This window comes from Pseudomonas sp. NFACC41-3 (assembly GCF_900109505.1).
GTDB lineage: Bacteria > Pseudomonadota > Gammaproteobacteria > Pseudomonadales > Pseudomonadaceae > Aquipseudomonas > Aquipseudomonas chlororaphis.
Genome location: NZ_FOAE01000002.1, coordinates 619814 through 675838 on the forward strand (window position 1 = coordinate 619814; position 56025 = coordinate 675838).

The 56025-nt window shown below is 60.0% G+C and carries 55 protein-coding genes, 4 tRNA genes and 1 riboswitch (1 of these 60 running past the window's edge); of the genes, 39 read left to right on the plus strand and 20 right to left on the minus strand.

Translation table 11 applies throughout. The features are described from left to right. Positions 1-278, minus strand: partial view of an AraC family transcriptional regulator gene (locus BMY68_RS12260; protein WP_085531963.1) — the 5' end (the start) only. Its footprint begins 493 nt before the window's first position; only the first 278 of its 771 coding nucleotides appear in the window; its start codon is at positions 276-278; its stop codon lies beyond the left edge, outside the window. A gap of 112 nt (positions 279-390) precedes the next feature. Between BMY68_RS12260 and BMY68_RS12265 the strand changes: the two genes are divergently transcribed. Further along, the gene (locus BMY68_RS12265) at positions 391-1203 is read left to right on the plus strand and encodes a sulfite exporter TauE/SafE family protein (RefSeq protein ID WP_085531961.1); all 813 of its coding nucleotides are present in this window, start codon (positions 391-393) and stop codon (positions 1201-1203) included. Between the two features lie 3 nt (positions 1204-1206). Here BMY68_RS12265 and BMY68_RS12270 read toward each other — a convergent pair whose 3' ends face one another. Beyond that, positions 1207-2190, minus strand: coding sequence for a hypothetical protein (locus BMY68_RS12270; RefSeq protein WP_062824944.1), 984 nt, complete (start codon positions 2188-2190; stop codon positions 1207-1209). Between the two features lie 143 nt (positions 2191-2333). On the opposite strand from BMY68_RS12270, the gene BMY68_RS12275 reads away from it, so the two are divergent. Both BMY68_RS12275 and BMY68_RS12280 read left to right on the plus strand, forming a co-directional pair. Next, a complete protein-coding gene (locus tag BMY68_RS12275) occupies positions 2334-2945 on the plus strand; it encodes a phage holin family protein (protein WP_085531959.1) in 612 nt (203 codons plus the stop codon). Between the two features lie 365 nt (positions 2946-3310). Beyond that, positions 3311-4024 carry an acid phosphatase gene (locus BMY68_RS12280; protein WP_085531957.1) on the plus strand — a complete coding sequence of 238 codons (714 nt, stop codon included), beginning with the start codon at positions 3311-3313 and terminating at the stop codon, positions 4022-4024. Between the two features lie 133 nt (positions 4025-4157). On the opposite strand, the gene BMY68_RS12285 is transcribed toward BMY68_RS12280, so the two are convergent. Both BMY68_RS12285 and BMY68_RS12290 read right to left on the minus strand, forming a co-directional pair. Next, entirely contained in the window at positions 4158-5405 is a 1248-nt protein-coding gene (locus BMY68_RS12285) for a ribonucleotide-diphosphate reductase subunit beta (protein ID WP_007925192.1), read from the minus strand. Between the two features lie 873 nt (positions 5406-6278). Next, positions 6279-6542, minus strand: coding sequence for a DUF2790 domain-containing protein (locus BMY68_RS12290; protein ID WP_009045165.1), 264 nt, complete (start codon positions 6540-6542; stop codon positions 6279-6281). Positions 6543-6954: 412 nt separating this feature from the next. On the opposite strand from BMY68_RS12290, the gene acs reads away from it, so the two are divergent. The 14 genes from acs to astE all read left to right on the plus strand — a co-directional run bounded on the left by acs (position 6955) and on the right by astE (position 23054). Then, a complete protein-coding gene (gene acs, locus BMY68_RS12295) occupies positions 6955-8910 on the plus strand; it encodes an acetate--CoA ligase (RefSeq protein ID WP_007925196.1) in 1956 nt (651 codons plus the stop codon). A 682-nt stretch (positions 8911-9592) separates the two neighbouring features. After that, positions 9593-10369, plus strand: coding sequence for an ABC transporter substrate-binding protein (locus BMY68_RS12300; protein ID WP_009045164.1), 777 nt, complete (start codon positions 9593-9595; stop codon positions 10367-10369). A 91-nt stretch (positions 10370-10460) separates the two neighbouring features. Further along, positions 10461-11150 carry an ABC transporter permease gene (locus BMY68_RS12305; RefSeq protein WP_007921541.1) on the plus strand — a complete coding sequence of 230 codons (690 nt, stop codon included), beginning with the start codon at positions 10461-10463 and terminating at the stop codon, positions 11148-11150. Then, positions 11147-11845, plus strand: coding sequence for an ABC transporter permease (locus BMY68_RS12310; RefSeq protein ID WP_009045163.1), 699 nt, complete (start codon positions 11147-11149; stop codon positions 11843-11845). The genes BMY68_RS12305 and BMY68_RS12310 overlap by 4 nt, the downstream gene beginning before the upstream one ends. A 1-nt stretch (position 11846) precedes the next feature. Further along, complete coding sequence (locus tag BMY68_RS12315; RefSeq protein ID WP_085531955.1) at positions 11847-12959, plus strand: succinylglutamate desuccinylase/aspartoacylase family protein; 1113 nt, start codon at positions 11847-11849, stop codon at positions 12957-12959. A 23-nt stretch (positions 12960-12982) separates the two neighbouring features. Next, the gene (locus tag BMY68_RS12320; protein ID WP_009045161.1) at positions 12983-13747 is read left to right on the plus strand and encodes an ABC transporter ATP-binding protein; all 765 of its coding nucleotides are present in this window, start codon (positions 12983-12985) and stop codon (positions 13745-13747) included. A 114-nt stretch (positions 13748-13861) separates the two neighbouring features. Next, a complete protein-coding gene (argR, locus tag BMY68_RS12325) occupies positions 13862-14842 on the plus strand; it encodes a transcriptional regulator ArgR (protein WP_009045160.1) in 981 nt (326 codons plus the stop codon). A gap of 336 nt (positions 14843-15178) precedes the next feature. Beyond that, a complete protein-coding gene (locus tag BMY68_RS12330) occupies positions 15179-16399 on the plus strand; it encodes an aspartate aminotransferase family protein (RefSeq protein WP_085531953.1) in 1221 nt (406 codons plus the stop codon). 133 nt (positions 16400-16532) lie between these two features. Continuing rightward, positions 16533-17552 carry an arginine/ornithine succinyltransferase subunit alpha gene (gene aruF / locus BMY68_RS12335; protein ID WP_007921551.1) on the plus strand — a complete coding sequence of 340 codons (1020 nt, stop codon included), beginning with the start codon at positions 16533-16535 and terminating at the stop codon, positions 17550-17552. 82 nt (positions 17553-17634) lie between these two features. Continuing rightward, positions 17635-18660, plus strand: coding sequence for an arginine N-succinyltransferase (astA, locus tag BMY68_RS12340; protein WP_007921553.1), 1026 nt, complete (start codon positions 17635-17637; stop codon positions 18658-18660). Further along, positions 18657-20126 (plus strand): succinylglutamate-semialdehyde dehydrogenase, encoded by a 1470-nt coding sequence (gene astD / locus BMY68_RS12345; protein ID WP_175534837.1) that lies wholly within the window; start codon positions 18657-18659, stop codon positions 20124-20126. Before astA ends, astD begins: the two co-directional genes overlap by 4 nt. Positions 20127-20332: 206 nt before the next feature. Beyond that, positions 20333-21679: an N-succinylarginine dihydrolase gene (gene astB, locus BMY68_RS12350; RefSeq protein WP_009045158.1), complete on the plus strand. Its 1347-nt coding sequence runs from the start codon at positions 20333-20335 to the stop codon at positions 21677-21679. Positions 21680-21742: 63 nt separating this feature from the next. After that, positions 21743-22030: a hypothetical protein gene (locus BMY68_RS12355; RefSeq protein WP_007921560.1), complete on the plus strand. Its 288-nt coding sequence runs from the start codon at positions 21743-21745 to the stop codon at positions 22028-22030. 13 nt (positions 22031-22043) lie between these two features. Next, entirely contained in the window at positions 22044-23054 is a 1011-nt protein-coding gene (gene astE / locus BMY68_RS12360) for a succinylglutamate desuccinylase (protein WP_085531949.1), read from the plus strand. Positions 23055-23232: 178 nt separating this feature from the next. On the opposite strand, the gene BMY68_RS12365 is transcribed toward astE, so the two are convergent. Further along, a complete protein-coding gene (locus BMY68_RS12365; protein WP_007921563.1) occupies positions 23233-23739 on the minus strand; it encodes a 6,7-dimethyl-8-ribityllumazine synthase in 507 nt (168 codons plus the stop codon). A gap of 122 nt (positions 23740-23861) precedes the next feature. Further along, positions 23862-24033: riboswitch (FMN riboswitch) on the minus strand. 211 nt (positions 24034-24244) lie between these two features. Between BMY68_RS12365 and ltaE the strand changes: the two genes are divergently transcribed. The 8 genes from ltaE to mgtE all read left to right on the plus strand — a co-directional run bounded on the left by ltaE (position 24245) and on the right by mgtE (position 32135). Next, positions 24245-25249: a low-specificity L-threonine aldolase gene (ltaE, locus tag BMY68_RS12370; RefSeq protein ID WP_009045156.1), complete on the plus strand. Its 1005-nt coding sequence runs from the start codon at positions 24245-24247 to the stop codon at positions 25247-25249. A gap of 146 nt (positions 25250-25395) precedes the next feature. Next, complete coding sequence (gene alaS / locus BMY68_RS12375) at positions 25396-28020, plus strand: alanine--tRNA ligase (RefSeq protein WP_085531947.1); 2625 nt, start codon at positions 25396-25398, stop codon at positions 28018-28020. A gap of 96 nt (positions 28021-28116) precedes the next feature. Then, positions 28117-29358: an aspartate kinase gene (locus BMY68_RS12380; RefSeq protein WP_007921569.1), complete on the plus strand. Its 1242-nt coding sequence runs from the start codon at positions 28117-28119 to the stop codon at positions 29356-29358. Positions 29359-29543: 185 nt separating this feature from the next. Then, complete coding sequence (gene csrA, locus BMY68_RS12385; protein ID WP_002554426.1) at positions 29544-29732, plus strand: carbon storage regulator CsrA; 189 nt, start codon at positions 29544-29546, stop codon at positions 29730-29732. A gap of 62 nt (positions 29733-29794) precedes the next feature. Then, positions 29795-29885 (plus strand) — tRNA-Ser (locus BMY68_RS12390). Positions 29886-29992: 107 nt separating this feature from the next. Continuing rightward, positions 29993-30069, plus strand: a tRNA-Arg gene (locus tag BMY68_RS12395). A 72-nt stretch (positions 30070-30141) separates the two neighbouring features. Beyond that, positions 30142-30218: transfer RNA gene (locus tag BMY68_RS12400), tRNA-Arg, on the plus strand. Positions 30219-30692: 474 nt separating this feature from the next. Next, on the plus strand, positions 30693-32135 hold the full coding sequence (mgtE, locus tag BMY68_RS12405) for a magnesium transporter (protein WP_007921578.1): 1443 nt from the start codon (positions 30693-30695) through the stop codon (positions 32133-32135). Between the two features lie 140 nt (positions 32136-32275). Here mgtE and BMY68_RS12410 read toward each other — a convergent pair whose 3' ends face one another. Further along, positions 32276-32602 carry an Arc family DNA-binding protein gene (locus tag BMY68_RS12410; RefSeq protein ID WP_003178899.1) on the minus strand — a complete coding sequence of 109 codons (327 nt, stop codon included), beginning with the start codon at positions 32600-32602 and terminating at the stop codon, positions 32276-32278. 111 nt (positions 32603-32713) lie between these two features. Between BMY68_RS12410 and BMY68_RS29880 the strand changes: the two genes are divergently transcribed. Both BMY68_RS29880 and phnN read left to right on the plus strand, forming a co-directional pair. Beyond that, complete coding sequence (locus BMY68_RS29880) at positions 32714-32854, plus strand: hypothetical protein (RefSeq protein ID WP_173679801.1); 141 nt, start codon at positions 32714-32716, stop codon at positions 32852-32854. A gap of 129 nt (positions 32855-32983) precedes the next feature. Next, the gene (gene phnN / locus BMY68_RS12415; protein WP_085531945.1) at positions 32984-33568 is read left to right on the plus strand and encodes a phosphonate metabolism protein/1,5-bisphosphokinase (PRPP-forming) PhnN; all 585 of its coding nucleotides are present in this window, start codon (positions 32984-32986) and stop codon (positions 33566-33568) included. On the opposite strand, the gene BMY68_RS12420 is transcribed toward phnN, so the two are convergent. Next, positions 33543-33722: a PA3371 family protein gene (locus BMY68_RS12420; protein ID WP_085531943.1), complete on the minus strand. Its 180-nt coding sequence runs from the start codon at positions 33720-33722 to the stop codon at positions 33543-33545. The two genes, phnN and BMY68_RS12420, sit on opposite strands and share 26 nt — an antisense overlap. A gap of 24 nt (positions 33723-33746) precedes the next feature. Next, positions 33747-33992 (minus strand): hypothetical protein, encoded by a 246-nt coding sequence (locus tag BMY68_RS12425; protein WP_085531941.1) that lies wholly within the window; start codon positions 33990-33992, stop codon positions 33747-33749. A 298-nt stretch (positions 33993-34290) separates the two neighbouring features. Between BMY68_RS12425 and BMY68_RS12430 the strand changes: the two genes are divergently transcribed. Further along, positions 34291-34367, plus strand: a tRNA-Arg gene (locus BMY68_RS12430). Positions 34368-34469: 102 nt separating this feature from the next. Here BMY68_RS12430 and BMY68_RS29625 read toward each other — a convergent pair. Next, positions 34470-35315, minus strand: a complete 846-nt coding sequence (locus tag BMY68_RS29625) for a hypothetical protein (protein WP_139214886.1) — start codon at positions 35313-35315, stop codon at positions 34470-34472. Between the two features lie 37 nt (positions 35316-35352). Then, entirely contained in the window at positions 35353-35970 is a 618-nt protein-coding gene (locus tag BMY68_RS12435) for a recombinase family protein (protein ID WP_085531939.1), read from the minus strand. Positions 35971-36094: 124 nt separating this feature from the next. On the opposite strand from BMY68_RS12435, the gene BMY68_RS12440 reads away from it, so the two are divergent. Next, entirely contained in the window at positions 36095-36265 is a 171-nt protein-coding gene (locus BMY68_RS12440) for a hypothetical protein (protein ID WP_239694093.1), read from the plus strand. Between the two features lie 57 nt (positions 36266-36322). On the opposite strand, the gene BMY68_RS12445 is transcribed toward BMY68_RS12440, so the two are convergent. From BMY68_RS12445 to BMY68_RS12460, 4 genes are all read right to left on the minus strand, one after another. Beyond that, positions 36323-37444, minus strand: coding sequence for a DegT/DnrJ/EryC1/StrS family aminotransferase (locus tag BMY68_RS12445; protein WP_085531937.1), 1122 nt, complete (start codon positions 37442-37444; stop codon positions 36323-36325). Next, complete coding sequence (locus BMY68_RS12450) at positions 37441-37839, minus strand: sugar 3,4-ketoisomerase (protein WP_009045148.1); 399 nt, start codon at positions 37837-37839, stop codon at positions 37441-37443. The genes BMY68_RS12445 and BMY68_RS12450 overlap by 4 nt, the downstream gene beginning before the upstream one ends. Next, entirely contained in the window at positions 37836-39404 is a 1569-nt protein-coding gene (locus tag BMY68_RS12455) for a glycosyltransferase family 61 protein (protein ID WP_085531935.1), read from the minus strand. The genes BMY68_RS12450 and BMY68_RS12455 overlap by 4 nt, the downstream gene beginning before the upstream one ends. A 77-nt stretch (positions 39405-39481) precedes the next feature. Next, on the minus strand, positions 39482-40414 hold the full coding sequence (locus BMY68_RS12460) for a phytanoyl-CoA dioxygenase family protein (protein WP_085531933.1): 933 nt from the start codon (positions 40412-40414) through the stop codon (positions 39482-39484). Between the two features lie 387 nt (positions 40415-40801). Between BMY68_RS12460 and BMY68_RS12465 the strand changes: the two genes are divergently transcribed. Next, entirely contained in the window at positions 40802-42406 is a 1605-nt protein-coding gene (locus BMY68_RS12465) for a tetratricopeptide repeat-containing response regulator (RefSeq protein WP_085531931.1), read from the plus strand. Next, positions 42403-43095, plus strand: coding sequence for a sensor histidine kinase (locus BMY68_RS12470; protein WP_009045144.1), 693 nt, complete (start codon positions 42403-42405; stop codon positions 43093-43095). The genes BMY68_RS12465 and BMY68_RS12470 overlap by 4 nt, the downstream gene beginning before the upstream one ends. Here the strand turns inward: BMY68_RS12470 and BMY68_RS12475 are convergent. Continuing rightward, a complete protein-coding gene (locus BMY68_RS12475) occupies positions 43083-44012 on the minus strand; it encodes a LysR family transcriptional regulator (RefSeq protein ID WP_219735409.1) in 930 nt (309 codons plus the stop codon). The genes BMY68_RS12470 and BMY68_RS12475 overlap by 13 nt on opposite strands. Positions 44013-44062: 50 nt before the next feature. Further along, positions 44063-45019 (minus strand): agmatinase, encoded by a 957-nt coding sequence (speB, locus tag BMY68_RS12480; protein WP_007921619.1) that lies wholly within the window; start codon positions 45017-45019, stop codon positions 44063-44065. 456 nt (positions 45020-45475) lie between these two features. Here speB and BMY68_RS12485 point away from each other — a divergent pair, with 456 nt between their 5' ends. Then, the gene (locus BMY68_RS12485; protein ID WP_175534838.1) at positions 45476-46717 is read left to right on the plus strand and encodes a glutamine synthetase family protein; all 1242 of its coding nucleotides are present in this window, start codon (positions 45476-45478) and stop codon (positions 46715-46717) included. Positions 46718-46787: 70 nt separating this feature from the next. Then, positions 46788-48170 carry an MFS transporter gene (locus BMY68_RS12490; RefSeq protein ID WP_007921621.1) on the plus strand — a complete coding sequence of 461 codons (1383 nt, stop codon included), beginning with the start codon at positions 46788-46790 and terminating at the stop codon, positions 48168-48170. Between the two features lie 57 nt (positions 48171-48227). Here the strand turns inward: BMY68_RS12490 and BMY68_RS12495 are convergent, their stop codons facing one another. From BMY68_RS12495 to flgA, 4 genes are all read right to left on the minus strand, one after another. Continuing rightward, positions 48228-48974: a flagellar brake protein gene (locus BMY68_RS12495; protein ID WP_009045140.1), complete on the minus strand. Its 747-nt coding sequence runs from the start codon at positions 48972-48974 to the stop codon at positions 48228-48230. Between the two features lie 95 nt (positions 48975-49069). Beyond that, positions 49070-49537, minus strand: a complete 468-nt coding sequence (locus BMY68_RS12500; RefSeq protein WP_007921623.1) for a flagella synthesis protein FlgN — start codon at positions 49535-49537, stop codon at positions 49070-49072. Between the two features lie 50 nt (positions 49538-49587). Further along, positions 49588-49908: a flagellar biosynthesis anti-sigma factor FlgM gene (gene flgM / locus BMY68_RS12505; protein ID WP_009045139.1), complete on the minus strand. Its 321-nt coding sequence runs from the start codon at positions 49906-49908 to the stop codon at positions 49588-49590. 150 nt (positions 49909-50058) lie between these two features. Continuing rightward, complete coding sequence (gene flgA / locus BMY68_RS12510) at positions 50059-50820, minus strand: flagellar basal body P-ring formation chaperone FlgA (protein ID WP_062824959.1); 762 nt, start codon at positions 50818-50820, stop codon at positions 50059-50061. 72 nt (positions 50821-50892) lie between these two features. Here flgA and BMY68_RS12515 point away from each other — a divergent pair, with 72 nt between their 5' ends. The 6 genes from BMY68_RS12515 (at position 50893) to flgE (ending at position 55895) form a co-directional block, all read left to right on the plus strand. Next, positions 50893-51825 carry a chemotaxis protein CheV gene (locus tag BMY68_RS12515; protein WP_007921626.1) on the plus strand — a complete coding sequence of 311 codons (933 nt, stop codon included), beginning with the start codon at positions 50893-50895 and terminating at the stop codon, positions 51823-51825. A gap of 44 nt (positions 51826-51869) precedes the next feature. Beyond that, positions 51870-52697, plus strand: coding sequence for a protein-glutamate O-methyltransferase CheR (gene cheR, locus BMY68_RS12520; protein ID WP_007921627.1), 828 nt, complete (start codon positions 51870-51872; stop codon positions 52695-52697). A 243-nt stretch (positions 52698-52940) separates the two neighbouring features. Beyond that, the gene (gene flgB / locus BMY68_RS12525) at positions 52941-53348 is read left to right on the plus strand and encodes a flagellar basal body rod protein FlgB (RefSeq protein ID WP_007921628.1); all 408 of its coding nucleotides are present in this window, start codon (positions 52941-52943) and stop codon (positions 53346-53348) included. A gap of 3 nt (positions 53349-53351) precedes the next feature. After that, positions 53352-53795 (plus strand): flagellar basal body rod protein FlgC, encoded by a 444-nt coding sequence (gene flgC / locus BMY68_RS12530; protein ID WP_007921629.1) that lies wholly within the window; start codon positions 53352-53354, stop codon positions 53793-53795. Positions 53796-53810: 15 nt separating this feature from the next. Beyond that, the gene (gene flgD, locus BMY68_RS12535) at positions 53811-54539 is read left to right on the plus strand and encodes a flagellar hook assembly protein FlgD (protein ID WP_085531927.1); all 729 of its coding nucleotides are present in this window, start codon (positions 53811-53813) and stop codon (positions 54537-54539) included. 30 nt (positions 54540-54569) lie between these two features. Beyond that, positions 54570-55895, plus strand: a complete 1326-nt coding sequence (flgE, locus tag BMY68_RS12540) for a flagellar hook protein FlgE (protein ID WP_009045136.1) — start codon at positions 54570-54572, stop codon at positions 55893-55895. Positions 55896-56025 lie beyond the last annotated feature (130 nt).

Consider the following 56025-nt stretch of genomic DNA (forward strand, 5'->3'; position numbering starts at 1 on the left):
GCCGGCATGGCCGCCGGCTCGATGTACAGGCTGCGGGTACTGACCCCGAGCATCAGCACCTCATGGGCCACTCGCGGTGGAATCCATACCGCGCGCTGTGGCGGCACCACCCAGCGGCCATTCGTGGTGCTGACCTGCATCGCCCCGGTGGCGCCATACAACAGTTGCGCGCGACGATGGCTGTGGCTCGGCAACAGGTGGCCCTGGGGGTAATCGGTACCGATCGCCACCACGGCGCGTGGGGTGTGATCCAGCAGATCGATCGAAGTGTTACGCATGGTGTCGGCGTCCGCGGGTTGGCGTGAATGCAAACAGTATTGGCCGACTTGCTAAAGCCGGCCAAGCCCTGACGCTCTATCGTCGAGGTCTTCTGCTAACGGAGAACCTTCGATGTTTTATCTATGGCTGGCTGTGTTCGGCTGCATGAGCGGGATCAGCGCGGTGCTGTTCGGCTTTGGCGGCGGCTTTGTGGTGGTGCCGCTGCTGTATCGCATGTTGCTGAGCAGCCATGGCGCTGACGATGCCGTTGCCCAGTCGGCCATGCATATAGCGGTCGCCACCTCGACCTGCGTGATGATCGTCAACGCGCTGATGGCCACCGGCAAACACCGTCGCGCGGGTAACCTGATTGGACATTATCTGTGGCCGCTGGGTGGCTACATAGGGCTGGGAGCGATAGCGGGGGCGGTCCTGGCAATGGCGGTGAGTGGTGAGGCGATGCGCTACGCCTTTATTGCCTACCTGGTGCTGACCATTGCCGATTGCCTGATGCGTCGTGGCTTTCTTGAACAGGGCGACACCCGTGCGCCGCGCTGCCTGGGGCGACTGGAAAACACCGGAGGCCTGGGCATCGGGGCCATTGCTACCTTCCTGGGTGTCGGCGGCAGCGTGATGACCGTGCCCCTGCTGCGCCGCTGTGGTTTGAGCATGACCCAGGCCACCTCCATGGCCAACCCGCTGAGCGTGCCGGTAGCCCTGGCCGGGACCTTGACCTATATGGCCATGGCCGGCTTCAGCCGCTTCGATCTGGGCCCCTGGTTTATCGGCTATATCGACCTGCTGGCCTTTGCCGTGCTGACCTTCGGCTCATTGCTGGGCATGCGCCTGGCCTCACCGTGGATCGGGCGCATTCCCGACCGGCTGCATGCGCGGGTGTACATCGGCCTGCTGGTGCTGGTGATGCTCGGCATGCTGGTCCGCTAAGGGTTAGCCCAGCGCCAACCCCGGCGCTTCACGAATGATGAAGTGGTCGAGGTTCTCGATGTTGGCGCTGAATACCCCGAACGTCTGTTCGGGGTGTTTTTTGCTCGGCACCTGTTTCAGCTCCGGGGTCACGCCATAAAAGAAGCAATACAGCTCTTGTTCGCTGTCGATCGCATGCTTGATCTCTTCGAGGAAGGCTTTGCGCTTGCGGTAGCTCTCGATCAGTTTTTTGCTCAGGTAGACATTGACCGAGTAGGGTTTCTTTTTCGTCTCGTCCGCCTGTTTGAACCAGACCTTCTGTTCGAAGTCGATGCGAAAGCTCTGGGTGTAGTCCTTGATCTCCTTGATCTTGCCCCAGTAGATCAACCCCTTGTTGTCCAGCAGGTATTCGATCTTCTTGAAGAACGAGGCATAGGACGCCGTGTGTTCGCCGATCTTCAGCGGCATGCGCTTGAGCAGCTCCTTGTCGTCGATATTCGACACAAAACACTCCACCGGATGGGCGAAGACACTGGTCTTGTCTGGGGTGCCGGCCTGAGCCGGGGCCGGCGTGCGCGGGCTGGAGGAGGGGGCTGGCGCGGCAGTTCCTGGCGTATCGCCATCCGCTGCCGGGCTGGCGGGCTTGCGTACATATTCGCGGCGGGCCAGCAGCAATTCCGATGGGAAATGCTCCTCCCGATCATCCTCGTCCGGCGTACCCTCCACCCCGGCTGCCAGCGTCCTGCTGGTGCCATACGGGCAGCCTTCGATATGCCGGGTGCCAGGCAGGTTCTTGAAATGCGGGGTGCGGATGTAATTGACGTTCTTGGCATTGAAGGTCCCCAACTGATTGTCAGCGGCAAAGGCGGCGCGACAGGCATCGTTGGGGCACTGGAACTGTTCCTTGGCCGAGTCGAAGGCCATGGTCTCGTCGAAATTCAGATCGCGCACGTCATAGATCGACAGCTTGTCGTCGAGGCTGATGCAGTAGGCGGTGTCGAATTTCATGGGGGCTCGGGTCCTTGAGTGAAGAAGGCTATTAATAGCGGGTGGCGCAGGGCAGTGCACTGATCTTTTCAAGCATGGGCGCTGATCTCGGCATAACCTTGTAGGTAGCACGTTCCACTCATCACCGGAAAAGGCTCAGGTTCATGTCTGACGGTAATCGCATCAATATCGGCTCCATTGGTGATGCCAACCACATCAACATTGCCCAGAATCAGGCACCTGAACGCACCAGCATTCAGTTCGTCATCGATCCGGGGAGTGTCGAGCGGGTGAGCCGGGGCAGCGTCATCAAAGGCGCGGTGGCGTTTTTTCTATCGCTGCCGGCGCTGGCGCTTTCGGTCATGTCGATCCTGGCCGACGCGTTGGGCATCCTTTCCTACTTCAATGTGGAATCGCGGATCCTGGCCTACCTCATCATGGCCGCCGCCATGGGCGGGGTGATGCTGTGCAACGGCAAGCGCAAGATGGCCACCGCCAGCATTGCGCCCGACCAGGCCCGATTCATCGATGGGCGTTGGGTCGAGCGTGATGAAAGTGGCGATTACCTGCTGTATCGCAATACCGCGCCCTGCAATTACGAAAACTGCCACGGTACCGTGCGTATCCAGACGCCACCGCCGCGCGAACAGCATAACCACGATCTGATCGGCGTCTGCGATATCGGCGGCAAGCAACACACCTATCGCGTCGACTTCAATGGCGTCGGCGAACGGCAGCATTTCGACTGGCGTCCGCTTGAGCAGAACAAGTCATGACCCCGTTCCAACCACTCCCTTGGTAGGGCGAGCGTGCTCGCGAAAAATCCCCCGTCAGGACCCATCAAACTGACAGCCTTCCTGAGTCTTTCCAGGTCATCGCGGCTGCATGAGGGGCACGAAATTTCCTACAGTTCTAATTAACAAAACTCTCACCATATAGAGACGAGTCCTACGCGTTAAAGCTTGTAAAAACAAAAGCTTAGGTGTCTTTATCAGTCCTGGCAGAGAACGTCACAGCTTTGGCAAGGAGGGACAAGTAAGCCTCGAACAAATGGCCGATAAGAAGGCGCCGGCCTCATGAATGAAGGCCCGGTGGGAACCAGCCAGACGGCTTTTCCCCTCACAATAACGAGGACCTTCATATGCCTGTTGTTGCGCGTTCATTGTTGTTTTGTCTGGCCCTGTCCGGCACAGGGGCCGTCCTGGCGGAGCAGGCAGCCTTGCCTTATCTGCCGGCCAATCAGTTCCGGCTGGCTGACTACCTGCCACCGCCTCCAACTGTTGATTCATCGTTGCAACAAAGCGATTTAACAGCCGTGCTGGCGGCCCAGGCAGCACGCAGTAGCGCTCAGGTGAGCCGGGTCCAGCAGGATGATGAATGGGAAGACAGCGTGTTCCACTTCGCCAGGGAATCCCTCGGCGCCGGTTTCAGCATTGAGCGCCTGCCCCTGACCCGGGCCTTCTTCCGGCGGGCCCAGGAAGACCTGGTGCAATTCCTGATGCCGGCCAAGCACAGCTATGGTCGGCCGCGCCCTTACGAAGCATCGGCACTGGTGAAGCCGGTACTGCCGCCACCGGAGGGCGATTCCTACCCCAGCGGTCATTCGATGAACGGCTATCTCAATGCCACCTTGCTGAGCATGGCGCTGCCGGAGAAACGCAGCGAGTTGTTCAGCCGCGCACAGATCAATGCCGACAGCCGGGTCATCGCCGGCGTGCATTTTCCCAGCGACCTGGAGGGCGGAAAGATCAGTGCCGCGGTATTGGCGGCCCGGCTGCTGGACGATCCCCGCGCGGCGGCGGATTTCGAGGCGGTGAAACAGGAGATCCGTGGTGCTTTGGCCTCCGCTGATTGAGTTCCGGGTTGGATGATTTGCCTGGAGTCGGGGATACCGGGTCCCAATCAAAAAGCCCTGAGCAAGTCAGGGCTTTTTTGATCTTTCGTTGTGCCGATTCAGATCGAGATCGGCACAGGGCTGGAGCTCGGAATCAATCCCAGCTCAGCGCGCCGCCAGTCTGATACTCGATCACGCGAGTCTCGAAGAAGTTCTTCTCTTTCTTCAAGTCCATGATTTCGCTCATCCATGGGAACGGGTTGGTGGTGCCCGGGTATTCTTCTTTCAGGCCGATCTGCGACAGACGACGGTTGGCGATGAACTTGAGGTAGTCCTCCATCATCGCCGCGTTCATGCCCAGTACGCCGCGCGGCATGGTGTCGCGAGCGTATTCGATTTCCAGTTGGGTGCCCTGGAGGATCATCTGGGTGGCTTCTTCCTTCATCTCGGCATCCCACAGGTGCGGGTTTTCGATCTTGATCTGGTTGATCACGTCGATACCGAAGTTCAGGTGCATGGATTCGTCGCGCAGGATGTACTGGAACTGCTCGGCGACGCCGGTCATTTTGTTGCGGCGACCCATGGACAGGATCTGGGTGAAGCCGCAGTAGAAGAAGATGCCTTCCAGAACGCAGTAGTAGGCGATCAGGTTGCGCAGCAGTTCCTTGTCGGTGTCGACGGTGCCGGTTTCGAACTTCGGATCGGAGATCGAGCGGGTGTACTTCAGGCCCCAGGCCGCTTTCTTGGCGACCGATGGAATCTCGTGGTACATGTTGAAGATCTCGCCTTCATCCATGGCCAGGGATTCGATGCAGTACTGGTAGGCGTGGGTGTGGATCGCCTCTTCGAACGCCTGGCGCAGGATGTACTGGCGGCATTCCGGGTTGGTGATCAGGCGGTACACGGCCAGCACCAGGTTGTTGGCAACCAGGGAGTCGGCGGTGGAGAAGAAGCCCAGGTTGCGCATCACGATGCGGCGCTCGTCGTCGGTCAGGCCTTCCGGGTTTTTCCAGAGGGCGATGTCGGCGGTCATGTTGACTTCTTGCGGCATCCAGTGGTTTGCGCAACCGTCCAGGTACTTCTGCCAGGCCCAGTCGTATTTGAATGGCACGAGCTGGTTGAGGTCGGCGCGGCAGTTGATCATGCGCTTTTCATCGACGGCGACACGGGCGGAAGCACCTTCCAACTCGGCCAGGCCTTCGGCGATGTCGAGCTGGTCCAGAGAAGCCTTGGCACGGGCAACGGCAGCGGAATCACTGGCGGTTACGGCGCGGGCTTCGAGAGCGGCGGCACCACCGGCGCTGTCGAGTTTGTCCATGGCAGCTTCGGCAGCGTGGCCGGCGTTGGCGCCTTTAACGGCGACTTCGCCTTCTTCTTTGTCGAATTCGTCCCAGCTCAGCATGACGTGTCGTCTCCTGCGTGAGGGCCAGATGCCCGTGTGAAAACTGATGGTTGGCTTTTCACACGGCCGAACTGGCCGCGTTGGATCTTAAGGAATCGTTTGTTGCGGCAGCTAACGCAGGCAATAAACAAAAATATGTACGGGAGTTCCGAGGCGGTTATGGGCACAGAGGACCGAGTCGACTCCTGCGCTGGCTTCGGATTGGCTGTTTATCCCTGTAAGGGAATATTGCAGGCCCGTTTTAAGGCCGCATTATAGGGATTTTTTTGCCGCTGTGGTGCGACGAAGTGGCTCACGATTCGGTCGGCGAGGGGCGTGATCGCGGCGGAGCGAGGGTTTACAAGGCTTTGGCCGGCAAAGATTTTTTTTCACCCGGTTTCGCGGGTTTTTGCCGCCTGGAAGCGATCCGAGACCTCGGCTTTTTCGTGCAATGTTCTGCAAGCCCCGTAGTACATGGCTTACAGGGAAGGTCGTGGGCTTTGGTAGACAGGATTGTGTTCAATTCATGGTGCAAATTGTCATTCGGATAGTTTGCTCAAAAAATAAGCAAAAAAACGCTTTTGCCACTACATCTTGTGTTGGATGGTCAATTTTTGACCTTTGAAACACTACTGTCCCGGGTTGCCACTCGAGGTCGTTCTTGATGCTCGAGAAGGCATTTTCGGACCATCATCAAGCCCCTTGGGGCGATACGGAAACGCTCCCTGCAAGGTGGCTCGACAGATGAAAAAGGGGAGTGCGAAAGCCGTGGTCGCACTGCATTGGGCGATGGCTTGCAACCAGTCTGGATTCAGTTGTGCGTCTGGCCATCTTTGCCGCAAGAAAGAGCTCTTGCGGCCGGCAATTGTTGGAACTTTAAGAGCAACTTCAGTATTAGCCGTTAGAGCAGCCGTTACCCATGACGTGGTATTGCAGGATATGTCGCAGGCCTTTCGAATCTTCATATTCCATACGCGCAGGTACAACTTCGCATACATTTGGAACTTCGCTCATGGATATAACTTTGGCGATGTCCAGGTCGGACGAGTAAGAGTATTCCTCTACGGCTGGTTGCTGGCTTGCGACATCAGTCGGGATCTCGTCGGCCATTGCTGTAACGCAAAGACTGCTGAGGGCCAGAACTAATAAAGCTTTCATTTTGATTTCACCTTTCTAAGGTCGTGTAGGGTCACGCAGCCTTTGTGGGGCTGCGTGTGGAACTTGAGTAGAAGTCTGGATTAACTGCCTTCGTGGGGGCTGTAACTTGGTTAATCACATTGCCTTGTTGGCGAGGTTGATTTTAGGCGCCTGAGTAGGCGCTATACAGGCGTGCTTTTGATAAACACTATTGACGGTTTTTGTAACAATCCCGGTAAAAACGACCTTCAGTGACCTGGCAGCGGTCTTCTACTTGCCGCAGAAACTGCCGCAAGTCCCGTAATAGAGGGAGCAAAGCACTTTCCAGGGGGATCGGCTGGGGGTTGTTACTACCATCGTCGAATGGTTCTATAGGCCCGCCCCGGCTACAACGGGGTCATACAACAACAACTATGTCACCGAGGTAAGAAAGATGAGTGCGGCTTCTCTGTATCCCGTTCGTCCCGAGGTTGCGGCCAACACGCTGACTGACGAGGCGACCTACAAGGCCATGTACCAGCAGTCGGTCGTCAACCCGGACGGCTTCTGGCGCGAGCAAGCCAAGCGCCTCGACTGGATCAAGCCTTTCACCACGGTGAAGCAGACCTCCTTCGACGATCACCATGTCGATATCAAATGGTTTGCCGACGGCACCCTCAACGTTTCCTACAACTGCCTGGATCGCCATCTGGCCGAGCGCGGCGATCAGATCGCGATCATCTGGGAAGGCGACGATCCTTCCGAAAGCCGCAACATCACCTATCGCGAACTGCACGAACAAGTCTGCAAGTTCGCCAACGCCCTGCGTGGCCAGGACGTGCACCGCGGCGACGTGGTGACTATCTATATGCCGATGATCCCCGAAGCCGTGGTCGCCATGCTGGCCTGTACCCGGATCGGCGCGATTCATTCGGTGGTGTTCGGTGGCTTCTCGCCGGAAGCGCTGGCCGGGCGGATCATCGACTGCAAATCCAAGGTGGTGATCACCGCCGACGAAGGCATCCGCGCGGGCAAGAAGATTCCGCTCAAGGCCAATGTCGACGATGCGCTGACCAACCCGGAAACCAGCAGCATCCAGAAGGTCATCGTGTGCAAGCGCACCAATGGCCAGATCAAGTGGAACCAGCATCGCGACATCTGGTACGAAGACTTGATGAAAGTGGCCGGTACCGTCTGCGCGCCAAAAGAAATGGGCGCCGAGGAAGCGCTGTTCATCCTTTATACCTCCGGCTCCACCGGTAAGCCCAAAGGCGTGCAACACACCACTGGCGGCTACCTGCTGTACGCGGCCCTGACCCACGAGCGCGTATTCGATTACCGTCCGGGGGAAATCTATTGGTGCACCGCCGACGTCGGCTGGGTCACCGGGCACACTTATATCGTCTATGGTCCGCTGGCCAATGGCGCGACCACCGTGCTGTTCGAGGGCGTGCCGAACTACCCGGACGTGACCCGCGTGGCGAAGATAGTCGACAAGCACAAGGTCAATATCCTCTACACCGCGCCGACCGCGATCCGCGCCATGATGGCCTCGGGTAACGCCGCCTGCGCAGGCGCCGATGGCAGCAGCCTGCGCCTGCTGGGTTCGGTGGGTGAGCCGATCAACCCGGAAGCCTGGGACTGGTACTACAAGAACGTCGGTCAATCCCGTTGCCCGATCGTCGATACCTGGTGGCAGACCGAGACCGGCGCCACCCTGATGAGCCCGCTGCCGGGCGCCCATGCCCTCAAGCCGGGTTCGGCGGCGCGTCCGTTCTTTGGCGTGGTGCCGGCGCTGGTGGACAACCTGGGCAACATTATCGAGGGCGCCGCCGAAGGCAACCTGGTGATCCTCGATTCGTGGCCAGGCCAGGCGCGCACCCTGTATGGCGACCACGATCGTTTCGTCGATACCTACTTCAAGACGTTCCGTGGCATGTACTTCACCGGTGACGGTGCCCGTCGCGATGAAGACGGCTACTGGTGGATCACCGGGCGTGTGGACGATGTGCTCAACGTCTCCGGCCACCGCATGGGGACCGCCGAGATCGAAAGCGCGATGGTCGCTCACCCGAAAGTCGCCGAAGCGGCGGTGGTCGGTGTGCCCCATGACATCAAGGGGCAGGGCATCTATGTCTACGTCACCCTCAACGGTGGCGAAGAACCGAGCGAAGCATTGCGCCTGGAGCTGAAGAACTGGGTGCGCAAGGAGATCGGTCCGATCGCCTCGCCGGATGTCATCCAGTGGGCGCCAGGCCTGCCGAAGACCCGTTCCGGGAAGATCATGCGCCGTATCCTGCGCAAGATCGCCACGGCGGAGTACGACAGCCTTGGGGATATTTCCACCCTGGCTGACCCGGGTGTGGTGCAGCATCTGGTCGATACCCACAAGACCATGAACGTCGCCTGAGACGGACCTGTGTCAGCGAAAGCCCCGCCCGGCCTTGCGCCGGGCGGGGCTTTTTTGTGAACGCTATCGGGGGCTTCTGTAGCCGCTGCCGAAGGCTGCGATCGGCTCTGCAGGAGACGCGCTCTTGAAGGCCCTGAAAGGCCCTTCGGGCCTTATCGCAGCCTGCGGCAGCGGCTACAGGCAGCGGCTTTTCGATCGAATAAATATCGGCATGTCCATCAGGCGTATCTGAATGTTACCGGCGGGAGGGAATGTGTAACCCGCTGCCCGGATTCGGGGCAATGAGAAACGCCAAGCCCTGTTTCAGGGCCTTTGCGGGGTCGGTAAAAAATAAGTCATAACGCTGCGCTTGCCGGAATAGAAGGCTTTGCGAATAATAGGCCCGCAATTTGCAACACAGATTGGTTTACCGTCTTTTGCTCTTGCATAAATCTGAAGAGCTGTCAATGTGCTCGGCCTGGTTTCTCGGTGCTTCTGTAATTTGTTGTCGCATTGAGGAAATATCGGCTTCGGGCCTGTCGTTAGAATGCCGATCACTCGCTCGTCGTTGCCTGCCCGAGAGCCCGCATGGGGTTCGTGGCCAGGTCCTCAAGGACGCAGCACCGCTATCAGGTTCCACCCATTCGCATATTGGGCTGTCGCTCACTCTGCCGTTTTCGCCCTTTACCGATGGAGTCCTAAGATGAAGAAACTCGTGCTTCTTGGCGCCCTGGCACTGTCCTCCGTGCTTTCCCTGCCGACGTTCGCCGATGAAAAGCCTCTGAAAATTGGTATCGAAGCGGCTTACCCTCCATTCGCCTCCAAGGCTCCGGACGGCAGCATCGTCGGTTTCGACTACGACATCGGCAACGCCCTGTGCGAAGAAATGAAGGTCAAGTGCGTATGGGTCGAGCAGGAGTTCGACGGCCTGATCCCTGCGCTCAAGGTACGCAAGATCGATGCGATCCTGTCGTCCATGTCGATCACCGACGACCGCAAGAAGTCCGTGGACTTCACCGGCAAGTACTACAACACCCCTGCGCGCCTGGTCATGAAGGCCGGTACCCAGGTCAGCGATGGCCTGACCGAGCTCAAGGGCAAGAACATCGGCGTGCAGCGCGGTTCGATCCACGAGCGTTTCGCCCGTGAAGTGCTGGCTCCGCTGGGTGCCGAGATCAAGCCATATGGCTCGCAGAATGAGATCTACCTGGACGTGGCGGCCGGTCGCCTCGACGGCACCGTGGCAGACGCTACCCTGCTGAATGACGGCTTCCTGAAAACCGACGCCGGCAAAGGCTTCGCGTTCGTCGGCCCGGCGTTCACCGACAGCAAATACTTCGGCGACGGCGTGGGTATCGCCGTACGCAAAGGCGATGCGCTGAAAGACAAGATCAGCGGTGCGATCGCCGCCATTCGCGAGAACGGCAAGTACAAGCAAATCCAGGACAAGTACTTCGACTTCGACATTTACGGCCAGTAAATCGTCGAATCAGCAAGTCCGAGATGGCGCAAGCAGCAGAATCTCTGAAGTTTGCGCCATTTTTTCATCCCAATTTTCGAGGACCTGAATCATGTTGAAAGGCTACGGGGCTGTCATCCTCGATGGCGCTTGGCTGACGCTTCAGCTTGCCTTGTCGTCCATGGCCCTGGCCATCGTTCTGGGTCTGATCGGGGTCGCGCTGCGTCTCTCGCCGGTGCGCTGGCTGGCGTGGCTGGGCGACCTGTATTCCACGGTGATCCGCGGGATTCCCGACCTGGTGCTGATCCTGCTGATCTTCTACGGCGGCCAGGACCTGCTCAACCGTGTCGCGCCAATGCTGGGTTACGACGACTACATCGACCTGAACCCGCTGGCTGCCGGTATCGGCACCCTGGGCTTCATCTTCGGTGCCTACCTGTCGGAAACCTTCCGCGGCGCCTTCATGGCGATCCCCAAGGGGCAGGCGGAAGCGGGCATGGCCTATGGCATGAACAGCTTCCAGGTGTTCTTCCGGGTGCTGGTGCCGCAGATGATCCGTCTGGCGATTCCGGGCTTTACCAACAACTGGCTGGTACTGACCAAGGCCACCGCGCTGATTTCGGTGGTGGGCCTGCAAGACATGATGTTCAAGGCCAAGCAGGCGGCTGATGCCACCCGCGAGCCTTTCACCTTCTTCCTCGCAGTGGCGGCGATGTACCTGGTGATCACCAGTGTCTCGTTGCTGGCATTGCGTCACCTTGAGAAGCGCTACTCGGTAGGCGTAAGGGCGGCTGATCTATGATCTTCGACTACAACGTCATTTATGAGGCCTTGCCGCTGTATTTCAGCGGCTTGCTGACCACCCTGAAACTCTTGGCCCTGTCGCTGTTCTTCGGCCTGCTGGCGGCGCTGCCCCTGGGGCTGATGCGGGTGTCCAAGCAGCCGATCGTCAACCTCAGCGCCTGGCTCTACACCTATGTGATCCGCGGCACGCCGATGCTGGTGCAACTGTTCCTGATCTACTACGGCCTGGCGCAGTTCGATGTGGTGCGCAAAAGCTTCCTCTGGCCTTGGCTGTCCAGCGCGACCTTCTGTGCCTGCCTGGCATTTGCCATCAACACCAGCGCCTACACCGCCGAAATCATCGCCGGCAGCCTCAAGGCCACGCCGAACGGCGAGATCGAAGCGGCCAAGGCCATGGGCATGTCGCGCTACAAAATGTATGCCCGCATCCTGCTGCCGTCGGCCTTGCGCCGGGCACTGCCGCAGTACAGCAACGAAGTGATCATGATGCTGCAGACCACCAGCCTGGCCTCCATCGTGACCCTGATCGACATCACCGGTGCGGCTCGTACGGTCAACGCGCAGTACTACCTGCCGTTCGAGGCCTACATCACCGCCGGCGTGTTCTACCTGTGCCTGACCTTTATCCTGGTGCGCCTGTTCAAGCTGGCCGAAGGCCGCTGGCTGCGTTACCTGGCGCCGCGGAAGCACTGATATGGAACGCATTGACCACCCATTACCGTGGAGCCACCTGGGCAGCGAACGGCAGATCTCGGTATTCCGTTTCGGCCATGGCGAGCGCAAGGCCTATATCCAGGCCAGCCTGCATGCGGACGAACTGCCCGGGATGCGCACCGCCTGGGAACTGAAAAAACGCCTGGCCGAACTGGAAGCCCAGGGCGCGCTGAACGGCGTGATCGAACTGGTGCCGGTGGCCAACCCGATGGGCCTGGGCCAGCTGTTGCAAGGCAATCACCAGGGGCGGTTCGAGGCCGGCAGTGGCAAGAATTTCAATCGTGATTTCGTCGAGCTGAGTGTGCCGGTCGCGGCCCGCCTGGAAGGGTGTCTGGGAGATGATCCGCACGCCAATATCCAGGTGATTCGCCAGGCCATGAGTGATGTGCTGGCTGAACTGCCGGCGCCATCGAGCCAGCTGCAAGGCATGCAGCGCATTCTCCTGAGTCATGCCTGCACCGCGGATGTGGTGCTGGACCTGCACTGCGATGCGGAGGCGGCGCTGCATATGTACGCCTTGCCGCAGCATTGGCCGCAGTGGCGTTCGCTGGCGGCTCATCTGAACGTGCGGGTCGGCCTGCTGGCGGAAGATTCCGGCGGCAGTTCGTTCGACGAGGCCTGTTCGCTGCCCTGGCTGCGCCTGTCGCGCCAGTTCCCGCAGGCGCAGATTCCGCTGGCCTGCCTGGCGACCACCCTTGAACTGGGCGGTCAGGCCGACACCGGTCGCCCGCAAGCCGAGGCGCACGCCGAAGGCATCCTGGCGTTCCTCGCCGAGCAGGGGCTGATCGCGGGCGAATGGCCGGCGCCGCAGCATGAAGCGTGTGAGGCCATGCCTTTCGAAGGCACTGAATTGTTGTTTGCGCCGCATCCCGGCGTGGTGAGTTTTCTGCGTCCGGCCGGTAGCTGGGTGGAGAAGGGCGAGCCGATTTTTGAAGTGATTGATCCCTTATCCGATCGGGTCAGCACCCTGTGTGCTGGCACCAGCGGCGTGTTGTTCGCCGTTGAGCGGCTACGTTACGCCCAACCCGGTTTCTGGCTGGCCAAGGTGGCGGGGCGCGAAGCGCTGCGGCACGGGCGCTTGCTCAACGACTGACTGCTTTTGTGAGAATCGACAGCATGTACAAACTTGAAGTCCAAGACCTGCATAAACGCTATGGCAGTCACGAAGTGCTCAAGGGCGTGTCCCTGAAAGCGGCGGCTGGCGATGTGATCAGCATCATCGGCTCCAGTGGCTCCGGCAAATCCACCTTCCTGCGCTGCATCAACCTGCTGGAGCAGCCGCACGCCGGCAAGATCCTGCTGAACAACGAAGAGTTGAAGCTGGTGGCGAACAAGGACGGCGCCCTGAAGGCGGCGGATCCAAAACAGTTGCAGCGCATGCGTTCGCGCCTGTCGATGGTGTTCCAGCACTTCAACCTGTGGTCGCACATGACCGCCATCGAAAACATCATGGAAGCGCCGGTGCATGTGCTCGGCGTACCCAAGGCCGAAGCCCGTGCAAAGGCCGAGCACTACCTGGCCAAGGTCGGTGTGGCGCATCGCAAGGATGCCTACCCGGGCCACATGTCCGGCGGTGAGCAGCAGCGCGTGGCGATCGCCCGGGCGCTGGCGATGGAGCCTGAGGTCATGCTGTTCGACGAACCGACTTCGGCGCTCGACCCCGAGCTGGTGGGCGACGTGCTGAAAGTGATGCAGGCCCTGGCCCAGGAAGGCCGGACCATGGTGGTGGTGACCCACGAAATGGGCTTTGCCCGTGAAGTCTCGAACCAGCTGATATTTCTGCACAAGGGTTTGGTGGAAGAGAGTGGCAACCCGCGCGAAGTGCTGGTCAATCCGCAATCGGAACGTTTGCAGCAATTCCTCTCGGGCAGCCTGAAGTAAATCACTCCCGTAACGCACCAAATTAGGTCATGCTGCGCACCGCGCGCCAGATGGTCTAATTTGGTTGCAGCCGCCTTTGGCCTCTAACACTGTTTTCGTTTCGGATTGCCCGCCATGACTGCCCATCGAATTGGTTTCCTGATTTGGCCCAGCACTAAAGCCTTGACGCTGGCGCTGGCCGAGGAGGCCTTGCGTGTCGCTCAGCGCGTGCATCCGGAAGTGGTCTACGAACTGGCCTTCCTGCAGGCCGAGGCGCCGGCCGACGGTGCCTGGCAACTGCCGGGCGAACCTTGGTCGGGCAAGCTCGAAGGCTGCCAGAAACTGTTCCTGCTGGCCGATGAGCCGCCTGCCACCCTGGCGCCGGCCCTGAGCAGCGCGCTCAAGCAACTGGTGCGCGCCGGCTGTGTGATCGGTGGTTTGTCCGCCGGTGTGTATCCCCTGGCGCAGCTGGGGCTTCTCGACGGTTATCGGGCGGCGGTGCACTGGCGCTGGCAGGACGATTTCGCCGAGCGCTTCCCCAAGGTCATCGCCACCAGCCATCTGTTCGATTGGGATCGCGATCGCCTGACGGCCTGCGGTGGGATGTCGGTGCTGGATCTGTTGTTGGCGGTGCTGGCCCGTGACCACGGCGCGGAACTGGCCGGCGCGGTCTCGGAAGAGCTGGTGGTCGAGCGGATCCGCGAAGGCGGCGAGCGCCAACGCATTCCGTTGCAGAACCGCCTGGGTTCCAGCCACCCGAAGCTGACCCAGGCGGTGCTGCTGATGGAGGCCAATATCGAGGAGCCGCTGACCACCGACGAAATCGCCCAGCATGTGTGCGTCTCGCGTCGGCAACTGGAGCGGATTTTCAAGCAATACCTCAATCGCGTGCCGAGCCAGTACTACCTGGAATTGCGCCTGAACAAGGCGCGGCAGATGCTGATGCAGACCAGCAAATCGATCATCCAGATCGGCCTGTCCTGCGGTTTCTCCTCGGGGCCGCATTTCTCCAGCGCCTACCGCAACTTCTTCGGCGCCACGCCGCGGGAGGACCGCAACCAGCGGCGCAGCAGCAGCCCGTTCGAACTGTCTTCGGTGCCTTCCGAGCGCGGTTGATCCACCTCTTCATTTTGTCTGTCAGTTTTTATCGCGAGCAATCGAGCGTCGACCGGCTGCTCCTACAGAAGAATGCGTTCCCTGTAGGAGCGAGCTTGCTCGCGATGGCGCCTTAATGTGTGGCGCAAATCGTTGGACAATCCTGCCGTTAAAGCCTCCAGCAGTTTAAACTGCGCCTTTGCGACGCTATTTGTCGCATTGCCGTAAACCCGCGTAAAACCGGGGTTGGCGCTATAAGAAGTTGTCGCTTGGCGACAAGGCCGGGCAGAAAACTGTCCTTACAATCCCCCCATCGCTCGCCAGTTTCAGGCAGGCGTTCCTCTTCAGGAGACTCCGATGTCCGTTGAGCAAGCTCCGGTGCAACGCGCCGATTTCGATCAGGTCATGGTTCCCAACTATGCACCTGCGGCTTTCATTCCTGTGCGTGGCGCGGGCTCCCGAGTCTGGGATCAGTCGGGCCGAGAGCTGATCGACTTTGCCGGCGGGATCGCGGTCAACGTACTGGGCCACGCCCATCCGGCGCTGGTCGCGGCGCTGACCGAGCAGGCCAACAAGCTGTGGCACGTATCCAACGTCTTCACCAACGAGCCGGCCCTGCGCCTGGCCCACAAACTGGTCGACGCCACCTTTGCCGAGCGTGCGTTCTTCTGCAACTCCGGGGCCGAGGCCAACGAGGCCGCCTTCAAGCTGGCCCGTCGTGTCGCTTTCGACCGTTTCGGCGCGGAAAAATACGAAATCATCGCGGCCCTCAACAGCTTCCACGGTCGTACCCTGTTCACCGTGAACGTCGGCGGCCAGTCGAAGTACTCCGATGGCTTCGGTCCTAAAATCACCGGTATCACCCACGTTCCTTACAACGATCTGGCGGCATTGAAAGCGGCGATTTCGGACAGGACCTGCGCGGTGGTACTGGAGCCGATCCAGGGCGAAGGTGGTGTATTGCCGGCCGAGCAGGCTTACCTGCAAGGCGCCCGCGAGCTGTGCGACGCGCACAACGCGCTGCTGGTGTTCGACGAAGTGCAGACCGGCATGGGCCGCAGCGGCGAGCTGTTCGCCTATATGCACTACGGCGTGACCCCGGACATCCTGACCAGCGCCAAGAGCCTGGGCGGCGGTTTCCCGATCGCCGCGATGCTGACCACCGAGGCGCTGGCCAAGCACCTGGTGGTTGGCACCCACGGCACCACCTACGGCGGCAACCCGCTGGCATGCGCAGTGGCCGGCGCGGTGATCGACGTGATCAACACGCCCGAAGTGCTGAACGGCGTGAAGGCCAAGCACGATCGCTTCAAGACCCGTCTGCTGCAGATCGGTGAGAAGTACGGCCTGTTCACCGAAGTGCGTGGCCTGGGCCTGCTGCTCGGTTGCGTGCTCAGCGATGCCTGGAAAGGCAAGGCCAAGGATGTGTTCAACGCCGCTGAAAAAGAAAACCTGATGATCCTCCAGGCTGGCCCGGACGTGGTGCGTTTCGCCCCGAGCCTGGTGGTCGAGGAAGCGGACATCGAAGAAGGCCTGCAGCGCTTCGAGCGCGCGGTCGCCAAGCTGACCCAGGCCTGATTCGGGCCGCGGTACTTCTCGGCGCTTGTCTGCAGGGCAAGCGTCGAGCCTCATTTTCGGTGCCGGGCTGTCCCGGCATTTTTTTCCCTGAGTCGGCCTCCTGGCCGGCCTGTTTCGAGTAAGGAGTGACACCATGCTGGTGATGCGCCCCGCGCAAATGGCTGATCTGGGCGAGGTACAGCGTCTGGCTGCGGACAGCCCGATTGGTGTCACTTCCTTGCCGGATGACGTGGAACGCCTGAGCGACAAGATCGCCGCAAGCGAGGCTTCGTTCGCCGCCGAGGTGAGCTTCAATGGCGAGGAAAGCTACTTCTTCGTCCTCGAAGACACCGAAACCGGCAAGCTGGTCGGTTGCTCGGCCATCGTCGCCTCGGCCGGTTATTCCGAGCCGTTCTACAGCTTCCGTAACGAGACCTTCGTGCACGCCTCCCGCGAGCTGAAGATCCACAACAAGATCCACGTGCTTTCCCAGTGCCACGACCTGACCGGCAACAGCCTGCTGACCAGCTTCTATGTGGTCCCGGAGCTGGTGGGCTCGCCGTGGTCGGAACTCAATTCCCGCGGCCGTCTGCTGTTTGTCGCCAGCCACCCGGAGCGTTTCGCCGATTCGGTGGTGACCGAGATCGTTGGCTACAGCGATGAGAATGGCGACTCGCCGTTCTGGGATGCCATCGGTCGCAACTTCTTCGACCTCAACTACGCCGCCGCCGAGCGTCTGTGCGGGCTGAAAAGCCGCACCTTCCTCGCCGAGCTGATGCCGCATTACCCGATCTATGTGCCGCTGCTGCCGGATGCCGCGCAGGAAGCCATGGGCCAGGTGCATCCGCGGGCGCAGATCACCTTCGACATCCTGATGCGCGAAGGCTTCGAGACCGACCATTACATTGACATCTTCGACGGTGGCCCGACCCTGCACGCCCGGGTCTCGGGGATCCGCTCGATCGCCCAGAGCCGCGTGGTGCCGGTGAAGATCGGCGAGGTCGCCAAGGGCGGCGGACGCCAGTACCTGGTCGCCAATGCGCAGTTGCAGGATTACCGCGCGGTGATGCTGGAGCTGGATTACGCGCCGGGCAAGCCGGTGACCCTGGATCTGCAAGCGGCCGAAGCCCTGGGCGTCGGCGAAGGTGCCAGCGTGCGCCTGGTGGCGGTTTAACGGCTGCGGCAAATGCCGGAAGAATCCTGGAAAGCAGCGAGTTTCGCGGGGGCCGTCAGCGGCGCCCGTCTGAGGAGATAGCATGATCGTTCGTCCCGTACGCAGCAGCGACTTACCCGCTCTGATCGACCTGGCCCGCAGCACCGGCACCGGCCTTACCACCTTGCCGGCCAACGAAGAGCGCCTGAAACACCGCGTGGGCTGGGCGGAAAAGACCTTCCGTGGCGAAGCCGAGCGGGGCGATGCGGATTACCTGTTCGTGCTCGAGGACGACAACGGCCGCGTGGTGGGGATTTCCGCGATCGCCGGCGCCGTTGGCCTGCGCGAGCCCTGGTACAACTTCCGGGTCGGCCTGACCGTCAGCGCTTCCCAGGAGCTGAACATCTACCGCGAGATTCCGACGCTGTTCCTGGCCAACGACCTGACCGGCAATTCCGAGCTGTGCTCGCTGTTCCTGCATGCCGATTACCGCACTGGCCTCAACGGCCGCATGCTGGCCAAGGCACGCATGCTGTTCATCGCCGAATTCCCGCAGCTGTTCGGCAACAAGATCATCGCCGAGATGCGCGGCATGTCCGATGAAGCCGGGCGCTCGCCATTCTGGGAAAGCCTGGGCCGGCACTTCTTCAAGATGGAGTTCAGCCAGGCCGACTACCTGACCGGCGTCGGTAACAAGGCGTTCATCGCCGAACTGATGCCGAAGTTCCCGCTGTACACCTGCTTCCTCTCCGAGGGCGCGCGCAACGTGATCGGCAAGGTACACACCGATACCGAGCCGGCGCTGGCCATGCTCAAGAGCGAGGGCTTCAGCTACCAGGGTTACGTCGACATCTTCGACGCCGGCCCGGCGGTGGAGTGCGAAACCGCCAAGATCCGCGCGGTGCGCGACAGCCAGGCGCTGGTGTTGGCCATCGGCACGCCGGGCGACGACGCCACGCCTTTCCTGATTCACAACCGCAAGCGCGAGGACTGCCGGATCACCGCCGCGCCCGCGCGCTTCGCGTCGGGCACCCTGGTGGTTGATGCGCTGACCGCCAAACGCCTGCAACTCAATGCGGGCGATCAGGTCCGTGCCGTTGCGCTGTCTGCTTCCCGGGAGTCGAAATAATGAACACGCTGTACATCGCAGGCCAATGGCTGCCAGGCCAGGGCGAAGCCTTTGAATCCTTGAATCCGGTGACCCAGCAGGTGCTGTGGTCGGGCAACGGCGCCACCGTCGCTCAGGTTGAAAGTGCGGTGCAGGCCGCGCGCCAGGCATTCCCGGCCTGGGCCAAGCGTTCGCTGGACGAGCGGATCGCCGTGCTGGAAGCCTTTGCCGCCAGCCTGAAAAGCCATGCCGACGAACTGGCGCGCTGCATCGGCGAGGAAACCGGCAAGCCGCTGTGGGAAGCCGCTACCGAAGTGACCAGCATGGTCAACAAGATCGCGATTTCGGTGCAGAGCTACCGTGAACGTACCGGCGAGAAGAGCGGCCCGCTGGGCGACGCCACCGCGGTATTGCGCCACAAGCCCCATGGTGTGGTGGCGGTGTTCGGCCCTTACAACTTCCCAGGCCATCTGCCTAACGGGCATATCGTTCCTGCGCTGCTGGCGGGTAACAGCGTGCTGTTCAAGCCCAGCGAGCTGACCCCGAAAGTCGCCGAGCTGACCGTCAAGTGCTGGATCGAAGCCGGCCTGCCGGCGGGCGTTCTGAACCTGCTGCAAGGCGCGCGGGAAACCGGTATCGCCCTGGCTGCCAACCCGGGGATCGACGGTCTGTTCTTCACCGGTTCCAGTCGCACCGGCAATCACCTGCACCAGCAGTTCGCCGGCCGCCCGGACAAGATCCTCGCGCTGGAGATGGGTGGTAACAATCCGCTGGTGGTGGACCAGGTCGCGGACCTGGACGCGGCGGTCTACACCATCATCCAGTCGGCCTTCATTTCCGCTGGCCAGCGTTGCACCTGCGCGCGCCGCCTGCTGGTGCCGCAAGGCGCCTGGGGCGACCAGTTGCTGGAGCGCCTGGTGGCGGTCAGCTCGACCATCGAGGTCGGTGCCTTCGACCAGCAGCCGGCACCGTTCATGGGCTCGGTGATTTCCCTTGGCGCGGCCCGCGCGCTGATGCAGGCCCAGGAAAACCTGCTGGCCAATGGCGCCGTGGCGCTGCTGGAAATGACCCAGCCGCAGGCCCAGGCCGCGCTGCTGACCCCGGGCATTCTCGACGTGACCGCCGTGGCCGAGCGCCCGGACGAAGAACTGTTCGGCCCCTTGCTGCAAGTGATTCGCTACGCTGATTTCGCAGCGGCGATCGCCGAGGCCAACGACACCCAATACGGCCTGGCAGCGGGCCTGCTGTCGGATTCCGAGGCGCGTTACCAGCAGTTCTGGCTGGAAAGCCGGGCCGGTATCGTCAACTGGAACAAGCAGCTGACCGGTGCCGCGAGCAGCGCGCCGTTCGGCGGTGTGGGTGCCTCGGGCAACCATCGCGCCAGCGCCTATTACGCGGCGGATTACTGCGCCTACCCGGTGGCGTCGCTGGAAACCGCGAGCCTGACCTTGCCGAGCGCGCTGACGCCGGGTGTACGCCTGGGGTGATGGGTTGCGCCGCAGATTGCAGGAAGGTCCCGCGGACCTTATCGCAGCCTGCGAAGCGGCTACAGAGAGCGGCGGGGCGTCGGTGGTTATGGTCACCCTGTAGCCGCGCCGCAGGCTGCGATCGTCCCGCGAAGCGGGCGCCGACGGCCTCAAGACATGTACTGATACCGATGCCTATAACAACAGATTCTCGTGGAGCCTCGCTGATGAAATCCTATGAAGTCAATTTCGACGGTCTAGTGGGGCCTACCCATAACTACGGCGGCCTGTCCTACGGCAACGTCGCGTCCCAGAGCAACAGCCAGCAGTCTTCCAACCCCAGGGAAGCCGCGCTGCAGGGCCTGGCGAAAATGAAAGCGCTGATGGAAATGGGGTTCCAGCAAGGCGTGCTGGCGCCACAGGAACGCCCGGACGTGGCCGCCCTGCGTCGGCTGGGTTTTGCCGGCAGCGATGCACAGGTCATCGAGCGCGCCGCCAAGGATGCGATGCCGCTGCTGGTCGCCAGTTGCTCGGCGTCGAGCATGTGGGTGGCCAACGCCGCCACGGTCAGCCCGAGCGCCGACACCCGCGACGGTCGCGTGCATTTCACCGCCGCCAACCTGAACTGCAAATACCACCGCAGTATCGAGCACCCGACTACCAGTCGCGTGCTGGGGGCGATGTTCGCCGACCAGAAACACTTCGCCCATCACGCGGCGTTGCCGGCGGTGGCGCAGTTCGGCGATGAGGGCGCGGCCAACCACACCCGTTTCTGCCGCGACTACGGCCAGGCCGGTGTCGAGTTCTTCGTCTTCGGGCGCAGCGCCTTCGATACCCGCTACCCGGCACCGCAGAAGTACCCGGCGCGCCAGACCCTGGAAGCCTCGCAGGCCGTCGCCCGTCTGCACGGCCTGAGCGACGACGGTGTGGTGTATGCCCAGCAGAACCCGTCGGTGATCGACCAGGGCGTGTTCCATAACGACGTGATCGCGGTGGGTAACGGCGAAGTGCTGTTCTACCATGAGGACGCATTCCTCGAGACCGACAAGATGCTCGCCGAGCTGCAGGCCAAGCTGGGCAAGTGTGGCGGCAACTTCCAGTCGATCTGCGTGCCGCGCTCGCAGGTCACGGTGGAAGACGCGGTGCGTTCCTACCTGTTCAACAGCCAGCTGCTGTCCCGCGCCGATGGCTCGATGCTGCTGATCGTGCCGGAAGAGTGCCGCGGCAACGAGCGTGTCTGGCAGTACCTGCAAAGCCTGACCAGCTCCGGCGGCCTGATCCGCGAAGTGAAAGTCTTCGACCTCAAGCAGAGCATGCAGAACGGCGGTGGGCCGGCGTGCCTGCGGCTACGGGTCGCGCTCAATCAAACCGAGCTGGCGGCGGTCAACCCAGGGGTTATCATGACCGCGCCGTTGTACGACACGCTGACCCAATGGGTCGACAAGCACTACCGCGACCGCCTGAGCGAAAACGATCTGGCGGACCCGCAATTGCTGCTTGAGTGCCGGACGGCACTGGATGAACTGACGCAAATCCTTAAACTGGGCGCGGTTTATCCATTCCAGATCAATTAAAAGCCCGCGCCTGCTTCTGCTGATCCAGGCGCGCCGCTTTACCTCCAGATGAGAGCGTAATAAATGAGCGATACCCTGCAGCTGATCCTTGAAGACACCGACGGCACTCAACTGGAAACTTCCTGCACCCGCGTTGCCGTGATGTGGCAAGGCAAGGAACTGTGGATCCAGCAGGACGGCCGCGGCCAGCTGCTGATCGGCGTGGACGTCGAGGAAGGCGACGAAGAATACGCCAACCTGCTGCTGCGCCCATTGGCGACTAATCTGGTAAGTCTGCAACTGGAAATGGAACCGGCCGACGCTGGTGACGACGATCACGTGCACGGCCCTGACTGCCAGCACGACCATTAAGGAATAACGTTCTATGCTCGCCCTCGGCAAACTGCTTGAACTGACCCTCGCCGGTCGTGAACCGGCGGAGAAGACTCAACTGACTGTCGACGGCGTGCGGATGCGCTGGCTGAGCGAAGGTGCGCTGGAAGTCCGGCCACCCCAGGCGCGCGACAATGGCATGGACCTGCTGTTGTCGGCCGGCATCCACGGTAACGAGACGGCACCGATCGAGTTGCTCGACCGTCTGTTGCACGACATCGCCCGCGGCGACCTCAAGCCGTGCGCACGCATTCTGTTCCTGTTCGGCAACCCCGAGGCCATGCGCCGCGGCGAGCGTTTCATCGAGCAGGACATCAACCGGCTGTTCAATGGCCGTCATGAACAAAGCAGCGGCAACGAAGCACTGCGCGCCTGTGAGCTGGAGCGCCTGGCGGCGAGTTTCTTCAGCCTGCCGGAGCGTACCCGCCTGCACTACGACCTGCACACGGCGATCCGCGGTTCGAAGATCGAGCAGTTCGCCCTGTATCCGTGGAAGGAAGGTCGCCAGCACTCGCGCCGGGAACTGGCGCGCCTGCGGGCCGCGGGCATGCAGGCGGTGCTGCTGCAGAACAAACCGTCCATCGTGTTCAGCTCCTATACCTACGACAAGCTGGACGCCGAGTCTTTCACCCTTGAGCTGGGCAAGGCCCGGCCGTTCGGGCAGAACCAGGGGGTGAATGTCGAGCGTCTGGAAACCCGCCTCAAGCAGATCATCGAAGGCCGCGAACCGCCCATGGCGGAGGAGAAGCTGGATGGTTTGCAGCTGTTCAGCGTCGCTCGGGAAATCATCAAGCACAGCGATACCTTCCACCTGCATCTGCCGGCGGATATCGAAAACTTCTCTGAGCTGGAAGTGGGTTACCTGCTGGCCGACGACATCGCCCAGACCCGCTGGATAGTCGAGGAGGAAGGCGCGCGGATCATTTTCCCCAACCCCAAGGTGAAGAACGGCCTGCGTGCCGGGATCCTGATCGTGCCGACCACGGCTGACGGCCTGGCCTGACCTGTAGCCGCTGCCGAAGGCTGCGATCGACCGCGTAGCGGGCGCCGCTTTTCAGGTTAATTAGAAGGCCCTGCGGGCCTTATCGCAGCCTGCGACAGCGGCCACAAAAAACATCGCGAGTCAGCTCGATCCCTGTAGGAGCGAACTGGCTCGCGATTTTGCTTTCAGCGTCTGACGCTTACACCGCTACCCGCTGTTCAGGACGACGCAGGGCGCGAGTCTTGTGCAGGGTGTCGGCGCAGGTCTTCGCGGCTTCCTGGCCCTTGTGCACGAAATGCTCGAAGAAGAACTTCTGATGTTCTTCGCCGGCGTGGAAGTGGTGCGGGGTCAAGACCACCGAGAACACCGGCACTTCGGTTTCCAGCTGGACCTGCATCAGGCCACTGATCACCGACTGGGCGACGAACTCATGGCGGTAGATACCGCCGTCCACCACCAGGCCCGCGGCAACGATGCCGGCATAACGACCGGACTTGGCCAGCAGCTTGGCGTGCAGTGGAATTTCAAAGGCGCCGCCAACTTCGAAGAAGTCGATATCACTTTCCTGATAACCCTGGGCAAGCATTTCGCTGACGAACCCTTTGCGGCTCTGGTCGACGATTTCCTTGTGCCAGCAGGCCTGGATAAACGCCACGCGTTCGCCGTGATGCTGTTTGCTTTTGCTATCGATTGCGGTGGGTTGCATCTGTTCTGACTCCTGTTTGTGTGAAAAACAGGGCGTTATGAATCGAAAGGGATTTAAGGGTACGTACAGGCCAGGCGCACAAGCAGCCATGCGCAGGTCTGTGGACGGCCCTTTGGCGCCAATCCCGTTCTCTCTTCATCCGGACTATGACCGTCGGCCCCGGGATCACACCGGGTCTGCTGACCTTGCCGTCATTGGCCGCCGAAGCGGTGCCTGTCGCCAAGCGCTCGCGGGCTATGCGCATTGCGCGCAATTACCGCCGGTGGGGAATTACACCCCGCCCTGAGAACGTTGCCACCGGGCTTTGCGGCGGCGGTGAGTTTGTAACACATATTTTTCGGCGGTGCATTGCGGCGTTTGGATGATAAACATCGGTTTTTCATGTCCATCGCTGGGCTTTTCCCGGGCGGGCCTTGATAAATCGCGGTTGTGCCCGTAGTAATTCAGTTCGAAAGAATTTCCTTATCCGCAGCGACGTTCGCGTCCCCTTGCCGAGGCCTGATTCATGAGCGTTATCGATCTTCGTAGTGACACCGTTACCCAACCCACGGCAGGCATGCTGGAAGCTATGGCCACGGCGGTCACGGGCGATGATGTCTACGGCGAAGATCCGACGGTCAACCGCCTGGAAGCTGAACTGGCGCAGCGCCTGGGGTTCGCCGAGGCGCTGTTCGTGCCGACCGGCACCATGAGCAACCTGCTGGGCTTGATGGCCCATTGTGGGCGTGGCGACGAATACATCGTCGGCCAGCAGGCGCATACCTATAAGTACGAGGGCGGCGGCGCGGCGGTGCTGGGCTCGATCCAGCCCCAGCCGCTGGAAGTCCAGGCCGATGGTTCGCTGGACCTGGCCCAGGTCGCCGCGGCGATCAAGCCGGACGATTTCCACTTTGCCCGTACCCGCCTGCTGGCGCTGGAAAACACCATGCAGGGCAAGGTGCTGCCATTGAGCTATCTGGCGCAGGCCCGGGCCTTCACCCGTGAGCATGGCCTGGCCCTGCACCTGGACGGCGCGCGGCTGTACAACGCGGCGGTCAAGCTGGGTGTCGATGCGCGGCAGATCACCCAGCACTTCGATTCGGTTTCGGTGTGCCTGTCCAAGGGCCTGGGCGCGCCGGTGGGCTCGGTGCTGTGCGGTTCGGCGCAGCTGATCGGCAAGGCCAGGCGCTTGCGCAAGATGGTCGGCGGTGGCATGCGCCAGGCCGGAATCCTGGCCGCGGCGGGCCTGTACGCGCTCGATCATCACGTAGCGCGCCTGGCCGATGACCACGCCAATGCCCAACTGCTGGCCGAGGGGCTGCGTGAAGCGGGCTATGACGTCGAGCCGGTGCAGAGCAACATGGTCTATGTCGCGATGGGCGACAGGGCAGAAGCGCTCAAGGCCTTCGCCGGCGAGCGCGGGATCAGGTTGAGCGCCGCGTCGCGGCTGCGGATGGTCACCCATATGGACGTCAGTCGTGCACAAATCGAGCAGGTCGTCGGGACTTTTATCGATTTTTCCCGCAACTGACAGTGTTAGCCGTCCAATTGACCGTCTCTATCGTATAAACACGCTGTACCCCAAGCTCAGGGCCGATATAATGCGGCCCTTTGCCGTCGTTTCGTCTGATGACGTTTCGCACAGGCCTTTGGCCGCAGTCTCCGTGGAAGAACCTAATGAAAAGCGCAGAAATCCGTGAAGCCTTCCTTCGCTTCTTCGAAGAGCAAGGCCACACCCGTGTAGCCTCCAGCTCTTTGATTCCGGGCAACGACCCAACCCTGCTGTTCACCAACGCGGGGATGAACCAGTTCAAGGACTGCTTCCTGGGCCAGGAAAAGCGCGCCTATACCCGCGCCGTAAGCAGCCAGAAATGCGTACGCGCCGGCGGCAAGCACAACGACCTGGAAAACGTCGGTTACACCGCCCGTCACCACACTTTCTTCGAAATGCTGGGCAACTTCAGTTTCGGCGATTACTTCAAGCGTGACGCCATCACCTTCGCCTGGACATTCCTGACCTCCGACAAGTGGCTGAACCTGCCGAAAGAAAAGCTCTGGGTCACCGTCTACGCCAGCGATGACGAGGCTTATGACATCTGGACCAAGGAAGTCGGGGTTCCGGCCGAGCGCATGGTCCGTATCGGCGACAACAAGGGCGCGCCATACGCCTCCGACAACTTCTGGACCATGGGCGATACCGGCCCGTGCGGTCCTTGCACCGAGATTTTCTACGATCACGGCGCCGACATCTGGGGCGGCCCACCGGGCTCGCCGGAAGAGGATGGCGACCGTTACATCGAGATCTGGAACAACGTATTCATGCAGTTCAACCGCACCGCCGATGGCGTGTTGCATCCGTTGCCAGCGCCGTCGGTGGACACCGGCATGGGCCTGGAGCGGATCAGTGCGGTCCTGCAGCACGTTCACTCGAACTATGAAATCGACCTGTTCCAGAGCCTGCTGAACGCGGCGGCCAAGGCCATCGGTTGCACCAACGACGCCCAGGCGTCTTTGAAAGTCGTGGCCGACCACATCCGTTCCTGCGGCTTCCTGATTGCCGACGGCGTGTTGCCTTCCAACGAAGGCCGCGGTTATGTCCTGCGTCGCATCATTCGCCGCGCTTGCCGTCACGGCAACAAGCTGGGCGCCAAGGGCAGCTTCTTCTATCAGATCGTCGCTGCCCTGGTTGCCGAAATGGGCGAAGCCTTCCCGGAACTGAAGTCCCAGCAGGCGCACATTGAGCGCGTACTGAAAGCTGAAGAAGAACAGTTCGCCAAGACCCTGGAGCAGGGCCTGAAGATCCTCGAGCAGGACCTGGCCGAACTCAAAGGCACGGTGGTACCGGGCGACGTGGTGTTCAAGCTGTATGACACCTACGGTTTCCCGATGGACCTGACTGGTGACATCGCCCGTGAGCGCGAACTGACCCTCGACGAGGAAGGTTTCGAGCGCGAGATGGAAGCCCAGCGCGTACGTGCCCGTTCCGCCAGCTCCTTCGGCATGGACTACAACAGCCTGGTCAAGGTCGATGTGGCCACAGAATTCACCGGTTATCACGCCACCAGTGGTTCGGCCAAGGTGGTTGCTCTTTATAAGGAAGGGCAATCGGTCGACGTGCTGAGCGAAGGCGAAGAGGGCGTGGTGGTTCTCGACCAGACGCCTTTCTACGCCGAGTCGGGCGGCCAGATCGGCGACTGCGGTTACCTGCAAACGGGTAACGCACGTTTCGACGTGCGCGATACCACCAAGACCGGCGGGGCTTTCCTGCACCACGGCGTCTTGGCCAGCGGCAGCCTGACCGTTGGTGCACCGGTGCAAACCCAGGTCGATGCCGAAGTGCGTCACGCTACTTCCCTGAACCACTCGGCCACCCACTTGCTGCACGCCGCTCTGCGTCAGGTGCTGGGCGAGCATGTACAGCAGAAGGGCTCGCTGGTCGACAGCCAGCGCCTGCGTTTCGACTTCAGCCATTTCGAAGCGATCAAGCCTGAGCAGATCAAGGCCCTGGAAGACATCGTCAACGCCGAGATTCGCAAGAACACCGCGGTGGAAACCGAAGAAACCGATATCGACACCGCCAAGCAGAAGGGCGCCATGGCGCTGTTCGGCGAGAAGTACGGCGACAGCGTGCGTGTACTGAGCATGGGCGGCGATTTCTCCGTCGAACTGTGTGGCGGTATCCACGCCAATCGCACCGGTGATATCGGCCTGCTGAAAATCATCAGCGAAGGCGGCGTGGCCTCTGGCGTACGGCGTATCGAAGCCGTCACCGGTGCCGCGGCACTGGCGTACCTGAACGCTGCGGAAGAGCAACTCAAGGAAGCGGCGACCCTGGTCAAGGGCAGCCGTGACAACCTGATCGACAAGCTGTCGGCCGTGCTGGAGCGCAACCGCCTGCTGGAGAAACAACTCGAGCAGTTGCAGGCCAAGGCGGCCAGTGCCGCTGGCGACGACCTGTTGGCGCAGGCGCTGGATGTCAAAGGCGCGAAAGTGCTGGCGGCGCGCCTGGACGGCCAGGACGGCAAAGCGCTGCTGGCGCTGGTCGATCAGTTGAAAAACAAACTCGGTCGCGCAGTGATCCTGCTCGGCAGTGTCCATGAGGAAAAGGTCGTACTGGTTGCGGGCGTAACCAAGGACCTGACTGGCCAACTCAAAGCCGGTGATTTGATGAAGCAAGCCGCTGCGGCAGTGGGCGGGAAGGGCGGTGGTCGTCCGGACATGGCGCAGGGCGGTGGTGTCGATGCCGCTGCGCTGGATGCCGCGCTGGCCCTGACCGTTCCGTTTGTCGAGCAGGGGATTTAAGGTTCCAAGCCGAGCCCGTCGTCTAGTGGCGGGCTCTGGAGCTGCGCAGTTTGATTGATTAATGGGCGCCCCTTTACGGGCTGAGGCGGCTTAGAAATGGCTTTGATCGTACAGAAATTTGGAGGCACCTCGGTCGGTTCCGTCGAAAGAATCGAGCAGGTCGCCGACAAGGTGAAAAAATTCCGCGAAGCCGGTGACGACCTGGTGGTTGTACTGTCGGCCATGAGCGGCGAAACCAACCGTCTGATCGACCTTGCCAAGCAAATCAGCGGCGACGGTCAGCCGGTTCCTCGCGAGCTGGACGTGATCGTTTCCACCGGTGAGCAGGTAACGATCGCACTTTTGGCCATGGCGCTGATCAAGCGCGGCGTGCCGGCAGTCTCCTATACCGGCAACCAGGTGCGGATTCTGACCGATAGCGCGCACAATAAAGCGCGCATTTTGCAGATCGACGATCAGAAAATTCGCGGTGACCTGAAGGCTGGTCGCGTGGTTGTGGTCGCAGGTTTCCAGGGCGTCGACGAGCACGGCAACATCACTACCCTCGGTCGTGGCGGTTCCGACACCACCGGCGTGGCACTGGCGGCAGCCCTGAAGGCTGACGAATGCCAGATCTACACCGATGTCGACGGCGTCTACACCACCGATCCGCGCGTGGTGTCCGTGGCCCAGCGCCTGGACAAGATCACCTTCGAAGAAATGCTGGAAATGGCCAGCCTGGGTTCCAAGGTGCTGCAGATCCGCGCGGTCGAGTTCGCCGGCAAGTACAACGTTCCGCTGCGCGTACTGCACAGCTTCAAGGAGGGTCCGGGTACCCTCATTACTATTGATGAAGAGGAATCCATGGAACAGCCGATCATTTCCGGCATCGCTTTTAACCGCGATGAAGCCAAGCTGACCATCCGTGGCGTGCCAGACACTCCCGGCGTGGCCTTCAAGATTCTCGGCCCGATCAGTGCCGCGAATATTGAAGTCGACATGATCGTGCAGAACGTTTCGCACGATAACACCACCGACTTCACCTTCACCGTGCACCGCAACGATTACCTGGCAGCCCAGCAAGTGCTGGAAAACACTGCCCGTGAAATCGGTGCCCGGGAAGTGGTAGGCGATACCAAGATCGCCAAGGTCTCGATCGTTGGCGTCGGCATGCGTTCCCACGCGGGTGTTGCCAGCCGCATGTTCGAAGCACTGGCCAAGGAAAGCATCAACATCCAGATGATCTCGACCTCGGAAATCAAGGTTTCCGTGGTGATCGAAGAGAAGTACCTGGAACTGGCTGTGCGCGCTCTGCACACGGCTTTCGAACTGGACGCTCCGGCCCGACAGGGCGAGTGATGCGTTGCCCGAAGGGCGCGGTTTACCGCGCCCTTTGTTTTTTTGATCGGCGTGACAGAAAACTGTTCTTTTGCTCGCGCTAGTCAATACTTAGGCGTGTAGGGCTACGGCCGTCCTGGTTGTAGGTCGATACCCTTTTTTTTGCAGACTGTTGTCCCTGAAATGAAATGCGTGAGGAGAAAGGTATGCTGATTCTGACTCGTCGGTGCGCAGAAAGCCTGATTATTGGTGATGGCGAAATCACCGTGACCGTGCTTGGCGTCAAAGGAAATCAAGTGCGTATCGGTGTCAACGCCCCTAAAGAGGTAGCGGTGCACCGGGAAGAAATTTACCTGCGGATAAAGAAAGAGAAGGACGAAGAACCAAGCCATTAATTTTTATCGTTTTTTTTGTTTGCAAACGGGGAGAAAGCTGGTTAATATACGCCCCGTGTTGCGGAGAGCTGGCCGAGTGGCCGAAGGCGCTCCCCTGCTAAGGGAGTACACCTCAAAAGGGTGTCGGGGGTTCGAATCCCCCGTTCTCCGCCATTATTTGCTTAGTTCGTTGTAATCTGACTTCTTCTGTAAGTTGTTGAAATTACTAGAAAAAGTGCTTTACAAAAAGATTTAACGGCCTATAATGCGCGGCAACAAATGCACTCGTAGCTCAGCTGGATAGAGTACTCGGCTACGAACCGAGCGGTCACAGGTTCGAATCCTGTCGAGTGCACCATTTAAGAGTTGTTTGCAGTAGTGTGAATAACTTGGCTTCAGCCAGTTGTGGTCTGGTCTAAAAACACAAATTGCACTCGTAGCTCAGCTGGATAGAGTACTCGGCTACGAACCGAGCGGTCACAGGTTCGAATCCTGTCGAGTGCACCATATACCAAGAAGCCCGCATTTATTGCGGGCTTTTTGCTTTCTGCCGTTTGGGTTTTCTCCCTTCTTTATTGGTTCCTCTGTTTGAACGTCGCGATCATTCTGGCGTCGTATTCAGCGTGTGCCTGTCCTTTTGATGTGGCCTTTCGAAAACTCCCGGCAATTGTGAATCGATAGCGGGAGCGAGTTCCGGGCGCAGTTTTTTGGTCTGGGGTGTGTTTTCTTTTTCGGATGGTGCGTCGCAGCTTTATAGATTCAGCGCTTCTTCAGCTTTGCGCCGCAAGCGCTTGTTCTTGCCATGATTTTTTAACGTTTAAAGCCGTCAAGCGGTGTATGATTGCGCCCGTCAGCCCCGCCGGGGCTTGTGGAATACCTCCATGGACTTACCCAGTAGTTACTCAGTATCCCGTTTTTACAATCATGAATTGACTGATTGATCCTTCCGGCGTGCTCCTCTGCTGGGAGTGGAGTTCGCCTATGACCGAAGTAGAAGTAAAGAAAACACAAGACAGCCTGCAGGATCGCCTCGCTCAAGTCGTTGAGCTGCTGCAGCGCCAGCGGGTGGTCGAAGACCTGACTCATCGTCAGGAAGGTCATCATCAGGATCGGGTCGAGAACCTGGTCCACCGGCAAAACCTTGTCGAGCTGCAACGCAAGCTCGACGATCTGCACTCTGCCGACGTTGCCTATATCCTTGAAGCCTTGCCGCTCGACGAGCGTCTGACTGTCTGGCAGTTGGTCAAGGCCGAGCGTGACGGCGACATCCTGCTCGAAGTATCCGATTCCGTACGTGAAACCCTGATCGCCGACATGGACGATCATGAGCTCCTGGCTGCTGCCAAGGAGATGGACGCCGACGAACTTGCTGACCTGGCTCCCGAGCTGCCGCGAGACGTTGTCCATGAGCTGATGGAAGCGTTGGACGGCCAGCAGCGCGAGCGCGTTCGCTCCGCCTTGTCGTATGACGAGGAGCAGGTCGGTGCGTTGATGGACTTCGAGATGGTGACCATCCGTGAGGATGTCAGCCTTGAAGTGGTTCTGCGTTATCTGCGTCGCCTCAAAGAGTTGCCAGGCCATACCGACAAACTGTTCGTCGTCGACTATGACGGTGTGCTTAAAGGTGTGCTGCCCATCAAGCGGTTGCTGGTGAATGATCCGGAGAAACAGGTTTCGGAAGTCATGGCCAGCGACCCGGTAAGTTTCCATCCGGACGAAGATGCCTACGACGCTGCGCAGGCATTCGAGCGCTACGACTTGATCTCGGCGCCGGTGGTCGACAAGAACGGCAAATTGATCGGCCGTCTGACCATCGATGAAATGGTCGACCTGATTCGTGAGGAGAGCGAGACCGAAGTCCTCAACATGGCCGGTCTGCGTGAAGAAGAAGATATTTTTGCCTCGGTCTGGCGTTCCCTGCGCAACCGTTGGGCCTGGCTGGCAATCAACCTGATCACCGCATTTGTCGCTTCGCGAGTGATCGGTCTGTTTGAAGGCTCCATCGAAAAGCTGGTGGCCCTGGCGGCCCTGATGCCGATCGTGGCGGGTATTGGCGGCAACTCGGGTAACCAGACCATCACCATGATCGTTCGCGCCATGGCGCTGGATCAGGTCAGCACCGGCAATACCTCGCGTCTGATGCGCAAGGAACTGGCGGTGGCCTTGATCAACGGCCTGGTCTGGGGCGGAGTCATCGGCGTGGTGGCTTACCTGCTCTACGGCAGTTGGTCGTTGGGTGTGGTGATGACGGCGGCCATGACGCTCAACCTGTTGCTGGCGGCGCTGATGGGGGTTCTGATTCCGATGACGCTGGCGCGCCTGGGGCGCGATCCGGCCATGGGAGCCAGCGTCATGATCACGGCCATGACCGACAGTGGCGGCTTCTTTATCTTCCTTGGGCTGGCCACCATCTTCCTGCTTTGATCCCGCGTACAGCCCCTCTAATGGGGCTGTATCGTTTTCTCCATCCTTGCCAGCCAGGCTTCTGTTTTTGTAGCGTTCGAGCAGCAAATTTCGCGCAAAAAAAAGCCAGCACAAGGCTGGCTCTAGCTTTCGAGGTCGAATCAGGAAGCGTCTGCGGCCATTTCGGCGTCATGGGCGATCAGCGAAACGAGAGCGTTCTGCTGGCGGTGGGAAAGTTGACGGAAACGTTGAAGCAGTTCGCGTTCATGCAAGGAGAGTTCTGGGCTGTCCAGGCGCATGCTCAACTCTTCACCCAAGGCGCCTTCCTGAATAAGACTCTGTTCCAGGCGCGCGATGATTTCGGAGTTCATGCTGCGGTGATGATTGCGAGCCACCTCGGCAATGCGTTCACGCATCCCGTCGGGTAGACGTACGACGAACTTGTCAGCCGTACGGCTGGAATAAATTGCCTGTTTCAATGGGCGCATATATTTAACCGGTTAGTTCAGGGGAGCGGTTCTCGGAATTGGCCGCGGGATGTCAGTTAGGACAAGCGTTGCTGCCAAATGTTCAACCTGAATTGTTAAGAGGCCCGCATCATGCCTCAAGATAGCCAGATCCTTGGCGTCAATTCTGTGACAAATATTGAACTGGGTAAAGGCGTTATGCCAGCACCAATTATCAGAAATGCGGACTGGTTTGAAAAGATTGCCTGGTCCGCCTATCTGCCCGCGTCCTGATGTCCGATGGTGGTGCGCTTGTGCGTCGCCAGACGGGCATGCATGCGGATCCGATCATTGTTTCCTACCTTGTACAGGATAGTGGCAAATTGCCGATTTACTAGGTTGCGAGTGCCATGGAGTCTTCGAATGCCAGGCAGACTGATTTATTTGATGGGGCCTTCCGGATCGGGAAAGGACAGCCTGATCGAGGCTGCGCGCCGTCCTCTGGCGCAGCTCGGCTGCGATGTGGTGCGGCGGGTGATCACCCGTTCCGCGGAATCCGTGGGGGAGGAGGCTCACGGGGTAAGTGCTGACGAGTTCGAGCGCCTGGAACGGCAGGGCGCCTTTGCCTTGTGCTGGCGGGCTAATGGCCTGGCGTACGGAATTCCCATGCAGATCGACGAATGGCTGGCCAGTGGGCGTCATGTCCTGATCAATGGCTCAAGGGCTCACCTGGATCAGGCTCGCCAGCGTTATCCGGAGCTTTTGGCGATTCTGTTAACGGTGGACATCGACGTGCTGCGGCAAAGGCTGATGAACCGCGGTCGCGAAAGTGCGGCGCAGATCGAGGCGAGACTCAAGAGAAGCGCTCTTTTTTCCGCTGAGGGCGGGCCCGTGCTGGGAGAGTCCGTGTTTTTTCTGGACAACTCGAGCGAGCTGTCCGTGACGCTTGAGCGTTTCCTGAAGCTATTGAGATCGCAGGGGATCAGCGCAGTACAGGGTCGAACTTGATCTTACGTCCCAACGCCAGCGCCAGCAGGAACAGGCCGGAAAAAACACCACAGGCAACCAAGGGCGCATCACCCAGAGTATTTTCAGTGGTGAAGCAATCCAGTGCGGCACTGAGTATTGCCAGGATGAGAAGGCCTTTGGCAAGTCGGGACATTAACAGGCTCCTGATGGGTGATTTTCAAAATACCCAGCTTTCGGGTCTTGGGTTGGCAGGTAGAACAACGGCTTCTGGGGCGTCGGCGACCTGTGCCATGCCAGGATTCTCCGATGCGCTGCTCATCACAGCCAATTGCGGGGCCTGGTGTTGCACGTAATGGGCCCTGTACGGGGTGGTACTCTGATCCGCGCGGCCATCAGGCTGAAAGTGGAAGACCACCAGGACGGCGATGGCAATGGCATTCGATAGAAGAAGGGCGCTGTTCATGGGCTTTGATCTCCACTGTTCTTTCATGGAGAGGAAGCAGCGCTCATGCCAAGAGTCTAACCTCTAATAAACCCTTTAAAAACAATGATTTATTAGGGTTTTTATAAGGCAGTGGATTGCATTCTGCAATGATGGCTTTTTGCAGTGATGCAATTTGCACGGTAGCTCTGGCAAGTTGCCTGATGGTCAGAGGCCGCCACCGGTTAAAAAGCCCTACTCACAACATGACAAAAGCAGGGCTGGCCGTTAACATGCACGCCGTCCTTTGCACCGCGGCAGTACACGCGGTGGTCAATTTGTCCCAGTAGCTCAATTGGATAGAGCATCCCCCTCCTAAGGGGAAGGTTGGCAGTTCGAACCTGCCCTGGGACACCATATAACTCAAGGCCTCTAGCGATTCAGCCCCTAACTCAAATATCTCCAAAGGTGCAGGGTGGGTGCAGTTGTCAGCTAGGTTGCTGTTTCCTTTGGCCCTGTTCATGGGCGATTCTCTTTTGGTCCTGGTTCGAATTTTGAATCTAGACCTTGTCGGACTGTTTCTGTGGATGGAAAGCCAGCTGTCATTCTATTAGTAGCCGCATGTAGGGTGTCTGCGCACCACGCTATTGTGGCTGTGAGATAGTCTGCGTCTGCTTCGTTTGCTGCGCCTGATCCGCGACCGTCAGGCTCCATTCGTGTGAAGGACATTGGTAGCACGTGTGCATATTGTGAAAGCAGATCCCAAATCGCGTAGAACTCAGCTTTTTCCCAGCCCGCCAGCTCAAGAATTTCGTCCCTGCTTGAGATCATGAGATGGTCCCCGGCTAGGCAGCGCTTTTGAGTCTTACCGTCTAGATTGAGGAACCATGGGTTTAGCTTTAGCCTGTCTTTTAATTCTTCCGCTTGGCGCACCCAATCTTCCGCCGCGTCTACTGCTTTGACGTTGGCCATCATTTTCGCCCGCCTCGTGCAGTCGTTGACATAGAGAACCAATAGCTTCGCCGTCCATTCCGCGTTACACGAGGGCGTTTGGGAAAGGTAGAGGAATAGTAAAAAGCCCTCGATGATTGCTCGGCTTTGTCCTGCGGCACAGGCGAAATCCCAATTTTCGAACTCAGATTTCACCCAGCGTGATCGGGGTACTGCGCAGATCAACGCGACGGAGTGGCTGCATAGCTTTTTGAAAATCTGCACTGAGAAACCTAGATGCAGTTCCGAGTTTTCAACATCAATGGCTTGGCTAACTGCCATCGCTTCACACGTAGCTACATCTAGCTTTGTGAGAGCTGCGTTATACGCCAAGTCAAGACTGTCGCTGCGCCGGGCGTTTTTGGGATCGTCCATTGATTGCATTCTCTGTGTATATGAGTGGGGGCGGAGGTTAAGCCTTTGACTGGTCTCGAATGCGTAAGACAGTCGTTGTGGAACAACTTGCATGCCGAGCAGTTGCTCGAATGCCGAGGCCGGCGCCGAGTAGTTCTGTGACGCGTTTATGCAGATCGGCGTTGATGGGGCGCCCCTGATACTTGCCAGCAGCCTTGGCCTTCTCGATTCCCTGGGCCTGGCGTTCGCGTCGCTGCTCGTAATCCTTACGGGCAATGGCGGCCATCATTTCCACCAGCATTGAATTGATCGCTTCCAACATTCGTCCGGTGAACTCGTCGCCTCTGGTGTCCTGCATCCCTTGGTGACTGGTTGGTAGATCGAGTGCGACGATACGCAATTCCTTGGAGTCGATAGCGGCCTTGAGCTTCTGCCAATCCTCCACGGGAAGGCGTGAGAGGCGGTCTATTGACTCCACCAGCAGCACATCACCTTTGCGGGCATCCTTGAGCAGGCGAAGTAGTTCAGGCCGGTCTGCGGTCGCTCCGCTGGCGTTCTCCAGGTACTCGCAGGCAATGACTTTGTTCTGGTCACTTGCAAACTTTTCGAGAGCTGTGCGGGCGCGGCCTGCATCTTGCTCGTCGGTTGATGCTCGAAGGTAGGCGCGGATGAACATAATACAACCTGTATCAGTTAGGGTGTTCTCCTGGTGATGTTGCATTTTGGGTGTCACATATCAAGCGAAAAGGCTGATAAAGACGCAATCTGCCCGTATCAGCCAAGGCATAGTGGTTGACTGGTTGTTGCAGCAAGGTGCCGACCCGGAGCGGCCCAACAACAAAGGCACGACGCCCTTGATGTATGCCAAGGATGCCTACCTCACCGGGCGTTGTCGTAAAACCTTTCAGTTGTTGCTGCGCAAGGGCGCGAGGCTGCCGACCATTGCGGTCGGGCACTTGCCGACTATGTGACTGACGAGCAGTTCGCTCAGTTACGAGGTGCTTTCTAGGCACTTCGCAACAGGCGCATCAGTGGGCGGTGAACTGGTTGATGGCGGTGACAATGTGTTGCTGTTGTTCCTGGCCCAATGTCGGGTAGATCGGCAATGACAGGATCGAGTCATGCAGCGGCGCCCGGGATGCCTGGGAGGTCATGGCCAGATCGCTGTAGGCCCGCTGCTCGGTGATCGCCAGTGGGTAGTGAACCAGGCATTGGATGCCACGCTCGGCCAGATGCGCCTTCAACTGATCGCGCCATGGGCAGGTAATGACATACAGGTGCCAGACATGGGCGCTCGCAGTCGTCACCGAGGGCAGGGTGATTCCCGGGTGCCGGATGTGTTCGCCGTAGTAGCGGGCGATGCTGCGTCGACGGGCAGTATCGCTGTCCAGGTGCGCCAGCTTCACTCCGAGCATCGCGGCCTGGATTTCATCGAGGCGGCTGTTCACCCCCTGATGATCGTGCTGGTACTTGACGCGCGAACCGTAGTTGCCCAGCGCCCGGACCAGGGTTGCCAGCTCGGCGTCGTTGGTAGTGATGGCGCCGCCGTCGCCCAGGGCTCCGAGGTTCTTCCCGGGGTAGAAGCTGAAAGCCGCGGCATCGCCCCAGTTGCCGGCCTTGCACCCGACCAGCTCGGCGCCATGGGCCTGGGCGGCATCTTCGAGCACTAGCAGGCCATGCTTGTGGGCCAGCGCCATGATCTGCGGCATCGGCGACAGCTGCCCATAAAGATGCACCGGCAGGATCACTCGGGTTTTTTCCGAGATGGCCCGCTCGACGGCCTCGATCTCCAGATTGTGGGTGGCAGGGTCGACATCTACCAGGATCGGCGCCAGATCGTTTTCCAGAATGGCCGAGATGGTGGCGATAAAGGTGTTGCTCTGCACTATCACTTCATCACCGGCCTGCAGCCGGCCTTGCTCTTTCCAGGCGCGCAGGATCAGGGTCAGGGCATCCAGGCCGTTAGCGACGCCGATGGCATGCCGGCTGCCGCAGTAATCGGCGAACGCGGCCTCGAATTGCTCAAGCTCACGCCCCATCAGGTACCAGCCGGAGTCGATCACACGGCTGCAAGCGGCTTTGAGCTGATCGGCATATTCGTGATTGATGCCTTTCAAATCCAGAAACGGAATATTCATCATTTGAGTCATTGTCCGACCATGTCCATGAACTGGGCATAGTCTCGAACATAGTCGCCTTCTTCATAGAGTTGATCGGCCAGGACCATCAGCACACAGTCTGGAGAGAAGTCATACATTTCACGCCAGATAAAGGATTCGATCAGCAGGCCCTGGCAAGGATTGTCCAGGGTGATGTCGATTTTTTCCCGACCGTCGTCCAGCAGGAAACGGCACGAGCCGCGTACGGCGATGGCCACCTGCTTGAGGGTCTTATGAGCGTGGTAGCCGCGGCGAACTCCTTCACCGGTATTGAACATGTAGTACACCCGCTTCACCGGGAAGGGGATGTTTTTCCCTTCTTCCAGGGCGATCAGCGAACCACGGTCATCGCCGTGGGTCTGCAGCGGCAGAATGTGAATCTTCATCGCGTCTCCCCTTCGAGCCGTTTCGACAAATGCTGTTGCAGCCAGTTTTCAACGCGCTTGGCGTCGACCCGATAATTTCGGTAATACAGTTCTCGGGAGTCGGTCGAGCCCACCCGGTAAGCGATGTAGTCCATTTCCACGCCGACGATCGCCGCCAGGTTGGAAAAACATGACAGTTGCCCATACTCCTCGGCCATCCAGCACAGCGCGCGGGCGTTTTTCGAGGCGAAAATCAGATTGGTCCAGGCCGCGCCGGTGGGGCCGACTATGACTTCGGCATTGGCCATGATCGCCACCTGATGGCTGATGTCCTGTTCCTCCATGTACACGCAGGTAAACCCATAGGGTTCCAGCAGCTTGAGGATCTCGGCCTGGTTGTAGTGCCGGAGAAAACCTTTGCGGGCCAGGAATACTCGCTTGGGGAGTTCGCCGGTGGGGATGCCATGGGCCAGGCGCAGGGCTTTTTCCCGCAGGAAGTTGATCGATTCCGGGCGTACGAAGCCGCTGCTGGCACTGTTCTGTGCCACGCCTTTGAAGTTCGGGATCATGTTGTTGGGCGCGCTGATCAGCAGCAGGTCGGCCACTTGATAGCTGGTGATGTTGTCCAGGAGTACCAGCGGGCGGTCAACGCCAATCGCCTCGATCAGGGACTTGATCGAGGGAATGTTCTGGCTGCTCTTGGAGATCAGCAGTGGATAGTCCGCATATTGCGGCGGCAGTTCGGCCACGAATTGCAGTTGAGACAAGACTTCTACCGTCCAGTGGTAATAGTTCTGCTCGTTACAGCCGCTGATCAGCAGGCCTTTGTCCAGCTCGATGGGTTTGCCGGTCCTGACCAGGGCCAGGCGCTGGCCGTGGTAGAGCAGGTGCGCAGCACTATAGTCGGCCTGCGAGGACTTTGCCGTGGGCACTCGCTCCAGCACCAATTGCCCATTTGGCAGTATCACCGAACGGGACACCGAACAGACCTGCCCCTGGCGAAAGTGATAGAGGGCGACCTCGGGTAATTCCAGGGTGATCGCCAGTGTCGATTGGTGGACGAACCGTGGCGGCTGGCTGCTTCCCGGTTGGCTCCGGCGAAACACATGGACCTTGTGCTCGGCGCTTTCATCCAGCCAGCGCAAGGCCAGGCGCCGGGTATCCTGGCGTCGAAAAAGCAGGCGATACAGCAGGTCGCTGATCAGTCCCGGCTGCTTGCACATGCGTTCATAGCCCAGTTGTTCCAGGCGTTTGCCTATGCGCTGGAACCATGGGAGTTGCGAGCTGATCTGTGCGCCATGGAACACTTCGATCCGTTGTTCATCGATCGCCAGCTTGTCGGTGAGCTGCGGGTAGATCTCACTGTAGTAATCGCTGGCGATGATGATCTTGTCGAAAACCAGCGCGCTCAGTTGCTGAGGGGCGTGGATCAACTTGCCGAACAGATGCTGGCCCTGCTTCTGCTGGTTGTTATCGACGAAGCCGATCACCCGGTAGCGGCGGCGGTTGTACTTGTAGAAATTGATGCCGCCGGCACCGGTGCCGAATATCAGCACCCGCGCTTTCTGTCCAAACCCTGTTGACACATTGACCTCGTCTTACTGGTGCAGCCGCTGGTAAATCGTCACCCGAGCGGTTCGCCCGTTCGCTGCAAGCGGTGACGCTAGCCATTGTTATTGATGATGTTGCCCTTGATCTGGGCGATACCCTTGGCGTTCAGGTCGCGTCGGGTCCTTACCGGTTGCAACTCACCCTGGATCGCACCGTTGATGGTGTCGATCGCGGTCTTGCCGGTATTGCCTCGGGACTTGCCCAGCAGATAACGCAGCGACAGGCGGAACTGCTCCGACTCGTTGGCCACCGGCCGTGTGCCATGCAAGGTGCAGTTATGCCAGAGCCCGACGTAACCCGGCCCGCCGGTCAGCCGGTAATCCTGGCAGGTCATCTGCTGTCCATGATCGTCGGCGTAGGTCCACCGATCGTGCTCCTGATGTTCCAGTCGATGCGGGAACAGCGTGGCGCCAAAGCGGTGAGTACCGGGCATCAGGTGCAGGGGCGAGTCGTTTTCGGTGACGTCGTGCAGGTACACATACAGGGTCAGAAAGGTCGAGGGGTCGAGTTCCACTCGGCCCTGGGGCCAATCGATGATGTCCTGGTGGAAGTCGATCCCGCGAAAGTAGGTGATGTCGCGAAAGGGTTTTTTGATATAGGGCCCCAGGTTCGCCACATTCACATCGCGGATCTTTTCCCGCACCCAGTCCGGCAGCCATGAGTCCGGTACGCCGCACACCGCTTTCTTGATCACCACCTCATAGTCGGCGCCGAGTACTTCATCGAGGACTGCAGTGAGGCGCGGGTCCTGCTCGATGAACTGCAACTGCGACTCGAAGCCATTGAGGAAGTTGAAGGTCTTGTTCGGGTTGGCGTTGAGGTGGTTTTCCTGGGCCAGGTATTCAGCCTCGTCCATGAACAGCCCTGCCCCGAAGGCCCGTGCGGCGATCATTTCGCGGTACAGCGCCTGCGTGCGGTCAGCGTCCAGGATCTCGCCGAAGATATGGGCGCCCTGGTCGATGAGGTTTTGGATACAGGTTTGCATGTTGCGCTCGTTTTGACTGTTGCTGTCTGTCTGCAAGGTATCGGCGTGGCTGGCTTAAAGTTGATGCCGTGCGGCTGATATTCCCGATGGAGTTTGCCGCAACCGGAGCTGGCGGGCGGCGCGAGCAAGGATATCGAATGCTTTTGGCACCTATCTATAAGGGAACGCCGGAATCGGCCGATAACCCCATGGATGTTGTTGCAGGTCAAATGGCGGGGCCATGGACCGAGTGTCCGGCGAGAGCGGGCGGGCGCCATTGTAGGTTGATGTAGAATGCATTGATGGCCTTTGGCCATTATCGTTGTCCGGGGGCAACAAGGGGGGCGACCTTGAGCGTGTCCTGCTGTTGCCGCGGGCTTCATCTTTTTTACGGGTCTGGAATCTTCGATGCTGGCGTACCACCAAAAAAGCTTTTTGATCGTCGATGATTTCTCGGATTTCCGCAGTTCTGTCCGGTCCATGCTGCGTGAGCTGGGCGTCAAGGACGTAGACACTGCCGATACAGGCGAGCAGGCGCTGCGCATGTGCGCGCAAAAGCGTTATGACTTCATCCTGCAGGATTACCACCTGGGCGACGGCAAGAAGAATGGTCAGCAGGTGCTCGAAGACCTGATGACCGACAAGCTGATCAGCCATGAAAGCGTGTTTCTCATGGTCACCGCCGAGACCAGCCAGTCGATGGTGCTCAGCGCCCTCGAGCACGAGCCGGACGCCTATCTGACCAAGCCTTTCAACCGCTCCAGCCTGGCTCAGCGACTGGAGCGGCTGCAGCAGCGCAAGTCGTTGCTCAAGCCGATCCTGCAGGCGCTCGATCGCGGCAAGCCGCTCGAGGTGCTCAATGCCTGCATCGCCCTGTGCAAGCAGGATCCGCGTTATTCGCCGTTGTGCCTGCGCTACCGGGCCGATGCCCTGCGTGACATGAATCAGAACGAGGCGCTGGAGCGTTTGTACGAGAGCATCCTGGCGGATCGCCCGTTGCCGTGGGCCTATGTCGGCCTGGGGCGTCTGCTGTTCAAGCGTGGCCAGGTGACCCAGGCCAAGGCCATCTATGAAAAGGCCTTGAAGGCCTTCCCGATGATGCCGGCGCTCTACGATGGCATGGCCGATGTGCTGCTCGCCGAGGGTGATTCCAGGCGCGCCCAGAGTGTGCTGGAGGAGGCGGTGCGCCTGTCGCCGCTGGCCGTGCGCCGGCAAGCGCTGCTGGGCAAGCTGGCGATGACCAACGAAGACTTCGAGACCGCATCCAAGGCGTATCGCCAGGCGGTGTCGCAAGGCGCGCAATCGCGTTTCAAGGATCCGGAAAGCAACCTTGGCCTGGCCCATGCGTTGATCAGCAAGGGCAGCGAGAGGGGCCTGGATACCCGCACGCGCCTGGAAATCAACAGCACCCTGAGTGCGGTGGCCAAGGAAAATCCCAGCGATCCGGGGCTGCAGATTCGCGCGCGCCTGATGAAGGCCACCAGCTTGTTGCTCAACGATGCTGAAACGGCGGAAAAACTCACCGAGCAGGCGATGCTGCGTCTGGACGGGATGGAGCAGTTCATGAGCCCGGAAGCGGCGTTGCTGGTAGCCAAGCAACTGCAGATGCTGGGACAGGCCGATGCCGGCGCATCGATGCTGAAGAACTGTGCGGAAATCTACGGCGACGACCCGAAGGTAATGGAGGGCATTGCCAAGCTCACCGATGATCCGGCGATCCTCAACTCCGCCAACGCCGCGGCGGACATGAACCGTCAAGGCGTGCGCAGCTACAAGGCCGGCGCGCTGGGCGAAGCCCGGGATCTGTTCCGTCGGGCCCTGGCCATGCAACCGAAGAACATCAGTATTGCCCTGAACATGGCGCAGTCGCTATTGCACGGCACCGACATCACCCAGGACACGGCACTGCTGGATGAGTGCCGGACCTGTCTGAAAATGGTCGGCCTGATGCCCGATACCGACGCGCGTTATCCGCGTTATCAGAAGCTGCGAAGCAAGGCGTTTGGCGAATGAATACCCACGAACAGGCTCTCGACTTTTCCACGGTGATCGCCTCTACCGTGCACGACATGAAGAACTCCCTGACCCTGCTCATGCAGGCCCATGCCCAGTGGCTGGCGGCACTGCCGCAGGCGCACCAGGGCACGCCGGAGCAGGGCGTGATGGAGTTCGAGTTTGCCCATCTCAACGGCATGCTGGTGCAACTGCTGGGGCTCTACAAATTGGGAGTCAACCAGTTGCCGGTGCAGCCGGGTTACCACGAACTGGATGACTTCATCGAGGCGCAACTGGTCAGCCATCAGGATGTATTTGTCAGTCGTGGCATTGCCGCAACCTATGAGGTCGATCCCTTGACCCCCCTGGGGTTCTTCGATCGGGAATTGATCGCCTCGGTGCTGGACAACTGCATCAACAACGCCATTCGTTATGCGCGCCATGCGTTGCTGGTCAGCGTGCACGATGAAGGCGGGCAGACGGTGCTGACCATCAATGACGATGGCGAGGGTTATCCGCAGTCGATGATCGATAACCAGGCCGACTACGTGCAAGGCATCAATCACAGCAGCGGCAGCACCGGCCTGGGGTTGTACTTCGCCGGGCGCATTGCCGCGCTGCATCAGCGCAACGGTGTCTGCGGACGTACCGAGATTCGCAACGGCGGGCCTTTGGGCGGCGGTGTGTTCAGTCTCTACCTGCCCTGAGCCAGCTGCTGTTGCGCTTGCTCCAGGGCCTGTAGAAAGCAGGTCAGGGCGGCTTTCGGCTCCTGGCCCTGGCGGGTGATGCAGTGAAAGGTCGAACGATAGGCCAGGCGCTGCGGTAACAGGGCGCGCATTTGGCCCCTGGCCACCCAGTTGGCGGCATAGTGGCTGGGCAGGTAACCCAGATAGCTGTCGGAAAATACCAGGGTGGCAATCGCTTCCATGGTGTAGACGGTGGCGCTCTGCAAAAAATACAGGCCATGGGGGCGCTGGTTCTCAGCCATGTAGCCACGACCGACATAGGGTGTGTTGCATATTTCTTCCAGGGTCAGGTCGGTGTCGCTGCGTTGAAACAGCGGGTGCCCAGCAGCGCAATAGAGATTTTGTTCCTCCTCGAACAGCGGCTGGTAGCGCAGCCCGGAGAGCTGGTGGTGGAAGGCTCCGATGGCCAGGTGCAGGCGCTCGTCGAGCACGGCCTGTTCAAGCTCGTCGGGACGCAGTATGTGCAGGCCCAGGCGGACTTCCGGCAGGCGCTGGCGGAACAGGTTGATGGCCAGGGGCAATGGCGCATAGGACAGGCTGAGCATGCTGTCGACATTGCCGATCTGCAGATGGTCGCGTGCCGGCCCGCCGAGTTGGTTGGCCTGCTGCCGAAAGCGCTCGATGTCGCGAAACAGCAACTGCGCAGCATCGAAAAGTTCCAGCCCTTCCTCGGTCAATTGGAAGCCACTGCTACCGCGTCGGCACAGCGAGCAGCCCAGGCGCTCCTCGAGATCGCGTACCACCACGCTCAGGCGCGACAGGCTGGTATTGAGCCTGGCCTGGGCCGCGGTGAAACCACCGGCGTCGACTATGGTGCAAAAGACCCGCAGCATGCGCAGGTCGATATCGGATAGGCTGCCCAGCACATTGGCCTCCATCAGGCGCGGCAAGGGGATGGGCAAAGCCTACACCGGTGCGGATCTGCGAGTCAGCGGCGAGAGGCGATGGACTCGGCCAGCAGGCACATCAGCTCGAACATCATGGTCGCCCCCACCAGCGCCGTGGCGCCGCCGACGTCGAAGGGCGGCGACACTTCCACCACATCGGCTCCGATCAGGTTCAGGCCGCGCAGGCCACGGATCAACTGCTGGGCCTCCAGGGTGGTCATGCCGCCGATTTCCGGGGTACCGGTGCCGGGGGCGAAGGCCGGATCCAGCACGTCGACATCGAAGCTGACATAGGTCGGGCCGTCACCGACCACGCGTCGTACCTCGGCCAGGGTGGCGGCGACGCCGATCTCGGCAAACTCTTCCATATGGATCACGCGGATGCCGGTCTCGGCAGCGAAGGCCTCGTCATCGGCCGAATAGACCGAGCCACGGATACCGATCTGCACGGTGCGTCGCGGGTCCAGCAGGCCTTCCTCCACGGCACGACGGAACGGTGTGCCGTGGGTGTAGGGATTGTTGCCGAAATAGCGGTCGTTGGTATCGGAGTGAGCGTCGAAATGCACCATGCCGATTGGCCGCTGGCGGGCCAGGGCGCGAAAGATCGGCAAGGTCACCAGGTGGTCGCCGCCAACGGCCAGCGGCACGGCACCGGCCTCGTGCAAGTCGCGGAAAAAGGCTTCTATGCGCGACAGCGAGTCCAGCAGGTCGATGGGGTTGACGGGAGCGTCGCCGAGATCGCCGATGCGCACCAGGTCATAGGGAGCGATACGGCTGACATGGTGCACCTTGCGCATCAGGCTGGAGAGGTTGCGCACTTCTCGCGGGCCATGCCTGGCGCCGGCGCGGTTGGTGGTGCCGCCGTCCCAGGGCACCCCGACCAGGGCGATCTGCACCTGGGCCGGGTCATCAAAGACCGGCAGGCGCATGAAGCTTGGAATCCCGGCGAAGCGTGGCACCAGCGCTGCGTCCACGGGTTGGGGAAAATCATTGGGCATGGTGGAGCTCCTGTGGCGAATGGGAGCGGCATGTGGCTGCTCTCTGGGTAAGCGTTGTCAATGGGATTCGATGGACGGCGCGGCGACCGGGTTGGTCAGCAGGGGCCTTGCGCATGCTCCACCAGCCGAGCGCGAAAAAATCATAGGGCGGGCGTGGCAGGCCGATAAATCATCAGCTCGGCAAGCTGGCTTGTGTTTTGTGACAAGTTCCTTGAGAGCGCTCCTTGCGAAGGCATGCCGGATGATGGTTGTCTATCCGGGTATTTCGAGTGTCCCTGCTTGATATTCCGAACAGCCGGAGCCTATTTTGTACGGGTCGCCGTTCTCGGCTCGTACAACAACAAGGATTGAGTCATGACAACCGATGGCCGCAGTTCACTCGCTCAGCGATTGACGGGCATTGACGAGATTGAATGTGTCACTCCGGATCTGAACGGCGTGCCACGGGGCAAGGTGATGACCGCCGAGGGTTTCCTCGAAGGGCGGCGTCTGCAGATGGCCCGTGGGGTGCTGTTGCAATGCATCATGGGTGGCTATCCACCCGCGCGTTTTTACGGCAGTGACGACGGCGACCTGGCGCTCACTGCTGACCCGCAACAAATTCATCGCCTGCCCTGGAGTTCGCAGCCACGTGCGCTGGCGATTTGCGATGCGGACGAGTTGAGCGGTGAAAGCTCGCGTCTTTCCACCCGGGGCCAGCTCAAAGAGGTCATCGCGCGGTACGCCGCTCGCGGCCTGGCGCCAGTGGTGGCGACCGAGCTGGAATTCTTCGTGTTTGCTCCCAATACCGATCCGACCCAACCTTTCCAGCCGCCCCTTGGCCTGGACGGTCGTCGCGAGGATGGGCATTCGGCGTTCAGCATCAGTTCCAACAACGGTTTGCGGCCGTTCTTCAGTGAGGTCTATGCCTGCATGGCGGCATTGGGCTTGCCGCGCGATACCTCCATGCATGAAATGGGCGTCAGCCAGTTCGAGATCAATCTGCTGCACGGCGATCCGCTGTTGCTGGCCGACCAGACATTCCTGTTCAAGCACCTGCTCAAGGAAGTGGCGCTCAAGCATGGCCTGACCGTGGTGTGCATGGCCAAGCCGCTGGCGCACACGCCGGGCAGTTCGATGCATATTCACCAGAGCCTGGTGGAGTCGGCCAGCGGCCGTAACGTGTTCAGTGATGAGGCCGGAGAGCCGACCGCGATGTTCCGCCACTTCATTGGCGGGCTGCAGGCGGGGATGGCGGATTTCACTGCGCTGTTCGCACCGAACGTCAATTCCTACCAGCGTCTGTGCCATCCTTACGCTTCGCCGAACAATGCCTGCTGGTCCCATGACAATCGGGCGGCAGGCCTGCGTATTCCGGCCAGTTCGCCGGTGGCGCGGCGGGTCGAGAATCGCTTGCCGGGCGCCGATGCCAACCCGTATCTGGCGATCGCCGCGAGCCTGGCGGCAGGTTTGCACGGTATCGAAAACGAGCTGGAACCGACGCCGGCGATTCAGGGTGAGTTTGCCGTGCCGGACAGTTTATCTCTGCCTTGTACCTTGCATGCCGCTCTTGAGCGTCTGAAACGTAGCCAGTTGGCCAAGGAATTGTTCGGCAATGAGTTCGTCGAAGGTTACGTCGCTTCGAAGACCATGGAGTTGACCAGTTTCTTTGATGAAATAACTCCCTGGGAGCGGCGCGTCTTAGCGGCCCAGGCTTAACCGAACCATCGCAGCCGGGCTATCGTCCAGATGGCCCGACACTCAATTCAAGGAGCCGCTCGGAACGCCGATGCGCCAAATCTGGAAATCCTTTCGAGCGCTTTATTTCGCCTCGCTGATGATGTTGATCGGCTCGGGCTTACTCAGTACCTACCTGGCATTGCGCCTGGCCGCCGATCATGTCGACGGGTTATGGGTGGGGGCCTTGATGGCGGCCAACTATTTCGGCCTGGTGCTGGGTGGGAAAATCGGCCACCGCCTGATTGCCCGGGTCGGCCATATCCGTGCCTACGCCACCTGTGCCGGGATCGTCGGCGCAGCGGTGCTGGGGCATGGCCTGGTGGACTGGTTGCCGGCCTGGCTGGTGCTGCGGATGATCGTCGGCCTGGGCATGATGTGCCAGTACATGGTCATCGAAAGCTGGCTCAACGAGCAGGCCGATGCCAAGCAGCGCGGGCTGGTGTTCAGCGGCTATATGATCGCCTCGTATCTGGGGCTGGTCCTGGGGCAGTTGATTCTGGTCATGCACCCGGCCCTCGGGCTTGAGTTGCTGATGCTGGTGGCCCTGTGTTTTGCCCTGTGTCTGGTGCCGGTGGCCATGACCCGGCGTATTCACCCTGCGCCTTTGCATCCTGCGCCCATGGAACCGCGCTTCTTTATCAAGCGCGTTCCACAGTCGCTGAGCACGGTGCTCGGGTCGGGGCTGATTGTCGGTTCATTCTACGGTCTGGCACCGCTGTATGCCTCCCAGCAAGGCTTGAGCACCGAACAGGTCGGCCTGTTCATGGGGAGCTGCATTTTTGCCGGGCTGGTGGTGCAGTGGCCATTGGGATGGCTGTCCGACCGTTATGACCGGGCTTTGCTGATTCGCTGCTTTGCCTGCTTCCTGGCGGTCGTGGCCTTGCCGTTGGCGATTTTGCCCCAGGTGCCACTGGAGGTGCTGTTCGCCCTGGGGTTCCTCTGTTCGCTGGTGCAGTTCTGTCTGTACCCGCTGGCGGTGGCGTTCTCCAACGACCATGTCGAAGGCGATCGGCGGGTCTCGCTGACCGCGATGTTGCTGGTGACCTATGGCGTCGGGGCCAGTGTCGGGCCTTTGGTGGCGGGGGTGCTGATGAAGTTGTTCGGCAGCCAGATGCTCTATGCGTTCTTCAGTTTCTTTGCCCTGGTACTGGTCTGGCGTATCCGGCCGAAAGCCGTGACCAACCTGCATCAGGTCGATGATGCGCCGCTGCATCACGTGGCGATGCCGGACAGCATGTCCAGTTCGCCATTGGTGGCCGCGCTCGATCCGCGGGTCGATGAGCAAGTGGTGCAGGATCAGATGCAACAGACCAGCGCGCCGGAAGCCGAGCCTCCGGTCGAGACGCCGGCCACGGATGAGGTTGAGGCTGAGGAGCCGGTAGTGAAGCCGGATGAACCAGGGCCGGACCAGTTCAGTGGGGCCAGGCCCTAGAAACGCAAAACGGGCAGCCCCGCAAGGGACTGCCCGTTTTTTATCGACGCTCGAATCTCAGAGGTCGTCTTTGTCGAAGCGCCGGGCTTCGCGTTGCAGCTGATAGACGAAGCGCTCGACCTGGCGTTGAACCAGGCCGCTCATGTTGTGAAAGCGCACACCGGCGAAAGTCGTGTCGATCTTCTCTTCGTGGTGCAGGTAACGCAGTTCCACTGGTGCAGTCATGCTGCCGAAGGGCAGGGCGGCGATAAAGCGCTCGTAGACTTGGCCCAGTTGCAGGCGGCCGGAGATGTCGCCCTCGAAGCGCAGCTTGCAGCCGGTGGCGGAGATATCCAGCAGCTTGCCGGCGATCGGCGCCTTGAGTTTTTCGCCGCCCAGTTCGATGTTGACCAGTTGGGCCAGCTTCAGGGCTGCGCGAAAGGCATTGCGGCGCTGGTGATAGACCACTTCGTCTGGCAGGGTGCCGCGGTAGCATCGCCCACCATTGGATTCGTCGATAGTCGGGATGCCATTGCTTTCCCAGGCGATGCGCACGCCTTCGTGAAAGCCTTCGACGCGAAACGGTTCGCCGGCGAGCATGAAGCGTTCGCCATCGCGGGGGATCATTTCGTCCAGGGCAATCATGTTGCTGTCACGATCGATCTCGACCAGATAGCTTTGAAAGCGCTGGCTGCGTTCGTGGAAAGTGATGATCAGCGGGTCATGGCTGTCTTGCAGCAAGCGCAGCGTGGAGTTGATTTCCAAGGGGGTGGTCAGCACCTTGGGTGGCTGCGGCGCATCTTCTGCGTTTACGGCATTGAACACGGTTCATCAATCTCCAGACAAAATACGACTACACGCAAGAGCCGGCATTTTGCCAGCATGTTCCGCGACTTGATAGGGCGCGCTCATCTCTGGGGTCAAGCCTGGCTAAGCGGGCGAGGCTTGGCCAGCTTGGCGGTTGAGCCACGGGCATCATAGAGGGCTGGAGGCTCGCCACCGGTGAGGATTTTCAATTGATTGGCGGTGGTGGCCTGTTGAACCTGGATCGAGCGACCGTTGAGTTCGTTCGCCGCCTGGCAATCGGCAAGCATCTGGGTCAGCACGTCACTCTGGGCCAGTAACTGGTCGCCGATCGAGGAGTGGCTGGCCAACTGTTCCAGGCCGGCGCGGCTGGCAGGAAGGTTCAGGCTGGCGAGGAGTTCGCTGCGTTTGCGGCCATGCTGCTCGAGCAAAATGATCAGGGCTTGCTTCTGCGCGAGAATCTCTTCCAGCAGCGGCATGTCGCGACCGTGCAGGGCTAGGGATTCGGTGCGCAGCAATTCCAGCAATTGTTGAGCTGGAGCAAAGTCGTCAGTGATCAGTTGCAGCAAATTAGTGTCGTGCATGTATGGCCTTGGGTTTTAAGCGTCCAAAAAACTGGCGCAGGCCTTATTGGCTAGCGCTGGGCTTCGAAATTAAGCAGTTTGCTGGCTACACGGTTGCTGTCGACTTTATAGCTGCCATCGGCAATCGCTTGCTTCAACTCGGCCACGCGGGCGTTGTCGACGGCAGGCTGGTCGCGCAGCTTGTCAGTGATCTTCTGCAACTGTTGAGCCTCATTACTGAGGTGTACCGACTCCCCGCTGGTGCTGGCCTGTTCGGCCGGAGCGTTCAGCGGCGCGGATTTGTCGGCGTCGCCGGTTTCCTTGCTGGCGCTGGTGCGCGTGCTGCCGGTGAGTGAGGGAGAGCTGTTTAAACGGCTGAAATCGATGACCATGGTAAAAAAACCTCTGGGTATTTGGACGCTTGACTTGTTTTCGGCAATACGCCGGAAAACTTTAGGCTCAAATATCGATAAGCCCGCACGCGCCGCTGTGGCCCTGCATGGGCCACAGTTTAGGGGGCAACAGTGCACAGCGCCAGTCGTCTACATGGCGACTTCCACCTGTCCCGGCGCGGTGATCCGCGCTTTGATGACCCGTTGTGAATTGAGGTTCTTGACCCGGATCTGCTCGCTCATGCCGCCATTGGACAAGGCTTCACCGGGCATTTTCACATTCAGCGTGCCGCTACGGGCAGAGATCACCACCTGATCGCCCTTGCGCACCACTTCCGCCTGTTCCAGGTGAACCAGGGTGACGAGTTGGTCGGCGACCATTGGTCGGACAAGCTTCTGCCCAATGGCCTGGTCCACTGAAGTCAGATAGCCCTGGTTGATCTGGCCGATATCGCGCTCGCGCAGCATCACGTCTTCGGGGCTGATGATGCCGGCGCGCTTGAGTGGCCGGGTGGTGGTGACCACTTCGCGGAACAGCTTGACCTGGGCGGGCACGAATACGGTCCAGGGCGAGGCGCCGTCGCAACGGACGCGAACGGTCACGCGTCCCAGCGGTTGTGCCGGGCTTTCCAGGGTCGCTGTCAATTCCTTGTCGCAATGCGGCATGCGCAGCCGCGGGTCGAGCTGATTGACCTGGATCTCGTAGCGCCCAGGCGTTTGACTGGTTTCCAGATAGTCTTCTACGGTGAATTCAAGAAACCCCTGAGTGACGCCGATAAGTAGATCAGGCAGGGTTACCGAGTCAGCAACGGCAGGATGGCCAGGGTTTAAAAAAAACAAAGCCGACAGCCCGTACAGCAATCTGCGGTAGTTTGATGTCAGGCGTCGGGAAAATGTCGTTTTGGCGTTCATAACAGTTAAAAAGCAAGCGCCGTGCCGTTTAGCGATGAGCGCGTCGGATCTTAAGCTTTGGGGAGTCTGGGCATGGCTGGTGTAATGGATTCGGTGAACCAGCGCACGCAACTGGTAGGGCAGAATCGCCTTGAGCTGTTGTTGTTCCGTCTCGACGGGCAGCAGCTCTACGGGATCAACGTGTTCAAGGTTCGGGAGGTGCTGCAATGCCCCAAACTGACGTTGATGCCCAAATCCAGTCCTGTGGTGTGCGGTGTCGCGAATATTCGAGGAGCAACCATTCCGATCCTGGACCTGGCGATGGCCACCGGTTCAGGCGGGTTGCAGGATCTGAGCAACCCCTTTGTCATCATTACTGAGTACAACACCAAGACCCAGGGGTTTCTGGTGCGGTCGGTCGAGCGCATCGTCAACATGAACTGGGAGGAGATCCATCCGCCACCCAAGGGGACGGGGCGCGATCACTACCTGACGGCGGTGACGCGGGTGGACAATCAGTTGGTGGAAATCATCGACGTCGAGAAGGTGCTGGCCGAGGTCGCGCCGACGCCCGAGACCATTTCGGTGGGCGTGGTGGATGTCGAGACTCAACACAAGGCTGTTTCACTGCGGGTGCTGACGGTCGATGACTCGTCGGTGGCGCGCAAGCAGGTCACGCGTTGCCTGCAGACCGTGGGGGTCGAGGTGGTGGCCTTGAACGACGGTCGACAGGCGCTGGATTACCTGCGCAAGCTGGTCGACGAGGGCAAGAAACCTGAAGAAGAGTTTCTGATGATGATCTCCGACATCGAGATGCCGGAGATGGACGGCTACACCCTCACGGCCGAAATACGCAACGATCCACGCATGCAAAAGCTGCACATCATCCTGCATACTTCGTTGTCAGGTGTATTCAATCAGGCGATGGTGAAGAAGGTCGGTGCCGATGACTTCCTTGCCAAGTTTCGTCCTGATGACCTGGCATCCCGGGTTGTCGACCGGATCAAAGCAGCAGATAACAGCTAGGGATATCCATCCCTGGCGGTCACACGATTTAAGAGGCGGCATCATTGTCTACGGGTAATTTGGATTTCGAACAGTTCCGGGTGTTCCTGGAAAAAGCCTGTGGGATCTTGCTGGGTGAGAACAAGCAATATCTGGTGTCGAGCCGTCTCAACAAACTGATGGAACAGCAAGGCATCAAGTCCCTCGGGGAGCTGGTTCAGCGCATTCAGTCCCAGCCGCGCAGCGGTTTGCGAGAGATGGTGGTCGACGCCATGACCACCAACGAAACCCTGTGGTTTCGCGATACCTATCCATTCGAGGTGTTGAAGAACAAGGTCTTGCCGGAGGCGATCAAGGCCAGCCCCAACCAGCGCTTGCGCATCTGGTCGGCGGCCTGTTCCTCGGGGCAGGAACCCTATTCGTTGTCCATGTCGATCGACGAGTTCGAGAAGACCAACATGGGGCAACTGAAGATGGGGGTGCAGATCGTTGCCACCGACCTGTCCGGGACCATGCTGAACAACTGCAAGACCGGCGAGTACGACAGCCTGGCGATCGGTCGCGGTTTGTCGGCCGACCGCCTGCAGCGCTATTTCGACCCCAAGGGGCCGGGGCGCTGGGTGGTCAAGGCGCCGATCAAGAGCCGGGTCGAGTTCCGTTCGTTCAACCTGCTGGACAGCTATGCCAGCCTGGGCAAATTCGACGTCGTGTTCTGCCGCAATGTGCTGATCTACTTCTCCGCCGAGGTGAAGAAGGACATCCTGATGCGCATTCACAGCACCCTGAAACCGGGTGGTTACCTGTTTCTCGGGGCTTCCGAGGCGCTCAATGGATTGCCCGACCACTACCAGATGGTCCAGTGCAGCCCTGGGATCATCTACCAGGCGAAGTAAGATTGTCGTTGTTGAAAAGAGAGGCCTTCGGGCCTCTTTTTTTGTGCCTGCGATTTTGCCAGCGCAGAAGAAGCGGCAACCGCTGCATTGCCGCTTTGCTGACGTTTCGCGGAAATGCCTTGCCGCTTTTCTGGCATTGCCGCTTTGCCGCTGCCGGCAAAGCCTTGATTTACGGGCTTTGAGCACTTGGCACGCAGCTTGCTATATCCCGTTTACGAAAAATCTGGTCGAAGGTTTCCCGACATGAGCATCAGCTTCGATAAAGCGCTCGGCATTCATGAGCAGGCTCTTGGCTTTCGCGCCAAGCGTGCCGAGGTGCTGGCCAACAACATCGCCAACGCCGACACCCCGAACTACAAGGCTCGGGATCTGGACTTCTCTGCCGTGCTCGCCGAGCAGAACGAGAAAGCCAAGAACGGCACCTTTGCCCTGAACATGACCAACAGCCGGCACATCGAAGCCGAAGGCCTGGGCAGCGGCGACGAATCGCTGCTGTACCGCACACCGATGCAGCCGTCGATCGACCAGAACACCGTGGATGCCCAACTGGAACAGTCGAACTACGCCGAGAACTCGGTGAACTTCCAGGCCAGCTTCACGCTGCTCAACAGCAAATTCAAAGGGCTGGTGTCAGCCCTGCGCGGAGAGTAATCCATGTCCCTCGCCAGTGTTTTCAATATTGCCGGTAGTGGCATGAGTGCCCAGACCACTCGCTTGAACACCGTCGCCAGTAACATCGCCAACGCCGAGACAGTCTCCTCGAGCATCGACCAGACCTACCGTGCGCGCCACCCGGTGTTCGCCACCATGTTCCAGGGCGCGCAAAGCGGCGGCAGCGAGTCGCTGTTCCAGAACCAGGACGCGGCCGGTCAGGGCGTTCAGGTGCTGGGTGTGGTCGAGGACCAGAGCAACCTAGAGGCGCGTTACGAGCCTAACCATCCGGCCGCCGACGCCAAGGGGTATGTCTACTACCCCAACGTCAACGTGGTGGAAGAGATGGCCGACATGATTTCCGCCAGCCGCTCGTTCCAGACCAACGCGGAAATGATGAACACCGCCAAAACCATGATGCAGAAGGTCCTGACCCTCGGTCAGTGATAAGGGGCGACTCAGATGAGTGTTACCGATACCACCAGTAGCCTGACGCTCAAGGAGATCCTTGCGAACTCCTCGAAGAAAACCCCGACCACCAGCAATGACGGCCTGGCCGCGGCTACCAATAGCGTCAAGGGGAAAAATGAGCTGGGCAAGGACGCGTTCCTGAAGCTACTGGTGACCCAGCTGAAAAACCAGAACCCGCTGGACCCACAGGACAACAGCGAGTTCGTTGCCCAGTTGGCGCAGTTCTCCACCCTGGAAGGGATCACCACCCTCAATACCTCGGTGAACTCCATCACTGGCAACTATAAGTCGTCCCAGGCCCTGCAGGCTTCGTCCCTGGTGGGGCGTTCGGTGATCGTCCAGACCGGTACCACCCAGGTCGACACCACCAAGAGCATGACCGGTTCGGTGACAGTGCCTACCGGAGTCAGTGGCGTCACCGTGACCATCACCGACAAGGATGGCAAGACGGTAAAGACCCTCGACCTGGGAAGCCAGAAGGCCGGCAGTACCAGTTTTGTCTGGGACGGCACCAAGACCGACGGCACCAAGGCCGATCCGGGCAATTACACCTTCAAGGCCAGCACAAAGATCGATGGCAAGGCGACCGACCTGGTCACCTACCTGCCGGCGACGGTCAACAGCGTCACCATCAGCCAGACCGGCGGTGAGCTGATGTTGAACCTCGCGGGACTGAGCAGCCCCGTGGCGCTCTCCAAAGTTCAAACCATTGGTATCTAGAGCCGACTAACGCGGCACAAGGAGTGGAATATGTCTTTTAATATCGGCCTTAGCGGTCTCTATGCTGCCAACAAGCAACTGGACGTGACCGGTAACAACATCGCCAACGTGGCAACCACCGGCTTCAAATCGTCCCGTGCCGAGTTCGCCGACGTCTACTCGGCCACCAAGCTGGGCACCGGCAGCAAGACCGTGGGCAACGGTGTGCGTCTGGCCAACGTTTCCCAGCAGTTCGGCCAGGGCGACGTGAACAACACCGGCAACGTACTGGACATGGGGATCCAGGGTTCGGGGTTCTTCGTGCTGAGCGACAACGGCTCGCTGACCTACACCCGCGCCGGTACCTTCAAGACCGACAAGGACGGCTACATCACCAACACCGATGGCACTGCCCGCCTGCAAGGTTATGCGGTCGATGCCAATGGCAAGATCGTCAACGGCGTGCTGACCGACCTGCGCATCGACACCTCGAACCTGTCGCCGAAGGCCACCGGCTCGGTGTCCTCGACCATCAACCTGAACTCCACCGCGCCGGTCATCGACCAGAGCGTGACAGGTTTTGCCTTCGATCCGACCAAGGTGGAAACCTACACCAAGCAGTTCAGCACACCGATCTATGACAGCCAGGGCAACGAGCACAAGCTGGACCAGTACATGGTGAAAACCGGTGCCAACACCTGGAAGACCTACACCCTGGTCGATGGTCGTAACCTCGATGGCTCCGCTCCGACCACCACCGGCGCTACGGCTCCAGTCGCATCGACCATGAATTTCGACTCCGCCGGCAAACTGGTTTCGGTCATCACGCCGCCTGCCACCACGCCTAATCCGGGTAACAACCTGACCCTGGCGGGCTGGGTGCCAGGTACCGTGACCAATGGTGTGTGGGCGGCCAACGGTGCCAGCGCCAATGCCGGCGGCGTGACCATCTCCATGACCAGCACCACTCAGTTCAACGCCGATACCGCGCGTTCGCTGCCGGTGCAGGACGGCTACGCCACTGGCCAGATCACCAACCTGACCATCGACGGCACCGGTACCCTGTTCGCCAACTTCAGCAACAGCCAGAACAAGGCCATCGGGCAGATCTCCCTGGCCAGCTTCACCAACGAACAAGGTTTGCAGCCAGTCGGCGGCACCAGCTGGAGAGAGACCTACGCCTCGGGCGTACCGGGCTACGATGCTCCACAAACCGGCACCCTGGGTTCGATCGTGTCCAACTCCCTGGAAGAGTCGAACGTCAACCTGACCAACGAGCTGGTGGACCTGATCAAGGCCCAGAGCAACTACCAGGCGAACGCCAAGACCATCTCCACCCAGAGCACCATCATGCAGACCATTATTCAGATGACCTGATAATGGCTGGCTGACAGCGCTCAAAAAAAGCCCCTCACCGCAGGGGCTTTTTTGTGCCCGCAAGATTCATCCACCGCAATCTGCTTCTGTAGGAGCGAAGCTTGCTCGCGATAAGTCATGACACTCAGGT

Coding starts and splice junctions, on each gene's coding strand:
- BMY68_RS12265 (WP_085531961.1), top strand. CDS start 391: ATGTTTTATCTATGGCTGGCTGTGTTCGGCTGCATGAGCGGGATCAGC.
- BMY68_RS12270 (WP_062824944.1), bottom strand. CDS start 2,190: ATGAAATTCGACACCGCCTACTGCATCAGCCTCGACGACAAGCTGTCG.
- BMY68_RS12275 (WP_085531959.1), top strand. CDS start 2,334: ATGTCTGACGGTAATCGCATCAATATCGGCTCCATTGGTGATGCCAAC.
- BMY68_RS12280 (WP_085531957.1), top strand. CDS start 3,311: ATGCCTGTTGTTGCGCGTTCATTGTTGTTTTGTCTGGCCCTGTCCGGC.
- BMY68_RS12285 (WP_007925192.1), bottom strand. CDS start 5,405: ATGCTGAGCTGGGACGAATTCGACAAAGAAGAAGGCGAAGTCGCCGTT.
- BMY68_RS12290 (WP_009045165.1), bottom strand. CDS start 6,542: ATGAAAGCTTTATTAGTTCTGGCCCTCAGCAGTCTTTGCGTTACAGCA.
- acs (WP_007925196.1), top strand. CDS start 6,955: ATGAGTGCGGCTTCTCTGTATCCCGTTCGTCCCGAGGTTGCGGCCAAC.
- BMY68_RS12300 (WP_009045164.1), top strand. CDS start 9,593: ATGAAGAAACTCGTGCTTCTTGGCGCCCTGGCACTGTCCTCCGTGCTT.
- BMY68_RS12305 (WP_007921541.1), top strand. CDS start 10,461: ATGTTGAAAGGCTACGGGGCTGTCATCCTCGATGGCGCTTGGCTGACG.
- BMY68_RS12310 (WP_009045163.1), top strand. CDS start 11,147: ATGATCTTCGACTACAACGTCATTTATGAGGCCTTGCCGCTGTATTTC.
- BMY68_RS12315 (WP_085531955.1), top strand. CDS start 11,847: ATGGAACGCATTGACCACCCATTACCGTGGAGCCACCTGGGCAGCGAA.
- BMY68_RS12320 (WP_009045161.1), top strand. CDS start 12,983: ATGTACAAACTTGAAGTCCAAGACCTGCATAAACGCTATGGCAGTCAC.
- argR (WP_009045160.1), top strand. CDS start 13,862: ATGACTGCCCATCGAATTGGTTTCCTGATTTGGCCCAGCACTAAAGCC.
- BMY68_RS12330 (WP_085531953.1), top strand. CDS start 15,179: ATGTCCGTTGAGCAAGCTCCGGTGCAACGCGCCGATTTCGATCAGGTC.
- aruF (WP_007921551.1), top strand. CDS start 16,533: ATGCTGGTGATGCGCCCCGCGCAAATGGCTGATCTGGGCGAGGTACAG.
- astA (WP_007921553.1), top strand. CDS start 17,635: ATGATCGTTCGTCCCGTACGCAGCAGCGACTTACCCGCTCTGATCGAC.
- astB (WP_009045158.1), top strand. CDS start 20,333: ATGAAATCCTATGAAGTCAATTTCGACGGTCTAGTGGGGCCTACCCAT.
- BMY68_RS12355 (WP_007921560.1), top strand. CDS start 21,743: ATGAGCGATACCCTGCAGCTGATCCTTGAAGACACCGACGGCACTCAA.
- astE (WP_085531949.1), top strand. CDS start 22,044: ATGCTCGCCCTCGGCAAACTGCTTGAACTGACCCTCGCCGGTCGTGAA.
- BMY68_RS12365 (WP_007921563.1), bottom strand. CDS start 23,739: ATGCAACCCACCGCAATCGATAGCAAAAGCAAACAGCATCACGGCGAA.
- ltaE (WP_009045156.1), top strand. CDS start 24,245: ATGAGCGTTATCGATCTTCGTAGTGACACCGTTACCCAACCCACGGCA.
- alaS (WP_085531947.1), top strand. CDS start 25,396: ATGAAAAGCGCAGAAATCCGTGAAGCCTTCCTTCGCTTCTTCGAAGAG.
- BMY68_RS12380 (WP_007921569.1), top strand. CDS start 28,117: ATGGCTTTGATCGTACAGAAATTTGGAGGCACCTCGGTCGGTTCCGTC.
- csrA (WP_002554426.1), top strand. CDS start 29,544: ATGCTGATTCTGACTCGTCGGTGCGCAGAAAGCCTGATTATTGGTGAT.
- mgtE (WP_007921578.1), top strand. CDS start 30,693: ATGACCGAAGTAGAAGTAAAGAAAACACAAGACAGCCTGCAGGATCGC.
- BMY68_RS12410 (WP_003178899.1), bottom strand. CDS start 32,602: ATGCGCCCATTGAAACAGGCAATTTATTCCAGCCGTACGGCTGACAAG.
- BMY68_RS29880 (WP_173679801.1), top strand. CDS start 32,714: ATGCCTCAAGATAGCCAGATCCTTGGCGTCAATTCTGTGACAAATATT.
- phnN (WP_085531945.1), top strand. CDS start 32,984: ATGCCAGGCAGACTGATTTATTTGATGGGGCCTTCCGGATCGGGAAAG.
- BMY68_RS12420 (WP_085531943.1), bottom strand. CDS start 33,722: ATGTCCCGACTTGCCAAAGGCCTTCTCATCCTGGCAATACTCAGTGCC.
- BMY68_RS12425 (WP_085531941.1), bottom strand. CDS start 33,992: ATGAACAGCGCCCTTCTTCTATCGAATGCCATTGCCATCGCCGTCCTG.
- BMY68_RS29625 (WP_139214886.1), bottom strand. CDS start 35,315: ATGGACGATCCCAAAAACGCCCGGCGCAGCGACAGTCTTGACTTGGCG.
- BMY68_RS12435 (WP_085531939.1), bottom strand. CDS start 35,970: ATGTTCATCCGCGCCTACCTTCGAGCATCAACCGACGAGCAAGATGCA.
- BMY68_RS12445 (WP_085531937.1), bottom strand. CDS start 37,444: ATGACTCAAATGATGAATATTCCGTTTCTGGATTTGAAAGGCATCAAT.
- BMY68_RS12450 (WP_009045148.1), bottom strand. CDS start 37,839: ATGAAGATTCACATTCTGCCGCTGCAGACCCACGGCGATGACCGTGGT.
- BMY68_RS12460 (WP_085531933.1), bottom strand. CDS start 40,414: ATGCAAACCTGTATCCAAAACCTCATCGACCAGGGCGCCCATATCTTC.
- BMY68_RS12465 (WP_085531931.1), top strand. CDS start 40,802: ATGCTGGCGTACCACCAAAAAAGCTTTTTGATCGTCGATGATTTCTCG.
- BMY68_RS12470 (WP_009045144.1), top strand. CDS start 42,403: ATGAATACCCACGAACAGGCTCTCGACTTTTCCACGGTGATCGCCTCT.
- BMY68_RS12475 (WP_219735409.1), bottom strand. CDS start 44,012: ATGGAGGCCAATGTGCTGGGCAGCCTATCCGATATCGACCTGCGCATG.
- speB (WP_007921619.1), bottom strand. CDS start 45,019: ATGCCCAATGATTTTCCCCAACCCGTGGACGCAGCGCTGGTGCCACGC.
- BMY68_RS12485 (WP_175534838.1), top strand. CDS start 45,476: ATGACCGCCGAGGGTTTCCTCGAAGGGCGGCGTCTGCAGATGGCCCGT.
- BMY68_RS12490 (WP_007921621.1), top strand. CDS start 46,788: ATGCGCCAAATCTGGAAATCCTTTCGAGCGCTTTATTTCGCCTCGCTG.
- BMY68_RS12500 (WP_007921623.1), bottom strand. CDS start 49,537: ATGCACGACACTAATTTGCTGCAACTGATCACTGACGACTTTGCTCCA.
- flgM (WP_009045139.1), bottom strand. CDS start 49,908: ATGGTCATCGATTTCAGCCGTTTAAACAGCTCTCCCTCACTCACCGGC.
- flgA (WP_062824959.1), bottom strand. CDS start 50,820: ATGAACGCCAAAACGACATTTTCCCGACGCCTGACATCAAACTACCGC.
- BMY68_RS12515 (WP_007921626.1), top strand. CDS start 50,893: ATGGCTGGTGTAATGGATTCGGTGAACCAGCGCACGCAACTGGTAGGG.
- flgB (WP_007921628.1), top strand. CDS start 52,941: ATGAGCATCAGCTTCGATAAAGCGCTCGGCATTCATGAGCAGGCTCTT.
- flgC (WP_007921629.1), top strand. CDS start 53,352: ATGTCCCTCGCCAGTGTTTTCAATATTGCCGGTAGTGGCATGAGTGCC.
- flgD (WP_085531927.1), top strand. CDS start 53,811: ATGAGTGTTACCGATACCACCAGTAGCCTGACGCTCAAGGAGATCCTT.
- flgE (WP_009045136.1), top strand. CDS start 54,570: ATGTCTTTTAATATCGGCCTTAGCGGTCTCTATGCTGCCAACAAGCAA.